The 57,671-nt window shown below is 35.5% G+C and carries 50 protein-coding genes (1 of these 50 running past the window's edge); 26 read left to right on the forward strand and 24 right to left on the reverse strand.

Annotation, left to right across the window (positions count from 1 at the left end; all coding sequences use genetic code 11):
- Positions 1 to 148: 148 nt before the first annotated feature.
- Positions 149 to 1,273, reverse strand: coding sequence for a GNAT family N-acetyltransferase (locus BD809_RS05400; RefSeq protein ID WP_148781947.1), 1,125 nt, complete (start codon positions 1,271 to 1,273; stop codon positions 149 to 151).
- Positions 1,274 to 1,511: 238 nt separating this feature from the next.
- Positions 1,512 to 3,134, reverse strand: a complete 1,623-nt coding sequence (locus tag BD809_RS05405; protein ID WP_170251760.1) for a transporter — start codon at positions 3,132 to 3,134, stop codon at positions 1,512 to 1,514.
- An 85-nt stretch (positions 3,135 to 3,219) separates the two neighbouring features.
- Here BD809_RS05405 and BD809_RS05410 point away from each other — a divergent pair, with 85 nt between their 5' ends.
- From BD809_RS05410 to BD809_RS05425, 4 genes are read left to right on the forward strand one after another with little or no spacing between them, the layout of a single operon-like run.
- Positions 3,220 to 3,513: a DUF4834 family protein gene (locus BD809_RS05410; RefSeq protein WP_317130855.1), complete on the forward strand. Its 294-nt coding sequence runs from the start codon at positions 3,220 to 3,222 to the stop codon at positions 3,511 to 3,513.
- Positions 3,514 to 3,542: 29 nt separating this feature from the next.
- Positions 3,543 to 5,990, forward strand: coding sequence for a YfhO family protein (locus BD809_RS05415; RefSeq protein ID WP_148781950.1), 2,448 nt, complete (start codon positions 3,543 to 3,545; stop codon positions 5,988 to 5,990).
- Between the two features lie 4 nt (positions 5,991 to 5,994).
- The gene (locus tag BD809_RS05420) at positions 5,995 to 7,281 is read left to right on the forward strand and encodes a glycosyltransferase family 4 protein (RefSeq protein WP_148781951.1); all 1,287 of its coding nucleotides are present in this window, start codon (positions 5,995 to 5,997) and stop codon (positions 7,279 to 7,281) included.
- 32 nt (positions 7,282 to 7,313) lie between these two features.
- A complete protein-coding gene (locus BD809_RS05425; protein ID WP_148781952.1) occupies positions 7,314 to 8,771 on the forward strand; it encodes a lipopolysaccharide biosynthesis protein in 1,458 nt (485 codons plus the stop codon).
- 61 nt (positions 8,772 to 8,832) lie between these two features.
- On the opposite strand, the gene BD809_RS05430 is transcribed toward BD809_RS05425, so the two are convergent.
- Complete coding sequence (locus BD809_RS05430; protein ID WP_148781953.1) at positions 8,833 to 10,062, reverse strand: hypothetical protein; 1,230 nt, start codon at positions 10,060 to 10,062, stop codon at positions 8,833 to 8,835.
- 189 nt (positions 10,063 to 10,251) lie between these two features.
- Here BD809_RS05430 and BD809_RS05435 point away from each other — a divergent pair, with 189 nt between their 5' ends.
- Complete coding sequence (locus BD809_RS05435) at positions 10,252 to 11,226, forward strand: hypothetical protein (RefSeq protein WP_148781954.1); 975 nt, start codon at positions 10,252 to 10,254, stop codon at positions 11,224 to 11,226.
- 87 nt (positions 11,227 to 11,313) lie between these two features.
- Here BD809_RS05435 and BD809_RS05440 read toward each other — a convergent pair whose 3' ends face one another.
- Complete coding sequence (locus BD809_RS05440) at positions 11,314 to 11,922, reverse strand: hypothetical protein (protein WP_148781955.1); 609 nt, start codon at positions 11,920 to 11,922, stop codon at positions 11,314 to 11,316.
- Positions 11,923 to 12,071: 149 nt separating this feature from the next.
- On the reverse strand, positions 12,072 to 14,852 hold the full coding sequence (uvrA, locus tag BD809_RS05445; protein WP_148781956.1) for an excinuclease ABC subunit UvrA: 2,781 nt from the start codon (positions 14,850 to 14,852) through the stop codon (positions 12,072 to 12,074).
- A gap of 238 nt (positions 14,853 to 15,090) precedes the next feature.
- On the opposite strand from uvrA, the gene BD809_RS05450 reads away from it, so the two are divergent.
- The gene (locus BD809_RS05450; RefSeq protein WP_148781957.1) at positions 15,091 to 15,675 is read left to right on the forward strand and encodes an RNA polymerase sigma factor; all 585 of its coding nucleotides are present in this window, start codon (positions 15,091 to 15,093) and stop codon (positions 15,673 to 15,675) included.
- A 72-nt stretch (positions 15,676 to 15,747) separates the two neighbouring features.
- Complete coding sequence (locus BD809_RS15540) at positions 15,748 to 15,897, forward strand: hypothetical protein (RefSeq protein WP_170251763.1); 150 nt, start codon at positions 15,748 to 15,750, stop codon at positions 15,895 to 15,897.
- 22 nt (positions 15,898 to 15,919) lie between these two features.
- Here BD809_RS15540 and BD809_RS05455 read toward each other — a convergent pair whose 3' ends face one another.
- Complete coding sequence (locus BD809_RS05455) at positions 15,920 to 16,579, reverse strand: endonuclease III domain-containing protein (protein ID WP_148781958.1); 660 nt, start codon at positions 16,577 to 16,579, stop codon at positions 15,920 to 15,922.
- A gap of 74 nt (positions 16,580 to 16,653) precedes the next feature.
- Here BD809_RS05455 and bcp point away from each other — a divergent pair, with 74 nt between their 5' ends.
- Together bcp and BD809_RS05465 are read left to right on the forward strand one after the other, a co-directional pair.
- The gene (gene bcp / locus BD809_RS05460; RefSeq protein ID WP_148781959.1) at positions 16,654 to 17,106 is read left to right on the forward strand and encodes a thioredoxin-dependent thiol peroxidase; all 453 of its coding nucleotides are present in this window, start codon (positions 16,654 to 16,656) and stop codon (positions 17,104 to 17,106) included.
- 113 nt (positions 17,107 to 17,219) lie between these two features.
- Entirely contained in the window at positions 17,220 to 17,600 is a 381-nt protein-coding gene (locus BD809_RS05465) for a DoxX family membrane protein (RefSeq protein ID WP_148781960.1), read from the forward strand.
- Positions 17,601 to 17,653: 53 nt separating this feature from the next.
- On the opposite strand, the gene BD809_RS05470 is transcribed toward BD809_RS05465, so the two are convergent.
- Positions 17,654 to 19,105, reverse strand: coding sequence for a TonB-dependent receptor (locus tag BD809_RS05470; protein ID WP_148781961.1), 1,452 nt, complete (start codon positions 19,103 to 19,105; stop codon positions 17,654 to 17,656).
- 168 nt (positions 19,106 to 19,273) lie between these two features.
- Here BD809_RS05470 and BD809_RS05475 point away from each other — a divergent pair, with 168 nt between their 5' ends.
- From BD809_RS05475 to BD809_RS05490, 4 genes are all read left to right on the forward strand, one after another.
- Positions 19,274 to 20,035: an MBL fold metallo-hydrolase gene (locus BD809_RS05475; RefSeq protein ID WP_148782299.1), complete on the forward strand. Its 762-nt coding sequence runs from the start codon at positions 19,274 to 19,276 to the stop codon at positions 20,033 to 20,035.
- 64 nt (positions 20,036 to 20,099) lie between these two features.
- Positions 20,100 to 20,534: a hypothetical protein gene (locus BD809_RS05480; RefSeq protein WP_246131433.1), complete on the forward strand. Its 435-nt coding sequence runs from the start codon at positions 20,100 to 20,102 to the stop codon at positions 20,532 to 20,534.
- 238 nt (positions 20,535 to 20,772) lie between these two features.
- Positions 20,773 to 23,172, forward strand: coding sequence for a glycoside hydrolase family 31 protein (locus BD809_RS05485; protein ID WP_148781963.1), 2,400 nt, complete (start codon positions 20,773 to 20,775; stop codon positions 23,170 to 23,172).
- Positions 23,173 to 23,180: 8 nt separating this feature from the next.
- Positions 23,181 to 23,777, forward strand: a complete 597-nt coding sequence (locus BD809_RS05490; protein WP_148781964.1) for a YdeI/OmpD-associated family protein — start codon at positions 23,181 to 23,183, stop codon at positions 23,775 to 23,777.
- Between the two features lie 35 nt (positions 23,778 to 23,812).
- Here BD809_RS05490 and BD809_RS05495 read toward each other — a convergent pair whose 3' ends face one another.
- From BD809_RS05495 to BD809_RS05510, 4 genes are all read right to left on the reverse strand, one after another.
- A complete protein-coding gene (locus BD809_RS05495; RefSeq protein WP_148781965.1) occupies positions 23,813 to 24,472 on the reverse strand; it encodes an alpha/beta hydrolase in 660 nt (219 codons plus the stop codon).
- Positions 24,473 to 24,511: 39 nt separating this feature from the next.
- Positions 24,512 to 24,847: a hypothetical protein gene (locus BD809_RS05500; protein WP_148781966.1), complete on the reverse strand. Its 336-nt coding sequence runs from the start codon at positions 24,845 to 24,847 to the stop codon at positions 24,512 to 24,514.
- Between the two features lie 69 nt (positions 24,848 to 24,916).
- Complete coding sequence (locus BD809_RS05505) at positions 24,917 to 26,173, reverse strand: dihydroorotase (protein WP_148781967.1); 1,257 nt, start codon at positions 26,171 to 26,173, stop codon at positions 24,917 to 24,919.
- Entirely contained in the window at positions 26,170 to 28,095 is a 1,926-nt protein-coding gene (locus BD809_RS05510) for a BatA domain-containing protein (RefSeq protein WP_148781968.1), read from the reverse strand. The genes BD809_RS05505 and BD809_RS05510 overlap by 4 nt, the downstream gene beginning before the upstream one ends.
- A 263-nt stretch (positions 28,096 to 28,358) precedes the next feature.
- Here BD809_RS05510 and BD809_RS05515 point away from each other — a divergent pair, with 263 nt between their 5' ends.
- Positions 28,359 to 29,606: a DEAD/DEAH box helicase gene (locus BD809_RS05515; protein ID WP_148781969.1), complete on the forward strand. Its 1,248-nt coding sequence runs from the start codon at positions 28,359 to 28,361 to the stop codon at positions 29,604 to 29,606.
- A gap of 81 nt (positions 29,607 to 29,687) precedes the next feature.
- Here the strand turns inward: BD809_RS05515 and BD809_RS05520 are convergent, their stop codons facing one another.
- Positions 29,688 to 30,209 (reverse strand): porin family protein, encoded by a 522-nt coding sequence (locus tag BD809_RS05520; protein WP_170251765.1) that lies wholly within the window; start codon positions 30,207 to 30,209, stop codon positions 29,688 to 29,690.
- A 142-nt stretch (positions 30,210 to 30,351) separates the two neighbouring features.
- Between BD809_RS05520 and BD809_RS05525 the strand changes: the two genes are divergently transcribed.
- The gene (locus BD809_RS05525; protein WP_246131434.1) at positions 30,352 to 31,914 is read left to right on the forward strand and encodes an NAD(P)/FAD-dependent oxidoreductase; all 1,563 of its coding nucleotides are present in this window, start codon (positions 30,352 to 30,354) and stop codon (positions 31,912 to 31,914) included.
- 27 nt (positions 31,915 to 31,941) lie between these two features.
- Here the strand turns inward: BD809_RS05525 and BD809_RS05530 are convergent, their stop codons facing one another.
- On the reverse strand, positions 31,942 to 33,144 hold the full coding sequence (locus BD809_RS05530) for a sensor histidine kinase (RefSeq protein WP_148781972.1): 1,203 nt from the start codon (positions 33,142 to 33,144) through the stop codon (positions 31,942 to 31,944).
- A 93-nt stretch (positions 33,145 to 33,237) separates the two neighbouring features.
- Positions 33,238 to 34,452: a GAF domain-containing sensor histidine kinase gene (locus tag BD809_RS05535; protein WP_148781973.1), complete on the reverse strand. Its 1,215-nt coding sequence runs from the start codon at positions 34,450 to 34,452 to the stop codon at positions 33,238 to 33,240.
- A 244-nt stretch (positions 34,453 to 34,696) separates the two neighbouring features.
- Here BD809_RS05535 and BD809_RS05540 point away from each other — a divergent pair, with 244 nt between their 5' ends.
- Both BD809_RS05540 and BD809_RS05545 read left to right on the forward strand, forming a co-directional pair.
- Entirely contained in the window at positions 34,697 to 36,253 is a 1,557-nt protein-coding gene (locus tag BD809_RS05540; RefSeq protein ID WP_148781974.1) for a PhoX family protein, read from the forward strand.
- Between the two features lie 90 nt (positions 36,254 to 36,343).
- A complete protein-coding gene (locus tag BD809_RS05545; RefSeq protein ID WP_246131435.1) occupies positions 36,344 to 38,158 on the forward strand; it encodes a cytochrome-c peroxidase in 1,815 nt (604 codons plus the stop codon).
- A gap of 40 nt (positions 38,159 to 38,198) precedes the next feature.
- Here the strand turns inward: BD809_RS05545 and BD809_RS05550 are convergent, their stop codons facing one another.
- Positions 38,199 to 38,966: a TIGR02757 family protein gene (locus BD809_RS05550; RefSeq protein WP_246131437.1), complete on the reverse strand. Its 768-nt coding sequence runs from the start codon at positions 38,964 to 38,966 to the stop codon at positions 38,199 to 38,201.
- 441 nt (positions 38,967 to 39,407) lie between these two features.
- On the opposite strand from BD809_RS05550, the gene BD809_RS05555 reads away from it, so the two are divergent.
- Positions 39,408 to 40,247 (forward strand): helix-turn-helix domain-containing protein, encoded by an 840-nt coding sequence (locus BD809_RS05555; protein ID WP_170251767.1) that lies wholly within the window; start codon positions 39,408 to 39,410, stop codon positions 40,245 to 40,247.
- Positions 40,248 to 40,379: 132 nt separating this feature from the next.
- Positions 40,380 to 41,219, forward strand: a complete 840-nt coding sequence (locus BD809_RS05560) for a M57 family metalloprotease (protein ID WP_148781978.1) — start codon at positions 40,380 to 40,382, stop codon at positions 41,217 to 41,219.
- Between the two features lie 49 nt (positions 41,220 to 41,268).
- Here the strand turns inward: BD809_RS05560 and BD809_RS05565 are convergent, their stop codons facing one another.
- Together BD809_RS05565 and BD809_RS05570 are read right to left on the reverse strand one after the other, a co-directional pair.
- Positions 41,269 to 41,931 (reverse strand): ABC transporter ATP-binding protein, encoded by a 663-nt coding sequence (locus tag BD809_RS05565; RefSeq protein WP_148781979.1) that lies wholly within the window; start codon positions 41,929 to 41,931, stop codon positions 41,269 to 41,271.
- A 57-nt stretch (positions 41,932 to 41,988) separates the two neighbouring features.
- A complete protein-coding gene (locus tag BD809_RS05570; protein ID WP_246131439.1) occupies positions 41,989 to 44,418 on the reverse strand; it encodes a DUF5916 domain-containing protein in 2,430 nt (809 codons plus the stop codon).
- A 141-nt stretch (positions 44,419 to 44,559) separates the two neighbouring features.
- Between BD809_RS05570 and msrA the strand changes: the two genes are divergently transcribed.
- From msrA to BD809_RS05585, 3 genes are read left to right on the forward strand one after another with little or no spacing between them, the layout of a single operon-like run.
- The gene (msrA, locus tag BD809_RS05575) at positions 44,560 to 45,123 is read left to right on the forward strand and encodes a peptide-methionine (S)-S-oxide reductase MsrA (RefSeq protein ID WP_148781980.1); all 564 of its coding nucleotides are present in this window, start codon (positions 44,560 to 44,562) and stop codon (positions 45,121 to 45,123) included.
- A 5-nt stretch (positions 45,124 to 45,128) separates the two neighbouring features.
- On the forward strand, positions 45,129 to 45,725 hold the full coding sequence (gene folE, locus BD809_RS05580; protein WP_148781981.1) for a GTP cyclohydrolase I FolE: 597 nt from the start codon (positions 45,129 to 45,131) through the stop codon (positions 45,723 to 45,725).
- Between the two features lie 47 nt (positions 45,726 to 45,772).
- Complete coding sequence (locus BD809_RS05585) at positions 45,773 to 46,084, forward strand: hypothetical protein (protein WP_148781982.1); 312 nt, start codon at positions 45,773 to 45,775, stop codon at positions 46,082 to 46,084.
- 23 nt (positions 46,085 to 46,107) lie between these two features.
- Here the strand turns inward: BD809_RS05585 and BD809_RS05590 are convergent, their stop codons facing one another.
- The 6 genes from BD809_RS05590 to BD809_RS05615 all read right to left on the reverse strand — a co-directional run bounded on the left by BD809_RS05590 (position 46,108) and on the right by BD809_RS05615 (position 51,322).
- Complete coding sequence (locus BD809_RS05590) at positions 46,108 to 46,632, reverse strand: CopD family protein (protein WP_148781983.1); 525 nt, start codon at positions 46,630 to 46,632, stop codon at positions 46,108 to 46,110.
- A 55-nt stretch (positions 46,633 to 46,687) separates the two neighbouring features.
- Positions 46,688 to 47,107, reverse strand: a complete 420-nt coding sequence (locus tag BD809_RS05595) for a DUF6146 family protein (RefSeq protein WP_148781984.1) — start codon at positions 47,105 to 47,107, stop codon at positions 46,688 to 46,690.
- Between the two features lie 116 nt (positions 47,108 to 47,223).
- Positions 47,224 to 47,856 (reverse strand): DUF937 domain-containing protein, encoded by a 633-nt coding sequence (locus BD809_RS05600; RefSeq protein WP_148781985.1) that lies wholly within the window; start codon positions 47,854 to 47,856, stop codon positions 47,224 to 47,226.
- 213 nt (positions 47,857 to 48,069) lie between these two features.
- Positions 48,070 to 49,020: a D-2-hydroxyacid dehydrogenase gene (locus BD809_RS05605; protein WP_148781986.1), complete on the reverse strand. Its 951-nt coding sequence runs from the start codon at positions 49,018 to 49,020 to the stop codon at positions 48,070 to 48,072.
- A 54-nt stretch (positions 49,021 to 49,074) separates the two neighbouring features.
- Positions 49,075 to 50,139: a 3-phosphoserine/phosphohydroxythreonine transaminase gene (gene serC, locus BD809_RS05610; protein ID WP_148781987.1), complete on the reverse strand. Its 1,065-nt coding sequence runs from the start codon at positions 50,137 to 50,139 to the stop codon at positions 49,075 to 49,077.
- Positions 50,140 to 50,263: 124 nt separating this feature from the next.
- The gene (locus BD809_RS05615) at positions 50,264 to 51,322 is read right to left on the reverse strand and encodes an acyl-CoA reductase (protein WP_148781988.1); all 1,059 of its coding nucleotides are present in this window, start codon (positions 51,320 to 51,322) and stop codon (positions 50,264 to 50,266) included.
- 66 nt (positions 51,323 to 51,388) lie between these two features.
- Here BD809_RS05615 and BD809_RS05620 point away from each other — a divergent pair, with 66 nt between their 5' ends.
- Entirely contained in the window at positions 51,389 to 51,739 is a 351-nt protein-coding gene (locus BD809_RS05620) for a 4Fe-4S dicluster domain-containing protein (protein WP_148781989.1), read from the forward strand.
- A gap of 105 nt (positions 51,740 to 51,844) precedes the next feature.
- Positions 51,845 to 52,492 carry an outer membrane beta-barrel protein gene (locus tag BD809_RS05625; RefSeq protein ID WP_148781990.1) on the forward strand — a complete coding sequence of 216 codons (648 nt, stop codon included), beginning with the start codon at positions 51,845 to 51,847 and terminating at the stop codon, positions 52,490 to 52,492.
- 79 nt (positions 52,493 to 52,571) lie between these two features.
- Here the strand turns inward: BD809_RS05625 and BD809_RS05630 are convergent, their stop codons facing one another.
- A complete protein-coding gene (locus BD809_RS05630; protein WP_148781991.1) occupies positions 52,572 to 55,322 on the reverse strand; it encodes a TonB-dependent receptor in 2,751 nt (916 codons plus the stop codon).
- A gap of 296 nt (positions 55,323 to 55,618) precedes the next feature.
- Here BD809_RS05630 and ychF point away from each other — a divergent pair, with 296 nt between their 5' ends.
- Both ychF and BD809_RS05640 read left to right on the forward strand, forming a co-directional pair.
- Positions 55,619 to 56,713, forward strand: a complete 1,095-nt coding sequence (gene ychF / locus BD809_RS05635) for a redox-regulated ATPase YchF (RefSeq protein ID WP_148781992.1) — start codon at positions 55,619 to 55,621, stop codon at positions 56,711 to 56,713.
- A gap of 230 nt (positions 56,714 to 56,943) precedes the next feature.
- Positions 56,944 to 57,671 carry the start of a tetratricopeptide repeat-containing hybrid sensor histidine kinase/response regulator gene (locus BD809_RS05640; RefSeq protein ID WP_148781993.1) on the forward strand. It continues 1,462 nt past the right edge of the window, so the window shows 728 of its 2,190 coding nt (coding positions 1-728); its start codon is at positions 56,944 to 56,946; its stop codon lies beyond the right edge, outside the window.

Here is a 57,671-nt window from a genome sequence, read left to right on the forward strand (position 1 = left end):
TCTTTGACTCTAAATGGAATGAGCCCGATACAATATCGAGCTCATTTCCAAAATTAAATTTTGTTTAACCGTCCAACTTTTGGGGTTCAGTCCAATCGGTGGCTTTTTTTATGATAAACTGTTCCTGCGCTATCGCACAGTTAAAATACTAGTTTTCGATACTTTTACGATACGTTCTACGCATTTTGTGTTGTTCATGGTCGTAGTCGTTCCAAAGTGCTTGTATGGCCTTGTTTTCTTCTAACTCAGGGTTTGTCTCAACTACTTCAATTCCATTACGTAAGAAAACCTCATTCATTTCCTTAAAAATAAGAGCTGTAACCCCTTTATTTTGATATTCTGGATCGATACCAATTAAATAAAATGCGGCGGTGTTGTTTTTTCGCTGTGCTTTGAGAATGTGGAGGAAGCCTAGAGGATACATCTTTCCATTCATCTTTTTTAAAGCTTTAGAAAAAGAAGGCATTACAATGGAAAACGCAATTAATTTACCCGTTTTGTCAGCAATACAAGTAATGTACTGCGGATTGATATAGGGTAAATATTTCTTTTTGTACATATCGATCTGATATTGCTGGATAGGTACAAAAGTTTGAAGCCCACTGTATGTTTTATTGAGTAGGTCAAACATCTCGTCTGCGTAGCCTAAGATCTCTTTGCTATTATTGAATTTTATCAAATTGAGCTCGTAGCGTTCTTTGATAATATTGGAAAATTTAATTACTTTTTCTTTAATTTTTTTAGGAACCTGTATTCTGTATTCCACCCATGTAGCAGCTTTTTCAAAACCAAGCTGTTCCATATGCTTTTGATAGTAGGGGTAATTATACCAAGTAATCATCGTATTAAGCTCTTCAAACCCTTTGATTAAAATCCCTGCTTTGTCCATGATCGAAAATCCAGCCGGACCCTCCATGTACTCGAGTCCATTTTCTGCTCCGTACATAGCTACTTTGTCCAAAAGTGCTTTAGTTACATCAATATCATCGATAACGTCATACCAACCAAAACGGATTTTAGATTTTTTTTGTTCTTTGACCTCAATCCAATTAATTATTGCTGCCACACGGCCCACAACTTTATTGTTTTTATATGCTAAAAAGAATTTAGCTTCAGAGTTTTGGAAAACAGGATTTTTCTTAGGATTCAATACATCTAGTTCCTCTTTAATAATTGGGGGAACGTAATAGGGTGAGTTTTTATATACTTCAAAAGGAAATTTAACAAAGGTTGTCAAATCTCCTTTTGAAGTAATTTCTTTAATCGTAATCATACATCTTCTCTAGTTCGTAGCAAATATATATTCTTTTGTTAAATATACGGACTAGTTCTTATATCAATTTTCTAAAAATAAACGGGATACCGATTTCTTACTTCAATTATACAGCTTCTATTTCTTAGAATTATCTAATCCTTTGCTATAAATGATGAATACAATTGGTTTTTGCAAAGGCCACTTTATTTGCATTGGGAATGAAAAAACGGAGGTTGTGTTATAGAAATCATTATTTTTAATTTCCGTTATCGTCTTTTTTTTGATCCTTTTTCTTTTCTTCCTTTTCTTTTTCTTTTTGCTTCTTTTGCTCCTCTTTCAAGCGCATTTTTTCTTCTTTTTCTCTTCGTTTTTCTTCTTCTTTTCGAGCTTTTTCTTCTTTCTTTCGACGCTTTTCTTCTTGTTTTTTCATTTCCTCATACGCCTTATCAATATCTATATCTTCCTCAGGAATAGGTTTTGCTTCTGTCTCTATGGGCTTTGAGGGTCGCTCTGATTCAAGTTCTTTTTCCAGATCTTCAAGCTCTTTTTCTATCTGCTCCAGTTCTTGATCTACATCCTGAGGCGCTTCCATCTTATTAAGTTCTGAGTCGATATCCTCAATCATTTTTTGACGTTCTTTTTCAGCTTTTATTAGCGCTTTTTCAGCCTCTTTGGCCTCTTTTGCTTCACGCTTTGCACGTTTTCTTTCTTCTTTTCTGGATTTCTTTTCGTCTTTTTTAGCTTGTTTCTCGCTTTCAATTCGTTCGCGTTCCAGGCGTTCGGCAGTACGTCGTTCATCCAAATCTTGTTCTAATGCCTGACGGAAATCTTCGTCTTCAAAATCATTGATCATCGGTATTTTACCTTGTTTAAGGCTATCTGTTTCATCCTCTTCATACTCATAACTATCGATATCCTTCTTTTCTTCATCAAGGATTTCTTCTTCTTCCTTCTCCTTTACACCACCTTCAAGTCCGGGTTGTTCGATTATTTCATCTTTGGTATGCCAATCAAAACGATAAGATCCTCCAAAACTAAAATTGAATATAGAAGGAGTGTCCTTAAAATTGGTGGCAATATGGGCATCTAGTTGAAGATTTTTATCCCAAAGATAGGCACCACCAACTCTTAAAATATCATCACTGTAAAAATCACTTTTTTGACCTTGATACTCTCCGAATACAGCCCATTTATCATTAATTGTATGGGTAGAAGTGATAATCCAACCATACAGTGGCATCTCGGTAGTGACCTTGTCAATTATAAAATTTGTTACTAATACCCAATTGCCGATACGACTTGTCGTCCAGTTGTTTTGAGTCATAATGACTACTTTCGGACTTATGGCTTCATCTTCAGGAAAAGTAAAGGGATTGTCTTTTGTGACATAATTAACCCCAATATATGCAGATACTGCCGGAATTAATGTTTTCCATTTAAAGCGATGTTGTGCTTTCCAGCTATTTAAGTTTACTGAATCTTTTTTAGGATTTTTATAGGGATCAAATATAAGATACTTTGCACCCAAAGTATTGTATTCAAAATTTGTGCGTGTAGTTTTTTCTTCAGAGCTGCCAATAGTTTGTCGAACCCCGTCACTACGTAGTCGACCGTCTAATCTAATTTCTAACTGCTCTATCAAAAGTCCATATCGAGCAGAGTAATCAAAATTGAAAAAATTGGTTTTTGTGTTAAGTAGATTATGCTTTTCTTTTCCAAAACCAAATCCGCCTTCGGCTTGCAGTACATTAGTTCCTACAGAGAATGCTCCCTGCGAAGTTCCTGGTCGATTGCTATTTATTTTTTCTGTATACTGGGCTTGCGAGACAAACGCGCTAAGTATTAGCACAAAAAAAGGTAGAATAGATTTTGGGCTCATATTCAATTGATTTGGCTCAAATATAGTAGATTTTATCATTTTTTTAATGTAGGATAGCGGTAATTCTAACACGAGTTCTTTATTTTTGCAAAAAGACAAAATGCAAGAAGCTTCTTTATCAGGGGTATTAAAGGTTATTCTCATTATTTTGCTCATCTATTATGGGATTAAAATACTAACGCGTTTATTTGGTCCTCTATTGCTTAAATATATTACAAAGAAGGCAGGTCAAAAATTTCAGCAGCAGTTTCAGAACTTTCAAAATCAAGATACTTCTCAAAAATCGCCGGAAGGCGAGGTTACTATCGAAAAGAAATCTAAAAGTAAATCTTCAAATAAAGATGTAGGAGAATATATCGATTATGAGGAAATTGATTAATTTGGCTTTTTATTCGTAAAAACGACCCAATGAAGCCATATATTCGTAAAGTTTTACCTCATCTAATTGTTGTTCTTGGATGCGTGATAGCATCTTTAGCTTATTTTAGCCCAGTAATCAGCGGAAAAAAAATTCGACAAGGTGATATTGTACAATATAGTGGAATGGCTCGGCAGCAAACCGATTTTAGAAATAAAACCGGTGAAGAACCATATTGGATAGATAATGCTTTTGGTGGAATGCCTTCCTATCAGGTGGGCGCACAATATGATCACGATTATGTTAAAAAACTGGATCGTTTAATACGTTTTTTACCACGCCCTGCAGACTACCTTTTTTTATATTTTATAGGATTCTACGTGCTACTATTGGTTCTTAAAGTGGACTATAAGCTCGCGTTTTTAGGCAGCCTTGCCTTTGGGTTCTCTACATATTTCATTATAATTCTCGGGGTTGGACATAATGCTAAAGCGCATGCGATTGGTTATATGCCTTTTGTTCTTAGTGGTATCATTCTTACGTTCAGAAAGAAATATTTTTGGGGTGGAGTACTATTGGCGATAGCTATGGCCTTAGAAATAGCGGCAAATCACATACAAATGACGTATTATTTGTTACTTCTAGTTGTGGTTTTAGGGATAACATATTTTGTTGATGCGTTTAAAAAGAAAATGATTCCGCATTTTTTTAAAGCAATCGGCGTTATGATTATCGCAGTTTTCTTTTCTATATTACTCAACGCGACTCCGCTGTTAGCGACCAAACAATATGCGCAATACAGTACCCGTGGTGATACGGGTATTACTATAACTCCAGAAGGTAAGGAAGAAAAAGCGACCGGGTTGGATTATAACTACATTACACAATATAGTTACGGTATTATTGAAACGTTCAATTTATTTATTCCTCGTTTTATGGGAGGTGCCTCCTATGAAAATGTGGGTACCAGTTCTAATATATATGATGAGTTGCTCAAGATGGGGGCAAGTCCTTCTCAGGCTAAAGATTTTACACAAAATGTTCCTACCTATTGGGGAGATCAACCGATTGTAGGGGCTCCTGCATATATCGGTGCTGTAGTTATATTTTTGTTTGTGTTGTCGCTATTTTTGGTTAAAGGACGATTAAAATGGTGGCTTGTAGGCGGTTCTATATTGGCTCTACTCTTATCTTGGGGTAAAAATTTGGATATTGTAACCAGATTCTTTATCGACTATGTACCTATGTACGATAAGTTTAGAGCAGTTTCTTCTATACAAGTGATTATAGAACTTTGTTTGCCAATATTAGCCATTTTTGGGTTACATCGTTGGTTTAGTGGTTTTGTTTCTAAAGAAGAAAAGCTGAAAGCTCTCAAGACGAGTACTATAATTGTGGGAGGAGTCGCATTACTATTTGTATTATTCAAATCTATGTTCTTTAGTTTTAAAGGGGCTCAGGATGCGATGTGGATCGAACAATATGGGCCTGATTTTGTGCGTGCTTTGCGCGAAGACAGAAAAGCTATTTTCACTACCGATGCTATACGGTCGCTAGTATTTGTATTAGCAACAGCCGCCGTTTGTTGGTTATTTGTAAAAAATAAATTGAATCAAAACTTGACGATTTTAATCGTAGGAGTATTGATTCTAACCGATCTTATAACTGTAGATAAAAAATATGTAAACAATGATAGTTTTGTGTCTGCCAGAATGTTGGACAAACCTTTTAGAGCTACCTCAGCTGACCGGGAAATTTTAAAAGATACCACCCACTATCGTGTTTATGATGTAACCGGAGATCCTTTTAATGGAGCAAGAACTTCTTATTTTCATAATGCTTTGGGAGGATATCATGCGGCTAAGCCAGGTAGGATACAGGATTTATTTGATTTTTATTTGGCTAAAGGGGATATGAATATCCTTAACATGTTTAATGTCAAATATTTTATTGTTCCTGATGAAAAACGTGTAGCATTGGTACAACAGAATCAGAATGCCAATGGTAATGCATGGTTTATTGATGAACTAATTACTGTAGGATCTGCAAATGATGAGTTACTGGCCTTAAAAGACATTAATACAAAGACTACCGCAGTAATTAATAAAAGTAATTCTGAAAAATACACACAGCGCAAATTTGTCGTCGATAGTGTTGCTACGATCCAATTACTTTCACATCAGCCTAATAAACTTGTATACGCTTCCCAGAATACAACGGAAGGTTTTGTGGTATTTTCTGAAAATTATTATCCGGGATGGCAAGCATATATTGATGAGAAACCTGTGGATCACGTTCAGGTAAACTTTGTTTTGCGTGGATTGCAACTACCTAAAGGAAGTCATACCATAACTTTTAAATTTGAACCAAATGTTATTCAGACAGGAAATTCTATTACGAGTATAGCTACTTTAGTCTTTTTAGTATTAATAGGTCTTGGTATCTATTTGGAATTCAGAAAGCGAAAAAAGACGGAGAACTCCAAACTGCAAGCTTAGAAGTATGTTGAAGGTATTGATCATAACATATTATTGGCCACCTGCCGGAGGACCAGGCGTTCAACGTTGGTTGAAATTTGTGAAATATTTACGTGATTTTGATATTGAACCTATAGTTTATTGTCCGCAGAATCCTAGTTATCCTTTACTTGATGATACTCTGGAGAAGGACATTCCCAAAGATATCACCATACTTAAAAAACCTATTTTTGAACCCTATCGTTTTGCGGAAGTCTTTTCAAAATCCGCATCCACGACTATCAGCAAAGGAATCATTGTCAACGAAGAAAAACAATCCTTGATTCAAAAATTACTACTCTATATACGTGGTAATTTTTTTATACCCGATGCTCGTAAATTTTGGGTTAGATCTTCGGTTAAATATTTAGATCAATATTTGCAAACAAAACCTATTGATATTCTTATTACCACAGGTCCTCCTCATAGCGTTCATTTGATAGGAAAAGAGCTTAAGAAGAAAATCGGATTGCCTTGGTTAGCAGATTTTAGAGATCCATGGACAACCATTGGATATCACAAAAAATTAAAATTATCAAAAAGAGCTGCTGCTAAGCACAAAAAATTAGAGTCAGCTGTTTTAAATGCTGCGGATCGACTTCTGGTGACCAGTTATACTACTGCAAAAGAGTTTAAAACACTTACTAACAAGCCTATTTCAGTTATTACTAACGGATATGATGAATACAATTATTCTGAAGTTGAATTAGATAAGAATTTCACGATTTCTCATATTGGTTCGTTGCTATCCGGAAGAAATCCTATTCAATTATGGCAGGCACTATATGATCTGACTATCGAAGATGAGGACTTTGCTAAGTTTTTTAAGCTTCAACTAATCGGTGCAACAAGTCCGGAAGTTTTAGAGAGTCTACAAGCAATTGGTTTATTAATGTTTATAGAGGATAAAGGCTATGTTTCACATCAAGAAGCATTAAAACTGCAAAAGTCTTCACAAGTACTATTATTGATAGAAATCGATAGTAAAGAAACCGAATGTATTATCCCGGGCAAGTTATTTGAATATATGGTCTCCAAGCGGCCTATATTGGCAATTGGACCAAAAAATGCTGATATAAGAAGTATAATTATGGAAACAGAAACAGGTTCCTTTTTTGAATATGATTCTTATAACCTAATAAAAGAACAATTAAAAAAGTATTTTGACCTGTATCAAAACCAGAAACTATCTACCAAACCTGTAGGTCTTGAAAAATATAGCAGAAAATCATTGACACAAAATTTAGCACAAGTCTTAAAGCAGATGATTTAAATTATCTTTGGATCAGCGATGTAATCACAAATATGGGAATAGTACTTAATCAATCGATACGTAATGGACTTACTACAGTCGTAGGCTTTGGTATCGGAGCGATCAATACTTTATTTTTATTTACCCATCTATTAGAAAAAGAGTATTTTTCGCTTGTTACCTATCTTATTGCTGTAGCCAATTTACTTTGGCCCTTTATTGCTTTTGGAATACACAATACATTAATTAAATTTTTTACTGGGTATAGAGATAAAGAAGAACAAGATCGTTTTTTGAGTATGATGCTGGTAGTTCCAGGTGTGCTTGCAACAATTTTGAGTATACTATGTATACTATTTAAAGAGCCGATTCTTTCTTATTTTGAAAATGACAACACCATTATAAAACCCTATGTCTGGACAATACTTATCCTAGGACTATCAACTGCATATTTTGAAATATTTTTTGCCTGGTCTAAGGTTAAATTGCGAAGTGTATTTGGGAATATTTTAAAGGAAATCTTCGTACGATTATGTACGGCACTTTTACTGTTGCTAGTGTATTTTAAGATGATAACAATTCATCAATTCATCTACGCACTTGTAGGGGTGTATGTACTTCGTTTGTTTATTATGATGGGCTATGCGTTGACACTGCATCCGATCAAATTTACTGTTGCGTTACCACAAAATTATTTGAATGTTGGTAAATACTCAACGCTTATCTTAATCGCTGGGTCAGTTGCCAGTTTACTTATTGATTTAGACAAAGTAATGATCGAAAGATTGTGGTTTTTTGAAAGTGTTGCAGAGTATAGCTTGGCTGCCTATATAGCAAGTGTTATTGTCATACCATCGAGAGCTATGCATCAAATCACCTATCCTTTGACTGCCCAACTTTTAAATGATAAAAACTTTGTAGGACTCAAACAGCTTTATAAACAAAGTTCTATTAATCTCTTCACCATCAGCGGACTCTTATTTATCTTAATTATTTGTAATGTACAGGAATTATACCGAATAATTCCTAATGAGTATCAGCTGTATCTATGGGTAACCATATGGATTTCATTTTCTAAATTGTTTGATAATCTTTTAGGAAATAATAATGCCATTTTATACAATTCTCCATATTATAGATTAGTCTTGAAGACAGGAGTACTGATGGCAGTTCTGGCAGGGGTATTGAATTATATTTGTATTCCCTTGTATGGAATTGATGGAGCAGGATTTGCAACATTTACAGCGATTAGTGTTTATAATGGGATTAAATTGTGGATAGTTTATTGGAAATATAGAATGCATCCTTTTGATAAAAAAACATGGTTAGTTTTAATGATAGTTACAAGTTTAAGTTTTGGTTTTTTTTATTGGAATTTTGATTTTAATCCAATCATCAACATTGGACTTAAAAGTATAGTGATTGGTATTTTTTATTTGATCATTATTTTCAAATTGAAGATTTCAAATGATATCAACTTGTTAATAAAGAAAATCCCCCGAGGTGCCTAAGCATACAACTCTGGGGGATTCTCCAACTAACCAACCAAAAAAATTAAAAATTAACTATATTTTAACTTCTACTTCGGGCCGACCTAGCGTTAGTATCCTTGGTCGATGATCTTGTAGAAGATGCTCTGTTTGTTCTCTTTTGTCCTTTTGCATTTCTGTTTACAGTACTAGACCGTTTACTTCGTGTAACACGCTCATTCGATTTAGATGGTGCACGATTGCCTTTATAAGAAGGACGATGCGTAGAGCGATTTGTTACAGAAACTTCTCTTTTTTTTGAGGCATTTTTAGTATTTCTCTTATAAACTCTACTTGAACTTGCATTTGCTGTTCTTGATGCAGCACTTCGTTGTCTATTCACAGTAGATTTATAATTACGGCCTTCGTTTGCTTTTGAATTGCTTGAACGGCTCGCAGAAGCTTGCTTATTGGTATTACTACGACTACGCGTATACCTTTTAGAAGCATCAGAACGTTGTTGTTTTACAGTGTTATTAGTCCTACTTCGTGAATTTGCGGCATAATATCGATCATTTCTCTTTTGAGATTGCACCCTTCTGCTTCTATCTTGGTAAGCAACTTTTCTAGCTGACTTAAGATGTGCTCCCCGATTATAATGACTTACACGTTGAGAAGGACGATAATAGGTTCTTGATCGATAAGGGTTTCTATAATATCCTTTATTGTATGATTCTCTGTAAACTTTATATGAATATCTATATGGATTATAATACCTACGATATGGACGCTCATATACTATACATCTGGAAACTACCGGTACGGTAAAATAGGCATGATGAGGGCGATATACATAATGTCTGTTGTATCTGTTGATGTAGCCGGTAACATTTACATAATGGCCATATCTATTATAATTTACATACAATCCACCCAAACGTGCTACACGACCGTAACGATTATATGTTATATACACATCTCCTGCCTGTGTAATTCTTCCGTAATAGTCATAAAAAATCGGAACGTTTTCGACCTGTACAACAGCACCATAATCATCATACTGTACATAAGGATCATAATTGTAACCAGAGTTAAAACTTATGTTAACACCAGGGCGATTTACCGATATGCTAACATTACCGCCTCGGTGTGCACTTGGTAGATAAAAGTCAAACTGACCATCAGGATATATCGAAAATTCTACCCCACCTTCAGAAAAAATGAAAGAATTATTATTTCTTGTCACATAGCTTGATGTCGCACTCTCAGTATTTGCGTTAATGCTTGGGGTCATTAGAAGGACACCTGTTAAAAGTAAAATAAAATTTCTCATATCTATTGATTTAGAAAGAACTAATCAGCTCTAAGTTCGTTAATTAGTAATCAAGCAGCGTGCCAAAAATTTAATCAACTGAAAAACAACTGCTTATGATTACTTGAGTCTGGATATAATTTTTTAATCGTGTTTTTTTACTTGTAATTTATAATTTTTTTAACTTTTTTTGTTAAAACTTGAAATTATATGTCATATAAGTTAAATGTTAAATCGAATTGGTTGCTTTTTATAATACCACTATTGCCACTATTAATTTTTGGAGTTCCTGAAATCTATAATAGTATAGAGATCCATTACAGACGAATTGATGTTTTAGAAGAACGTACCGCGGAGTTAGAAGCGTTAAAAGAACTCAAAAATCCTGATCGTATTACAGAATCAAAAATAAAATCGCTTACTCCACAATTGAAATGGGAGCAGCGGAGCTTACACGGCAGTACCAAGGTGTTTTTACAAACTGCCGGGCTTTTCATTGTGTTAGCAGGAATGTTCTTGATAATGGCATGGGAATCATCTAAAATGAAAAATTTAAAACTCAAAAACACTGGTTGGTCCGGTTCTCACAATTTTTCTGATCCTACTCAGGACACTATTGCTCAACAAATTGATTGGTCTCCTGCGAACTCCGGCGGGAGTAATTTTGTTTCTCATGAAATCAAACAAGTTTCATCTTCTATACTTAAAGTAAAAAAAACATCTACACTTAACCTTTTTGGCGGAGTTTTCTTCTTGGCGGGTCTTAATTATGTGGTATTGGCCTATTACTTCGCTTACATAGATGGTATTCTGGAGGAACAAAGTACTTTAAAAAATATGCAATTGTTTTTTAGAGAAGGAGGTGTTTTCCTTCTTCTTGGTGTAGTCTTTCTAGTAATGTTTGCGAGTACAGCAACTTTTAATAAGCAGTTGAATCGCTTTAAAAAAGGAAAGTTTACAATTTCTTTCTCTGAAATTTATGCAATTCAATTGATAACCGAATTTGTCCAGAGTAGTGGAGGAAGTTCGGGATCCTATCTTAGTCATGAGCTGAATTTAGTTTTGACAAATGGTAATCGTATCAACATCATGGACCATGGGGTAAAAGCACACATAGAAGAAGACGCTATACTACTGGGTAAATTTCTAAATATACCAGTTTGGAATAAAATTTCGATCCTATAATTGAAGCGAGTGTAGCAACTTAATTCAAAAATAAAGCCCGTTATCCAGATCTGATAACGGGCTTTTTTGTGAACAACTACAAAAGTTTTAATCATCATCGTATTCCTGTGTTTTCGATTTCTTGTGACAATTTTCATAGTGCTTTGACTTTTTCTTTTTCTTATGCTTTTTTGCGTTTATGTGGTCTCTGTTGTAACCATCAGTTCTCATATGCTTACAAACACGACGATGTATAGTACCCTCAGTAAAATTAATGGTGTTATATCGTGAATAATACACCTGCATGCCTCCAATTTGTCTCACCAGACCCCTACGGTTATAAGCGACATCAATATTACCAATCTTTTTTACCCGATCAAATCTGTCATACGTTATTCGGGTTGACCCTACACGTTTTAATCTCCCATACTGATCATAACGCATATAATTAGTGTCAGTTCCGTACATTGTGTTGTAACTATAAGAAGCTCTTCTGTTAGTTGCATGTGCATATCGCCTATCAAAGGCCGATTTTTTTAGTCGAATACTTCCATCAGAAAAAAGTTTAAAAACAGCGCCTTGTTCAAGTATCTTGAATCCCTGTGATCGATTGTTTTTAAACGTTGTTCGATCTTCATTGTGATCATTATGACCTTTTGCGAAGATCAAACTACCACTTGTCAGTAAAATAATGGTAAAAAGTATTAATTTCTTCATAATCCTATAGTTTAAGGTTGCGCCTACTCATTAGCATTTCGGCTTCCGCTACAGGAGATTTATTTTCAAATGATGTGCCAGGATTTTGACTACATCATGATAAAATATTTAAAATTATTACATTAATCTATAAATCAATTAATTACATCCTACAATTTTTCTTTCAAAAAGTGTCCGGTATATGATTTCTTAACTTTTACAATCTCCTCAGGAGTGCCTGTTGCAATAATATGTCCTCCATTTTTACCTCCATCAGGACCCAGATCAATGATATAATCTGCACATTTAATTAAATCTAAATTGTGCTCAATTACTAATACGGAGTGTCCTTTGACAATAAGCTCATTAAAAGATTTAAGTAGTTTTTTAATGTCGTGAAAATGCAAGCCTGTGGTGGGTTCATCAAATATGAATAAGGCTTTATCTTTGGTCGTACCTTTTACTAAGAAGGAGGCTAATTTAATACGTTGCGCTTCGCCTCCCGATAAAGTTGATGAACTTTGACCTAATTGAACATACCCTAACCCTACGTCTTGTAGCGGTTGCAGCTTTTTGGTAATCTTGGACTGGTCATGAGCAGTAAAAAAAGCAATAGCGTCATCTATAGTCATGCATAAAACATCATCTATATTCTTATCATGAAATGCAACTTCTAGCACTTCTTTCTTAAAACGCTTACCATTACAGGTCTCGCATGTTAAGTGAACATCAGCCATAAATTGCATTTCGATGGTTACTTCGCCTTCGCCCTTGCAAGTCTCGCAGCGTCCACCATCTACGTTAAACGAGAAGTGCTTTGGTTTATAATTACGTATGGTCGATAACTTTTGATTAGAGTACAATGCCCTAATATCATCATAAGCCTTTATGTAGGTAACAGGATTAGATCGAGAGGAGCGACCTATCGGATTCTGATCGACAAATTCTACATGCTTGATATTACTGAATTTACCTTTTAATTCTGAAAACTGTCCAGCTTTCTCTCCGTAGCCTCCTAATTTCTTGAGTAAAGCAGGATAAATTATTTTTTTAACTAACGTACTTTTCCCACTACCTGAAACTCCGGTGACAGCCGTAAAGACGCCCAAAGGAATGGTTACGTCGATATTCTTTAGATTATTTTCCCGAGCTCCAAATACTTCAAGAAAATAGGGCGAAGTTCTACGAGTTTCGGGAACTTCAATTTGAAATGCGCCATTTAAGTACTTTGCTGTTAACGAAGAAGCCTTTAAAATTTCATTATACGTTCCATAAGCGACCAATTTACCTCCGTGAGTACCTGCTTCAGGACCAATGTCGATGATTTCATCTGCAGCTTTCATAATATCCTCATCATGCTCAACTACAATTACTGTATTACCCAGATCACGTAGAGACAGCAGAACCTGTATTAATTTTTCGGTATCTTTAGGATGCAAGCCGATACTGGGCTCATCCAAAATATACATAGAGCCAACCAGGCTACTTCCTAAAGAAGTAGCAAGATTAATTCGTTGCGACTCTCCACCGGATAAAGTGTTTGATTTTCTATTTAGCGTTAGGTAATCTAAGCCTACATTACTCAAAAAGCTAAGTCTGCTATTAATTTCTTTTAGAAGTCGTTTTGCTACCTGTGCGTCGAATTCATTAAGTTCCAGGTTTTGAAAAAACGGTATTAGCTCGTCCAAAGGTTTTTCTACCAGATCTGTAATGGTGGTACCGGCAATTTTTACGTAGTTCGTTTCTGGTCGTAAACGTTTCCCGTTACAGCTTGAACAACGTGTTTTTCCTCGATAGCGCGATAACATCACACGATTTTGAATTTTATAAGCTTTTGCTTCTAATTCTTTGAAAAAACTGTCAATTCCTTCAAAATAACTATTTCCTTTCCAAAGTAAATCCTTCTGACTTTCGGATAATTCGAAATAAGGTTTGTGTATAGGAAAATCAAACTTATAAGCAGATTTAACCAGTTGATCTTTGTACCAACTCATGCTTTCTCCCCGCCAGGGGAAGACAGCTTCTTCATAAATGCTCAAACCGGTATTGGGGATCACCAGATCCTCATCAATGCCTATGACATCACCATAGCCTTCACACTGCGGACAAGCACCGTATGGATTATTAAAGCTAAAGAGATGTACATTGGGTTCAAGAAAGGTAATGCCATCAAGTTCGAATTTATTACTGAATTGGCGGAGCTTATTATCTTTTAAAGTTTCTATAAAACACGTGCCTTTTCCCTGAAAAAAAGCAGCATCAACTGCATCAGCCAATCGATTATAGAAATCCTCATCCTCTCTTTTTATAATACGATCAACTACCAGAAATAGTTCATCATTTTCTGTAACTTGAGCTTCCTCGATACGAACAACCTGATCGTTTACCTTTATTCGAGCATACCCTTGTTGTTGTAAAACTTTTAGCTTTTCTTCTGTGGTTCTTCCTTCTTCCACAACTATGGTAGCTAACAGCAACATTTTTTCACCATCGTCAAATTGCTTCACATAATTAATAATATCAGTTACTGTATCCTTTTTTACTTCATCACCAGAAACTGGCGAGTAGGTTTTACCGATACGCGCGTATAAAAGCTTGAGATAGTCATAAATTTCGGTGGTAGTACCAACAGTTGATCTGGGATTTGTAGAATTAACCTTTTGCTCGATGGCTATTGCGGGCGCGATACCTTTAATATAATCAACTTTAGGTTTGTTTAAACGACCCAAAAACTGACGGGCATATGACGAAAGACTTTCTACATATCGCCGTTGTCCTTCTGCATACAAGGTGTCAAAAGCAAGGCTGGATTTACCGGAACCTGATAAACCAGTGATTACAACTAATTTATTGCGAGGGATCGCAACATCTAAATTTTTGAGATTATGAAGCCTGGCTCCTTTAATTAATATATTCTTTTTTGGATCTAAAGTTGTGATATCTTGAGTCATAGTAAATACGCAGTGTACAGGCAAAGATAAGCAATCCGTAATAAGATTAATAACGCACTTCGGGGATATGTGCAGTTAAATAAATTAACAAAAATGATTAGTTTTTCGCGCAGAGTTGCTATATTAGCCACCAGTATAACAACCCAAAACTAAATAAATAGCCTATAGAATACCATTACTTTTTAAGTTTAACATAGCCCGAGCCCCAAGCTTGTTGGTACTAAAATTAAGTAAAGGTATGAAAGAATACACGCTATCTGATGCGGTTTTGGTAAACCGTTATATTCAAGGAGATGAAGCTGCTTTAGCAACTCTAATAGAGCGCCATAAACAACGTATTTACAGTTTTATTTTTTCCAAAGTTTTTGACCGAGATATCTCTGAAGATATTTTTCAGGACACCTTTATTAAGGTTATCAAAACTTTAAAGAGAGGAAAATATAATGAAGAAGGTAAATTTTTACCTTGGGTAATGCGAATTGCACATAATCTTGTAATAGACCATTTCAGAAAAGGCAATCGCATGCCTAAATTTGAAGATAATGGAGAGTTTAGTATCTTTTCTGTAATTAGTGATAGTGATCTTAATGCCGAGAAACAACTCATTAAGGAGCAAGTAGAGGAGGAGCTGCGTAATCTGATTCAGGAGTTGCCAACAGATCAGCGAGAAGTGCTAATTATGCGAATGTATAAAGACATGAGTTTTAAAGAAATTAGTGATAAAACAGGCGTAAGTATTAATACGGCTTTAGGTAGAATGCGTTACGCATTAATTAATCTTAGAAAAGTAATTGATAAAAATAATATCGTCTTGACAAATTAACATTTTGGAGAGACAATAAATAAGGTTTTACTGTCGTTATATTCTTAAATAACCCTAATTTAAGTTTATAATATGGCAAAATTTTACTTTAAAAACGCTCGTAAAAAAGATGAAGCGTATCTGCAACCCCAAGAGCAGACTATTGATTTCTTACTCAATTACTCTAAATCGCTTAATGTAATCGAGGTAGGAACGCTTCAGTTTGAGACTTCGTTAAATTAATTAATAAAGAAAAAGACCTGTTTTATGCAGGTCTTTTTTTATGGTATTCGTTGAGCACGGTTTTTCTTCCGATAGTACTGGTTATAATATCTTTTGATAAATCCCATCCTCTGGCGGGAGAATATTCTCTACCATACCAAATCATTTGAAGATGCAAGTCGTTCCAGGATTCTTCTGGAAATAGACGTTTGGCATCTTTTTCTGTCTGTGTTACATTTTTTCCGTTAGTAAACCCCCAACGGTACATCAATCTATGAATGTGTGTGTCCACAGGGAAAGCCGGTACCCCGAAGGCTTGAGACATGACAACACTCGCAGTTTTGTGACCCACGGCAGGTAACGATTCTAATGCCTCAAAACTCTGTGGGACTTCTCCATCATATTTGTCAATTAGAATATGGGATAATCCATGAATGCCTTTGGCTTTCATCGGGCTGAGTCCAACCGGGCGAATGATATCTCTTATTTCATCAACCGTTAGGCGAATCATGGCATGTGGATTATCTGCACGCTCAAATAACAACGGGGTTATTTGATTTACACGCACGTCGGTACTTTGAGCGCTCATGAGTACTGCTATCAATAAAGTATAAGGATCTTTGTGGTCCAAAGGGATTGGTATAGTGGGGTATAGGTCTTTTAGAGTTTTTATAACATACGCAACCTTTTCCTGTTTTGTCATTTTATGTACTTTTAGGCTAAAATTAAACAAAAATAGAAATTTAGAGTAGTAAATTTCATAATCTATTGTATATCATGACTACACTTAAAGAAGGAGATAAAGCTCCGGATTTTTCAGCTTTGGACCAAGATGGTAATACCATTACCCTACAAGATTTTAAAAATAAAAAACTGGTGGTATTCTTTTATCCCAAAGCAAGTACACCGGGATGCACTGCAGAAGCATGCAACCTAAAGGATAATTACGAGACTTTTAAAGCGCAAGGTTACGAAATTTTGGGCGTTAGTGCTGATAGTGCTAAGCGTCAGCAAAATTTTAAAAACAAATACGAATTACCGTATCCATTATTAGCTGACGAAGAAAAGGAAGTCATTAATGCCTTTGGTGTTTGGGGACCTAAAAAATTTATGGGTAAAGAATATGAAGGTATATATCGTACAACTTTTGTAATTGATGAGAAGGGTATTATAGAAGAGGTTATCTTAAAAGTAAAAACAAAGGATCACACAGCTCAAATTCTGAAATAATCAGTTTGTTAGGTAGAATTTTGATGTCGTATAATTGACGTGAGGCTTGAGAGAAGGGCAATTAAATTGCTGATTATGCGTTAATTGTTACATCAACCCTCAAAATCTACCCTATGAATGCAAAAATAATTATGGCTATTAGAATAGCTTTTGGTTTAACTATTTTATTTTTTGGATGTAATAAACTTTTCTACTTTATGGATCCTCCCGCTCCCGAAACCAAGGGAGCAATTTATTTTTTGAAAGCCCTCACCTCATCCAAGACAATGATGTTGGTGGCTATTGTAGAAGTTACAGCTGGAATATCGTTATTAGTAAATAAGTTTACTGCGCTTATGATGGTGATTCTAATGAGCATTTCTGTCAATGCTTTTTTATATCATATCAAACTAGATCCCAAAAACTGGTTTATAGGCGTGTCTTTGCTAGCAATGAATATAGTAATGTTATACTTTTATAAGGATTCCTATAAAGAACTGTTGCAATCAAAATAGGTGTTAAAAATAAAGGATGTACGAATAACCTTATACATCCTTTATACTTGTGCTTAAACTGTTTTGGTTGCTTCGGCAGTATAACCAAAAAGATTATTCTCTTTAATTATATCAGCGATTCCCTCTGGCAACATATTTTCCCAACCGGGTTCTCCTTCATGAATCATTTGTAGAACTTCTCTAGAAAATACATCCATGATATCCGGGTCGTAATCTGTTATATCCTGAAGTTTACCATTATACTTGAAGAATTTATACAATTCCTTCATTCTAGGATGAACTTTGAGATTGTCACTGTTTGTGAGTTCTCCGGTTGTATGATCTTTTAAGGGGTATAAGTACACTTTTAAATCCTTGAAGAATAATTTACCGAAAGCTTCTAAAATGCCACCACTAAGATGACGATAATACTTTTCATCAAAAATATCTACCAAGTTATTGACACCCATTGCAAGTGCCATGCGTTCTTTAGTATAATTTGAAAAATATTCAACAACCTTATAATATTCTTGAAAGTTGGAGATCATTACAGTTTGACCCAATGAACATAGCAATCGTGCTCTATCCATAAAATCTTTTTCGTCAATCTCACCTTCTGCTCTTAAATTCGAGAGTGTAATTTCAAAAATTACTTCAGTCTTCTTTTTGTCAACTTTATTTTCGTCCAGAAATCTATTTAGCGATTTCTTATAGATATCCATATTAACTTTGGTCACAGGTCTAAAACTACCTCTCAAAGCCAAAATATTCTTTTTATATAGTATTCTAGCAGGCAAAATATTATTACCATCAGGCCCAAAAATCACGGCTTCAGTCATACCATTTTTAACCAACTGCAAACTCATTAAACGATTGTCTACTTTATTGAATCGTGGACCCGAAAAGTTAATGGTATCAATCTCAATCTGATCTTTGTCTAAATGATCATATAGATATCGCAAAAGTTTTTTTGGATTATCATATTTATAATACGCTCCATAAATTAAATTAACGCCCAGAATACCTAAGGTCATTTGTTGTAAGCGGGCATCATTTTCATGAAAACGGATATGTAAAGAAATCTCATTGTATTCTTCGTTAGGCACGGTCTGATAGCGAATTCCAACCCAACCATGTCCTTTATACTTCTTTGCAAAATCAATGGTTGCAACAGTATTGGCGTAACTAAAAAATAATTTATTAGGATGTTTTTCTCTGGAAATTCGCTCTTCCATAAGGTTTACCTCATGAGACAGCATTTTTTTTAGGCGTGCTTCGGTAACGTAACGTTTGTCACTTTCGATACCATAAATTGCATCACTAAAGTCCTTATCATAAGCACTCATCGCTTTGGCTATAGTACCGGAGGCACCACCTGCTCTAAAAAAATTACGTACGGTTTCTTGACCGGCTCCAATTTCGGAGAAAGTCCCATAAATATTTTGATTGAGATTAATTCGTAATGCTTTACTCTTAATTGAAGGAACTGATTCGAATTCCTTATCTCCCATTATGGTTATAGGCATAGCGCTAGGGGCTTTTTTTTGTTCAATGTAAAATTAATAATACCCATGTATTATAAAAAATATGAACGACAAATTTCTGAATTTTATATCGGGTTTAAATAACATTTAACATAAATGAATTCGTTTTTGGCAAAAAAAATATAGCTACATTTGTCCATCAGCTATATTATGGAAGTAACTTTTTTAGGAACAGGTACATCACAAGGGATACCAATTATTGGTAGTAATCATCCTGTCTGTTTAAGTAATGATCCTAAAGACAAGCGATTACGTGTTTCCATAATGGTGCGTTGGGATGCTTATACCTATATTGTCGATTGTGGACCGGACTTTAGACAGCAGATGTTAAATCAGCAAGTTTCAGAAATAAACGGTGTACTTTTTACACATGAACATGCCGATCATACCATGGGACTTGATGATATTAGACCCTTCTTTTTTAGGCAGGGAGATATACCCATTTATGCACATAAGAGAGTTCTTAAGGCATTAAAAAAGAGATTTGATTATATTTTTGCTTCCGAAAATAAATATCCGGGGGCTCCTAGCGTTATTGAGAACGAGATAACTAGCCAACCGTTTACACTGGGAACCCTGGATATAATTCCTATTAACGCCATGCATAACCGATTGCAGGTGTTTGGCTTTCGGTTTGATCAATTTGCATATTTAACAGATGTTAAAACTATCACATCCGAAGAAATTGAAAAGCTTAGAGGGGTCAAGGTTCTTGTAGTAAATGCGCTCCGAATAGAACCACATCACTCGCATTTTAATTTGGAAGAAGCTCTAGAATTCATAGCGCTTATTAAGCCGGAAAAGGCGTATTTAACCCATATTAGCCATATGCTGGGGTTTCATAAAGAAGTTCAGGCCCAGTTACCTGAGGGAGTATATTTAGCTTATGATAATTTAAAAATTACCTTGTAACATGAGAAGTAAAATATTTTTATACTTATTTATTTTTTCACTTTTATTCATTCTGTACCAATTTATGAATGGCAAAAAGGCTCAAGAGTCGTATGACGCCAAAATTGAAAATATGAATAAGAAAATTGCTCATAAAGATGTTCAAATTGATTCTTTAATTAGTACAAATATGGATATGACTTATTTCTCGTTGGATACCAATGAGGATGCGATGAGTTATTTTGAAGAGCAAGGTTATAATGCTATCAAATTAGCCAGTACAATTAGTGATCAGATTATTGGACAAAATAAAGCGGGTGCTGACAATCCAATTATCCCTTATGCTGGGATGGAAGGCAATATGAGTATTAATAAAGTCAGATTACTTAATCATAAGTGGATTATAGCAGATTTTACTGATGGCACGTATTGGGGAGAGCTTTTTATATCTTATGAGGTAAATGAAGATGATACCGTTGATTTTGAAGTTGAAAAATCATTTTTATACCCTAAAAATTAAAGAACTATAGTCTAAAAGATTAGCGCTGTGATAGGTTTGTGTTAGTTGAAGAAAAATTACCTCCTTTATACTGTTTATATAATTAAAAGAAATAACCAGTAGTACTTGTAAATTATCAATTTTTTAGTAAAAATTAATTCTCCGTGATGATATCGCAAAAGTTATCTTATATGAATGTTTATGGAGAATAGCGTTCCATATTCTCATATCTTTGAAAGAACTATTTTAATCACCACACATGACTTTACAATTCTTGCAAGGACTTACTACGTTTCTATTTTTAGTATCTAATCTTGTTTTATCTGCACAGCAGAATGAGTATTTTAAAAGTGTCAAAACTCATGAGGATCATTTAAAAGTACAGGTAGAAAATGGGATGTATCATTTTTCTATACTTTCTGATAAAATTATTGAAACCAGCTTTATTCCTTACGGAGAACAGTTAGATACCATTTCGCATGCCGTGGTTCTTAATGCAATAGATGACAATACGCAGTTTGTAGAATCAGAGAATACACTTTCCTATGGTTTAAAAGATGGAATTAAAGTTTCAATTAAGAAACAACCTTTTCAGATTTCGTACGAATATATGGGAAGATCGCTTATTGCTGAAGGTAAAGGGTATATAAAAACAGATTCAACCGAAATACTTGATTTTGAAATAGGGAAGGAGGAAGTTCTGTTTGGAGGAGGAGCAAGAGCTATAGGGATGAATCGTAGAGGACATCGATTAGAATTATACAATCGCGCCCATTATGGCTATGAAACAAAATCGGCGTTGATGAATTTTACAATACCGTTAGTTATTTCTTCAAAAGGCTATGCGATTCACTTTGATAATCCTGCAATTGGTTTTTTAGATTTAGATAGCAAAAAGGACAACACCTTACAATACGAAGCCATTGGTGGTCGCAAGACTTATCAAGTTATCGCAGGAAACAACTTAAGAGATGTAACAGTTGTGTACACAAAACTTACAGGTAGACAACCCATGCCTCCAAGATGGAGTTTTGGTAATTTTGCCAGTCGGTTTGGGTATCATTCAGAGGAAGAAGTTCGCAATGTAGTTGCAAAATTTAAAGAAGATAGTATACCACTTGATGCATTGGTTTTGGATATTTATTGGTTCGGAAAAGATATTAAAGGGCATATGGGAAATTTGGAATTCCTGAGTGATTCTTTTCCAACACCCAAGAAAATGATTAAAGATCTCAAAGAAGATGGTGTTAAAACAATTCTAATAACAGAGCCTTTTGTACTTTCAACATCAAAGCGATGGAAAGAAGCTGATACCAATGGGTATTTGGGAAAAAATAAAGCCGGAGCAACCTATGCTTATGATTTCTACTTTGGAAATACCGGGATCATTGATATATATAATTCTAAGGCAAAAGAATGGTTTTGGTCATTTTATAAAAGGTTTACTGATGAATATAACGTAGCCGGTTGGTGGGGTGACCTGGGAGAGCCCGAAGTGCATCCTTCAGATTTACTTCACGCAACTGGATCCGCAGACGAGGTTCATAATATATATGGCCATGATTGGGCACGTTTGGTTTATGAGGGCTATCAAAAAGATTTTCCCAAAAAACGCCCTTTTATCCTAATGAGAGCAGGTTATTCAGGATCCCAAAAATATGGCATGATTCCCTGGTCGGGCGATGTAAGTCGTAGTTGGGGAGGATTGCAATCACAAACCGAAATAGCGTTGCAAATGGGGATGCAGGGTATGGGTTATATGCATTCTGATCTTGGAGGTTTTGCCGGAGGAGAAGAATTTGATGCAGAATTATACACACGATGGTTACAGTATGGGGTATTTCAACCAATTTTTAGACCTCATGCACAAGAACATATCGCACCAGAGCCTGTTTTTCATGATAAAAAAACACTGCAGCTAGCCAAGCAGAGTATTGAATTACGATATAAGTTATTGCCCTACAATTACACTTTAGCATTTATAAACAATCAAAAAGGGCTTCCTTTGATGCGTCCCGTGTCTTTTGATACAGCAACTGATTCTTCGGATCTACTAATACATACAAACTATTTATGGGGAGAGAACCTACTCGTGGCACCTGTGACAAGCTCCGGACTGAAAACAATGGACATTAAATTTCCTGAATCCGGTGTTTGGTTCGATTTTTATACAGATAAACGTTATGAAAGCGGTATAAAAACTGTGGAACTTTTTGAAGATCATATTCCCACATTTGCCAAGGCTGGCGCCTTTATACCGATGATAGATGTCGTTATGACTACGGATGCGTATACCACCCAAAAGCTAAATCTTCATTATTATCATGATGATAGTGTAGAAAAGGCTTCAGAAATTTTGTACGAGGATGATGGTATAACGCCACAGGCTTTTGAGAAAAACCAATATGAACTTATAAAATTTAACGCTATAAATAATAAAAAAGAGCTATCTTTTAACTACTCAAGTACTATTGGTAAGCAGTATTCCGGAAAGCAAAGAGATATTACATTAGTAATTCATAACGTGCAAAATAAACCGAAAGAGACTCTGGTAGATAATTCAGCGCATGCATTTGAATATAACCAAGAGCAGCGACAATTGATAATAATTTCGCGGTGGGACTCTCAACAGAAGCAAGAGATTACTTTGAAGTTTTAATTATAGTCATGAAAAAGTATACAACAGTCGAAGCATTTATTGAATCCCATGAAGAAAGGAGGGAGGCGTTAGAGCTTTTAAGAAAGATAATGCTATCAACATCGATGGATGAAACAATCAAATGGGGTGCTCCAGTGTATACAATCGATAAAAAGAATGTTATTGGATTAGGAGCGTTTAAATCGTATGTGGGGATATGGTTTTATCAAGGAGTTTTTTTAACAGACCCAAAACAGGTTTTAGTGAATGCTCAGGAAGATAAAACGCGAGGCCTAAGACAATGGCGATTTGAAGGATTGGATGATATTGACAGCAATCTTGTCAAATTATATGTGGAAGAGGCGATCCTTAATCAAAAACAGGGAAAAGAGATTAAGATCGTAAAATCAGTATCGAAAACTCTTATTGTTCCTGAAATTCTTAAAAAAGCCTTGTCAGAGGACACAATTCTCTCAGAAAAATTTGAAGCATTCACTTTCTTCAAGCAAAAAGAGTTTACAGAATACATAGATTCAGCCAAGCGTGAGACTACACAAGAAAAAAGAGTAGCTAAAATTATTCCTATGATTTTAGCTGGAATAGGCTTAAACGATAAATATAGGTAGTTTTAAATATAGTACGCTTTTGCAAAGCTCAACAGTTACAGTTTTTCCTTCAGCCATTCTTTTAGCTGATAAAAATTTTGAGGAGCCACACCATGACCAACGGGAAATTCTTGTAGGGATGTTTTAATTCCCACAGCGCTTAAAAAATCAGGTGTCTTTCTCGCCCAATCGACAGGGATCACCTGATCCACACTACCGTGAGAACAATATACATTCAAATTGGTATGATCTTTACTCTCGTATCCGTTAGCAATAATAGCTTCATTAATGTAGCCACTTAAAGCAATAACATTATTGACTTTTTCTGGATAAGACAACGCAACAGCATAACTTAAAATAGTTCCCTGACTAAACCCTAACAAAGTGACATTAGATGAATTGAGATTATAGGCCGTTATAGCTTCATCAATAAAATTAGCAATAGCGTCTCTGGATAAGACAGCTTGCTTGTCATCGCTAAACTTTCCATCTGCTGCATCAAAATAAATAGCGTACCAAGCATTCCCGTAGGGTTGCATAGGGTAGGGAGCTCTTACCGAGATAATGCAAAGTTCATCAGGTAATTCTGAAGCAAACGAAAATAAATCATTTTCATCACTACCATATCCATGAAACATAAAAAGAACTGGTGGTTGGTCAGAAGTTACTTTTGGGGCTCGAATTATATGATGAAGAGAAAGGGATTGTGCTTGCATTGAGATTGAAAAATTTGTTAGAATTGTAAGTGAGGTATATTATTTAATAAAAGTGAACCATTGCTGAAAATAAGGTCCTAGTATCGGTGTTGATTTTTCTTCACTTTGTATTGCTGTGATTAAGCCAAAAACCCATAGCACAAGTATGAAAATATAAAATGCCGATGTGATAGGCCAAGAATCAAAAAGGCTTACTAAAGCACCTAAAAGATAAAAAGAAATATGAATCCCTAACGCTTGTCTGATATGAAAACTGGCTAATGATGTTTTCTTTTCATCTTGATTCATATAAAATGCGATGATGGTGCCAAGAATTGTTAGATATGCAATTATGGCGGGTGTTTTTCCTGTGCCGGATGTGTTATTTGTTTCCATTAAGAATTTATTTTTATGTGTGAACCCAAGAAATAGCAAAGCTATTATTTAAGCAGAACCATTTAAAAATCAAGTATTTACAATAATGTGACTGTGTGCAATGATACCATAGACCTCACCTTGCGTTTCTTTACCAAAAAACGCACTATTTTTTGAAGTAGACAATACTTTTTCTTTGGTAAATTTTCCTTTTCCTAAAGTGTTGAATAGCGCTATGTCTACAGGGTTTCCTATTTCAACTGGTACCGGTTTGATACCAAATATAGTTTTGCCTTGCGTTAACATCTTGAGAGCTGTCGTAGTGCCAATAAGATTATTAAGTATACCAAAAGCACTTTCTAGTCCTAAAGTTCCATATTTTGCATGATCAAATTCTACCTTTTTGTTTTCAATATCGATAGGTTGGTGGTCTGTAGTAATCATATCGATGGTACCATCCTTAATGCCATTAATCAGTGCAGTAGTATCGGAGCTTGTACGTAAAGGAGGTAACACCTTATAACGTGTGTCAAAAGTAGTCAACTCCTGATCGGTCAATATCAAATGGTGTACCGCTACCGAACAGCTTACTTGCAGACCTTTAGCTTTAGCATCTCGTATTAACTTAACTGACTTTTGGGTGGATATGGTTGGAATATGTAATTTCCCACCCGTATATTCAAGTATAGATAAATCTCTAGCTATTTGAAGTTCTTCTGCCAATGCAGGGATTCCTCTTAAGCCTAATAATGTACTTTGCTCTTCTTCATGTACCATCCCATGACCGGCAATAGCATTGTCCTGTGGATAAGAAATTACCAATCCGTCAAAATTTTGTACATATAGTAAAGCTAATTTTAGCAGTGTAGGATTTTCAATCGCCTTTTTATAATCGCCAAAAGCGATGGCACCCGCTTGACACATATCATATAATTCTGCAAGATCCACACCTTCAGATTTAACAGTAAGTGCACCTATGGGATAAACCTTTACAGGATTATGCACGGTTTTACCTGTGATGAATCCTACCGCGGCGTTGGTGTCTATGATTGGGTTGGTATCGGGTTGAAGCGCTATTGAAGTAAATCCGCTTCGAGCAGCAACGTTTAAACCGTGTAAAAGCGTCTCCCGTTCTTCGTACCCTGGTTCTCCAAAACTTACACTACTATCAAACCACCCTTGAGAACAAGATAAATTAGGAAACGTGATTACCTTCATATCCTCAGATGCCTTTATTTCTTTTGCTATTTGTTTAAAGAAACCGTTTTCAATTAAAATATCAACAGACTCTTCGTGATATGGAGATAGTGGATCGAGTACAGTAGTATCTTTTAATAAAACCTTCATTTTAGATATTTTAGTAATAATATTTCTAGCAATAAGAAAACTAACGCAAAAATAACAAACCATTTCCAAAACTCTTGTACGCGGTTGTTTTCTTTTAATTCATCAAATAAAAGCGATATAGTATCCGCCACAGTGTAGTCATTTCCTGGTTTCAGTGTATGATATTTTAGTCTACTTTCTGATGAACCGTAGTTGTAGGCCAGATGATCGAAAAACTCATCACCTTTGGTAAGGGTATACATCCCGGCACGAGTCGGAGTTTCATCGGTTGTTATTCTAACTTTATTCGTAAAATTTTGTTGCAACGGGATGATAGTTTCTTGTTCAGAATACAGGGATATAATTTCATCCTGATCCAATGGGATCTGTACATCATAGCTGTTTAATTTACCTACCTGATAATACAAAACAGGTTGTTTTAAGCTTTCTTTTCCAACATTGTATAAGACAGGTACAATTAAAGAGGTATTTTTGAAATTACTTTTATCAGAAGCTATGCTTGCAGTAAAAACATAAAGATTTTTATGGTTGTATAAAAAGGTACGTTCATCGGTATACGATAAAATGGATCGTGTCGAATTTACCGGAAAATAGGATTTTACCTTTGGATATTGAAAATTATCAATTTTTTTATCAAAAACACCTTTAAACAACGGGTGATCAAAATGAATGGTAGTAATTAGATTTTCTGCTGGTATGAGAGCGTTAAACGGAGTAGCATCTAGTTGATTGAGTAGTTCGTTATAATCTTTTAAATTTCCCTTTACAGACGGTATAAAGCAAAGTACACCTTTACTCGCTACAAATGCTTTAAGCGCGTTAAGGAGCGTGACAGGAACTGTTTCAATTTCGTTAAGGATAATTAAATCTGATTGACCTAGGGTGTTATAGTTTAACGCATTTAAATTACTTTGTGTAAGTATAAATTCATCGGGAGTATAAATATATTTCAAAAAGGCATCATCGGAACCGGATATTGAGAGAACCTTTATTTTCTTAGGTGAATTAATAGCCAGATATCTTGTATTGTCAAAAGATAGCATAGGGTCTTGCAGCACCAATTTACCTCGTAAGTCCTGTCCTTCTTTTAAGCTAAAACTTATTTTTTGTACTGCTTGTTCATTAAAAGAAACAGAAGATTTGGCGATCAATTTATCATTATCAAATAACGTAATAGGGACACTTGCCGACGACAAGTTTGTGGAGGAAACCGAAGCAGCAAGTGTAAGGTCATTATTTTTGTTGCGCTCAAGATACAGCGTGTCGATAGCAATATTATTTTTAGACTCAGGCGTGAGCTTAATAAGTTTTGGCACAATAGCACCATCAAAACTTATCTCCAACGGATTTTGCTTAATTTGAAAATCCGAAATCAATACTAAATTTTTATTTGATTCCTGATTTTTGGAAAAAAATTGTTTTCCCTTTAGATAAGCTGTGTGATATGCTAATTGATTGGGACTGTATCCAATTTGCAAAAGGTCATTGAGAACGTCTTTTTTAGTTACTTCCTTAAAAACCTCATCGTTTGTGAATAATGTAAATAGTTGCTGCTCCGGAATAGCTTCTGCTATTTCTTGCACTGCACGCTTTAGCAAAGGGCCTTTTTTTCCTTTAGCTTCCATACTAAATGAATTGTCAAGATAAATAACCAATTCTTGTGGGGCATCAAAATCTTTGTCATTAGTAAAAAAAGGCTGCGCAAATGCAAGGATAATACAAGCAAGCAAAAGCATTCTGGTAAGTAAAATTATAAGTTTTTTTACATTCGAGCTTTTACGCGTTTGTAAACTTACAGCTTTCAAAAATTGAACATTACTAAATTCAATCTTTTGAAATTTTCTAAGTTGAAACAAATGAATCAGAAGAGGAATTATTAATGCGAAAAGTGCGTAAAGAAATTCAGGGTGTTTAAAATGCATTCTGTTTCTTGATTCTTATGTAAGGTAAAGATACTATAAGATTTGAAATTAAGGTTTAAGAAGGCTTTCATTTTTTTAGAAAAATACAGCTATATATTGAAGCGCTATCTTCATATTTTTTGACATGAATTATAGTGTATAACAGGTTCATATAATGCACTTAATTCTTAGAATGAGTGTTTGTTTAAAAATAGATGTACCTTTACCCTCAAATAAAGAGCTGTCAGTGAACCATTTTATTGTAAAGCTCTCAAAAATTATTTATGTCATTTACTGCCTTAGGATTATCCGACGCATTGTTAAAAGCAATTAGCGAAAAAGGATACACAAAACCATCTACTATTCAAGAAAAAGCAATCCCTGAAATTTTAGAAGGTAAGGATGTGTTAGCATCCGCACAAACAGGAACCGGAAAAACAGCCGGATTTATTCTTCCTATTTTACAAATTATTACAGAAACAAAAAAACAAGGTAAACGTCCTATCCGAGCATTGGTATTAACACCAACACGAGAATTGGCTGCGCAAATCTTGGATAATGCAGAAGCGTATAGTAAGCATCTGGATATTAGATCAACAGTAGTTTTTGGCGGAGTCAATGCCAAACCACAAATCAGAGCCTTGCGCAACGGAGTTGATATTTTGGTAGCGACTCCTGGAAGATTACTTGATTTACATAGTCAAAAAGCGTTTTCACTTGGTCGGGTTACTACGCTCGTATTGGATGAAGCTGATCGTATGTTGGATATGGGATTTCAGCGAGATATCAATAAAATTCTAGATTTACTTCCATCAAAACGTCAAAATCTATTATTCTCAGCTACATTTTCAAAAGAGATCAAAAAATTAGCAGGAGGAATTTTACATCACCCTGTGACGGTGGAAGCAGCCCCAGAAAATTCGACAGCAGAAAAAGTAAAACAGCGCATGTATTTAATGGATAAAACCAATAAAGCAGCTGCAGTGATCAAATTAATTTCTGATGGTAACTGGAAACAAGTATTGATCTTTACACGAACAAAACATGGAGCCAATCGACTCAGTGAAAAGCTATCAAAAAGAGGTATTTCTGCTGCTGCAATTCACGGTAATAAAAGTCAGGGAGCAAGAACCAAAGCATTAGACGGTTTTAAAAAAGGTAAAATACGGGTGTTGGTTGCGACTGATATCGCAGCAAGAGGATTAGATATCCCTTTACTACCGCATGTTATTAATTACGAATTGCCGAATATAGCTGCAGATTATGTACATCGTATTGGTCGTACGGGTAGAGCAGGTGCTAGTGGGGAAGCTATTTCGATGGTTTCTCATGACGAGATGGAATATGTATGGGATATTGAAAAATTATTGGGCGATCCAATTGATAAGGATGCTATTGAAGGTTTTGAACCGTTAACACCTTTTCCGACTACCCCAACTAAAAACAAAAGTTCTGCAAAGAAGAAATCCGCATCTAATTCCGGTCGAAAACCTCGGCAGCGAAGATCACGTAATGCTAACCGCAGGCGTTAGTAGTACGTAGTATTTACGCGAAATAATGAAAAAAAGGCGGAAGTGAAAACTTCCGCCTTTTTGCATAATATGATTGTTACCTTAAAAGATGTAGTATCCTACAGATACTTGGAAGGTAGCATTTTTAGCTTCAGCACCATCTACCACATCAGTAAATCCAATATTATAACGCACTTGAGCAAAAAAGGAACTGATTTCTACTCCAGCACCCACGGCTCCACTAAAATCAAAGCTCTCTGGCTCTCCACCATCCTTAAAATCATCATTTACAACAAAACCAAATTGAGGCCCGGCTTCAATACTAAAAAGCTTAGCAAATTTGTATTTCAATAAAACAGGTACATTAAGATAGTCAATATCTGTATCTTTTGCTCCCTGTGCAGAATACAAAACTTCCGGTTGAAGTGCTAACATATCCATCAGGCTTACTTGAGCAACCGCTCCAATATGGTACCCTGTTCTCCCGTCTAAATTGCTGCTTACATCATCACCATTAATGGAAGCAAAGTTTACTCCACCTTTAAAACCGAATTTTAAATCTTGTGCCTGTGTTGATACAGAAAATCCGATGATTGCGATAGCAACTAAAAATAATTTTTTCATAATCGTAAATTTAAGGTTGTTTAAGTTCAAAGATAACTCAAAAAACAACATATTATTGTTGTTCTATGAAAGAAGTATCACGGCAGTGCTAATAATCTTTAAGAGTTTGTTGTATCTTCGTCCCCTAAATAGAAACAAGATTGTGCAGCACGAATTTAGTATACAAGTATCACCAAAAACTGCAGCAGATACCACGTTATTAAAGCAGAAAATAGCAAAATTAAATGCATTGCAGGTAAATGAGATTACTCATGTGCAAGTCTTAAAGCGATCTATTGATGCCAGACAAATTGCTATTAAAATAAACTTAAAAGTAAGAGTTTATATTAATGAAACGTTTATTGATGATCCTATACAATTACCTCAATATCCAGAGGTTTCCCGTGCCAATGAGGTAGTGATTATAGGAGCAGGGCCAGCAGGATTATTTGCCGCTTTACGAGCTATAGAATTAGGATGCAAGCCTATCGTTTTAGAACGAGGTAAGGATGTTAGAGCTCGACGTCGAGATTTAAAGGCAATAACCAGAGATCATTTGGTAAACGAGGACTCCAATTACTGTTTTGGAGAAGGAGGCGCAGGTACCTATAGTGATGGTAAGTTATATACGCGATCAAAGAAAAGGGGAGATGTTAATCGCATTTTGAAGCTGTTAGTGGGGTTTGGTGCTACAGGTCAAATAATGGTAGAAGCACACCCTCATATTGGGACGAATAAATTGCCCGATATTATTGCTGCAATGCGTAACAAAATTATTGCTCAAGGCGGAAAAATTCTTTTTGAGACACGAGTTACCGACATACAAATTAAAGATGATGCTATTGTAGGCGTTGTAACAAAATCAGGAGATGTAATTGAGACTAATGCAGTAGTTTTAGCCACGGGTCATTCGGCCAGGGATATCTATGAATTGTTGCACAGGAAACAGATTCATATCGAAGCTAAGCCTTTTGCACTGGGGGTTCGTGTCGAACATTCTCAAGAGCTTATAGATCAAATTCAGTATAAATGCGCTACAAGAGGACCTTATTTACCGCCGTCACCGTATAGTATTGTAAAGCAAGTTAAGGGTCGTGGGATGTATTCTTTTTGCATGTGCCCTGGCGGAGTCATAGCACCTTGTGCTACAAGTCCGGGAGAAGTGGTTACTAATGGATGGTCACCGTCAAAAAGAGATCAACCTACCTCAAATAGCGGAATAGTGATAGAACTTCGTCCGGAGGATTTTAAAAATTTTCAACAACATGGGCCTTTGGCCGGAATGTATTTTCAAAAAAGTATAGAGCAAAAAGCGTGGCAACTTGCCGGTGAAACGCAGCGTGTACCGGCACAGCGTTTGATTGATATGGTGGGTGGTAAGGTTTCTCAGGATTTACCTGAAACTTCCTATAAACCCGGGCTCACTAGTATTGATATGGGAACTGTATTTCCATCTTTTCTTCATCAAATTTTGCAGGAAGGATTTAAAGCGTTTGACCAAAGTATGAAAGGATACCTAACTAATGAGGCCGTTGTACATGCACCAGAATCAAGAACTTCATCACCAGTTCGTATTCCGCGAGATCGTAAAACCTATGAACATGTTCAAATCAAAGGTTTATACCCAAGTGGAGAAGGAGCAGGGTATGCGGGCGGAATTATCTCTGCAGCAATTGATGGTGAAAAATGTGTTGAAGCGTGTATTCGCAATATAAAATTAATCTAAAATAAAATGTAAACTAATTAGGGAATATTATTTTTTTACTGTAAAATTGAAAACAGTTTCCTCATTTTCTATTGAAGCAACTTTGATTTCGCCACCAAGACTATCAATGAGTTTTTTCACTGTACTCAAACCAATGCCGTTCCCCTTATTCCCTTTACGATCAGATTCGGCTACTGTAGTAAATAGATCAAAAATTAAATGTTGCTTGTCCTCGGGTATGCCAATACCATTGTCAGAAACTTCAAAATAGTATGCTTCCTTTGTTTCTTTACATCCAATGGTTACTACGACTTCATCTTTGTCATTATATTTAAGACTGTTGCCGATTAGATTAAGAAGAATCTGCTCAAGCGCTGCTCGATTGCAATGTAAATTTATGTTTTCTTCCGGAAAATTTATAGTTACTTTATGATCGATACCCAAGAGCTCTACAATTTCCTCCAATAAATGATTTAATTCAAATTCTTCTGGTTTGCCTTTAGAGAGACCGTCTGATTCATAATAAGCTAGTAGATTACCCACATAATCACTCAATTTAAAAGAAGAATGTTTTAGGTTATCCAAATAGGATATACCCTTTTTATCCAAATGATTTCCATATTTTGCTCGTAGCACATCTGTAGTTAAAATCATATTAGCCAACGGCATCTTCATATCGTGCGATACGATTCCGGCAAAACCTCTAAGTAATTCGTTTTTCTGAGTGAGCTCAGACTGTAACTTTTTGAGCTGTTCGTTACTTTTTCGTAAAGTAAGCAATTTCATTATTTGCCTTGCTAATACTTGCAAAGAGTTGATTTGCTTTTTTGTGATTGTATTCGGTTTATGGTCAATTACGCAAAGTGTTCCCAGCGCATGACCACTTTCATCTTTTAAACTCACCCCCGCATAAAAAATTATGGGTGTCTCACCTTCGGTATATGGATTGCCGGAAAACCTGGAATCTTTATTGGAGTCTTCGACGATCAACAATTCATTTTCTTCAAGTATCGTGTGACTACAAAAAGAATATTTGCGTTCAGAACTACAAATATCCATTCCTGAGGTAGCTTTGAGCCATACTTCCTCCTGATCCACTAGTGAGATGATTGCTACTGGCTTACCTGTAATTTCTGCAGCAAGATCCGTAATTTCATTATACTCAGCTTCTTTTTCGGTATGTAAAATATTATAACTGTGAAGCGCGTGGAGTCGTGCTTCTTCGTTTACTGCTTTTGCGGGGTTCAGCATAATACAATGAGAGTCTTAAAATATAGTAGACAAATATATAAAAATAAATAGGAGTACTTCCTATATTTTGACGTTTCAAACTTAAAAAATTATTTACTTATGAGCGTGTTTCTTGAGGGAAAAATGAAAAGAAGTTCCTGTTCCAATTTTTGAAGAAAGAGTGATAGTTCCGCCCAAACTTTCGACCAGATTTTTCACAGTATTAAGTCCAATTCCATTTCCGGCGTTACCAGAACGATCTTTATCCACGGCTGTTTTAAATAAATCGAAGATTTTGTCTTGTTTTTCTTCAGAAATACCGATTCCATTATCAGTAACGCTGAAGTAATAATAGGTATCTCCGTCGCCTGCCTTTATTTCTATTTCGATATGATCCTTATCATTATATTTCAGGCTGTTGCCGATTAGATTTAAAAATATCTGTTCTAATGCAGCACGATTTACGTAGAGATCCATGGTTTCTTCAGGAAGGGTGATCGTAGCGTCCTTACTTACACTTAAAAGTTCTACAACTTCGCTCAATAACTGATTGAGGTCAAATTTTTCAAGATTTTGATCATCCTGATGATCAGATTCATAATGGGTTAATAAATCATTGATATAGTCGCTAAGGCGAAAAGCTGACTCTTTTAAGTATGAAAGATATTCTAAAGCTTTGAAATCAAGTTTATCAAAATATTTACTTCTCAAAACCTCGGTAGTAAGAATGATGTTAGATAATGGCATTTTTATATCATGAGAGACAATACCGGCAAAATCTCTAAGTAAGGCGTTACGTTTCTCAACTTGTGCTTGATTCCAGCTTAATTGTGTGTTTAATTTATTCAGCGTTAAGATTTTTATTATTTGCCTGGAGGTAACTTTAAGAAATTCAAGATGTTCATCAGATAAAGAGCCCGGTTTAAAGTCAAATACGCACAACGTACCCAATGGAAAACCTTGCTCATCAGTCAAGCATACACCCGCATAGAATCGAACTGCTGTGTCACTAACTACCGATGGAAAACTGGAAAACCTAGTATCTAAAAGGGCATTTTCAACAATTAAGAACTTCTTCTTTTCGGCAATAGCATGACTACAAAAAGAATGAGCTCTCTCATCTTTGTCGCTATCATACCCAGTAGTGGCTTTGTACCAAGTATAATCTTTGTCTACAAAGGAGATTAAAGCTACCGGTTTCCCCGTTATTTTTGAAGTTACTTTTGTGATTTCATCATAAATGGTTTCTTTAGGCGTATCTAATATGTGGTAACTATGTAGCGCCTGTAATCTTCTACTCTCGTAAGCTGTAGTTTGGTTTGAAATCATAAGTATAGAATAAGCCCGTGTGTTTTACATAAATTTAATGATTGTTAACATAATTTTTAACAATTAAATGTTAATTGTTTACTATTAAACAATGAATTCCTAACCTCATTCTTTAACGATTCCGTAATCTAAATAACTTCTAGATAAAAAAAACGTAACCCTTTAACGATATTTAGTTAACGATTAAAACACTTCTCAAGGATACTTTTGTTGGAGTATTTATAAACATTTAATCAGACAAATTATGACAACATTAGTAAAGGGGCTTTTCAAATTTATGATATTCATGTCACTCATTTTAAGTGTTAGCTGTGATGTAGAGGATGGAATTGACGGAAGTAACGGTAAAGATGGAATAGATGGAAAGGACGGGACTGACGGTGAAGATGGCAAAAATGGTAGTGATTTTGTGCCAGAACCAACCATGTTTGCCAACAAGTCAAGCATGGAACCTTTAGTGGCTATGGCACCACAATTTAACTATGTAAAAGCGTATTCCTTAATTAGTACACCAGACATCATAAACGAATCGTTTCAGTTAGCAGGTTCTGCAGATGGCGCCGGGTTCTTAAAAGAAGGAGATGGCTATATTTATGTCGTTAATTGCGAGGATAGTTATTCCGTTGCTCGTATTAGGTTGGACGAGAATTTAATTCCGATAGCTGGAGATTATCTTCTTAACTCAGGAGTCTCTGATTTTGCAAGGCAATGCTCAGGAACTATGTGGGAAGCAAGTATTCATGGAGGTACCAGCGATCTGTTCTTATCGGCATCAGAGAGTATCAATTACGATGTTAAAGGAATTGATCCCAGAATTGCAACACCAACACCTAATGCTGATTTTGGATTAGATGCTCTAGGTGAATTCTCATGGGAAAATGCAGTACCACTGCCAAAAAACGCTTATTCGGGAAAAACTGTTATTGTGGGCGGAGATGATGACTCTAGTGGATCTGAAGGTCAGGTCACGCTATATTATTCTGAAAATGGAGATGCAGATTTAGAAAATGGTAAAATATATGTATTACGATTTAAACAAATCTCTGACGGAGCGAGCGGTGTTCAGAATGTTGTTGCTAATACAACATATAACGAAGCTAGTTTGGATTTTGGAGTATCCTATGATGTGGAGTTTGTTGAAATAACTGACGGAAAGAATCTGACCAAAAATGAAATGGAAATTGCTTGCCAGGATGTATTCGCTTCGCAATTTATGCGAGTAGAGGATGTGGACTATCAGAAAGGTGCCGATGCCAATGGTAGAAATGTGTTTTTTGCTGTAACGGGGAGAGGTCCGGGAAGAGGAACGTATAATGATTGGGGTACTGTATATAAATTAGAGTTGGATGAGAACGCACCACTAACCGGTAAGTTAACTCAAATAATCAGTGGAAATACAGATACTAATAACATGGATGGTAATCTGTCAGAGTTACAAAGTCCTGATAATATATGTGTAACCGAGAATTTTGTGTATGTACAAGAGGATCCTAACTCTTTTGATCGGGGTCATGCAGCGCAAATATATCAAACTGATATAAATGGGAACAATCCTACTAAAGTTTTAGAATTAGTAGTTCGTCAGGATTTAGCACAAGGTAATAGTACAGGTTTCAGTGGTGAATTTGGTTCTTTGATCGACGTATCAGACAAAGTAGGGGCATCCAACACATTTATTCTTGCAGTTCAGCCGCATTATTGGAGAAATGAAGACTTTAAAGGTTTAGATGGTGATATTAATGCGACGTACGAAGATAATCAAGCCTCTCAAATAGTCATTTTAAAAGGTTTACCAAGGTAGCCTGGTATTAGTAATTAGCAATAGAAAAGATCTTTATCATAACAGATAAAGATTCTTTTCTTTTTAGTCATTCCTATGAAACAAAAACACATGAAAGCATCTATTGGTCTATTTTTAATATTTTGTTTTTTCTCTTGTAATAAAAAAGAAGCGCATTATGAACCTAATTGGACAGCTGTACAAAATTATTATTCGAATAATTTAACGAAGGCTATCGGTTTGCTTAATGAATTGCGGAATGAAGACTTAGCAATAGAAGATGCAAAACGACTCTTTGAGTTGACCAGAAATGCTTTTAAGAAAGCGGAACCTTATGCTTCATATCTTAACCCCGAGGTTGGACATCGTGTAAATGGTCCGGCATTACCGATATTTAAAGAAGATAATCAAAAAGTGTTAAATCCTGTCGGATTACAAGCTCTTGAAGAGTCAATTTATCGGGAGCGGTTAAACACTCCGCAGTTTATAAGGGAGCTGGATATAACCATTGGCTTACTGGAAACTTTAAAAAAAACAGTAATAAAAAAGTCACTGAATCCGCAGCGATTTTTTATAGCAACGCATCAGCAACTTTTACGTATTATAAGTTTAGGGATCACAGGTTTTGATACCCCTGCAAGTAATTTGGGAATAAAAGAAGCTGGAGTATCCTTACAAAGTTTAGCTTATGTATATAAAAAAAGTATACAATACGATATAAGGGGGAAAGATATAAAATTAGATAAAAAATTTCTCATAGAAATAGAATCGGCTATTCATTTTACAAACGAACAACCATCATTTGAGGATTTTGACCGCTATACATTCATCAAAAATCATATGAACCCAATTACCAGATCTTGGGTTGCTATTCGCAAGAAAAGTGGTTTGTGGAATGGAAATTCCAGTTACCCTTTCAATTTTGACGCACCTACTTTTTTTGAAAGTAACACTTTTAATGAAGCCTATTTTACATCGTCTATAAATCGAAATGTATCTGTAGACCAGATAACGCTGGGAGAAAAGTTGTTTTTTGATAAGAATCTTTCCAAAACGAAGAATATGGCTTGTGCAACATGTCATCATCCCGATAAAGGCTATAGCGACAATAAAATCAGTAGTTTAGATAATAAAGGGAATCCGTTGCAACGTAATACACCTACACTCATAAATAGCGTGTATCAACGTAGTTTTTTCTGGGATGGAAGATCTCAAACATTATTAGATCAGATTTCATCGGTTTTTACGAATACCAAAGAATTTGATAATGCGGTGCATCAATTTTCAGAAGACATTTTACAAGATAGCACGTATGTGAGATTATTTAAAAAAGCTTATGGTCGGATCTCAAATAAAAATACTGAGGTGATAAAAGCAATTTCGTCATATATCAGCACACTTAATGGATTTGATTCTAAGTTTGATAAAAACATAAGAGGAGAAGAAGACACATTTACCGAACAGGAAAAACTTGGTTTTAATCTGTTTACAGGAAAAGCGCTTTGTGCTACCTGTCATTTTATTCCTTTGACAAATGGTACTGTTCCGCCTTTTTATACAGAGACCGAGAAAGAAGTAATCGGCGTTCCCAAAAACATGGATAATAAAGAATTGGACAATGATTATGGTTTCTATTGGAAATTTAAGGAGCCTTTGCATAAAGGAATGTTTAAAACGCCTACTGTTCGCAACGCGACATTAACAGCACCTTATATGCATAATGGTGTATATGAGTCATTAGACCAAGTGATGGAGTTTTATAATTTGGGCGGTGGAGCAGGATTAGGTTTTAATGTAGCACATCAAACTCTGCCGTTTGATAAGTTAGAACTTGACGATGAAGAATTAAAAGCGCTGGTAGCATATCTCAAAACCTTAACAGACAGTTCTAAACATTCCAGTAAATTTGTAATGGATAATTACTAAATATTTAAACATGTATGAGTAGAGCTTTGTTATAACCTATTTAAAATTTTTCAAACACTCCTAATCCAAATAATGCATAATCATATTTGACAGGGTCTTCTGGACAGAACATCCGTAAGCTTTTGTCTAGTTCTGATAAGGCTTTACCATCATTTTGTTTACGATTGATCAGACCAAGTTTACGAGCTACATTTCCAGAATGAACATCCAAGGGACATGATAAAATACTGGGTGAAATCGACGGCCAAATACCCAAATCTACACCACGATTTGAATCGCGAACCATCCATCTTAAAAACATATGAATACGTTTGGCAGCAGAATTTTTCAAAGGATCGCTTACATGTTTTTCTGTACGGGTGGGATGGGGTAACGAGAAAAATTCCTTTTTAAATTCATGAATTGCTAGATTGAGGTCGGATTGTTGCGCAAATTTCGAATAAAACGCTTCCATATCCGTATAGTTATTATACAGTGCTCGTAATGCCTTTATAAAGTATGTGAGATCAATTGCATTAAAGGTTCTGTGTACAAATCCCTCCAAATGATCTAAGGAATCTTCAGAATGATGCATCACAAAATTATAGGGATCATTGCCCATGAGCTCCATCATGTGGTGTGCATTTTTAAGAATACTTTTTCTATTTCCCCAAGAAATCGTAGCAGTTAAGAATCCTGAGATTTCTATATCTCGCTTATTACTATAAAGATGTGGTATTTGTATAGGATCTGTTTCAATAAACCTAGGTTGTTCATAATAAGCAGCTTTTTGATCCAAAAATGATTTTAATTCGGTTTGAGTTTTCAATATGTAATTGATTTTAAAGATAAAAGTAAGACAATTTTTAATTCTACAATCACACAACATAGTTTAGCCACATCAGTACAAAGTTAAAACCGTAAATAGGGGGTTTTATCAATTGATTTTCAGAAAATAAGATGTCAAGAGATCAAACTTTTCCTATTTTTAAATAACTAAAATAATATGTTTCTTCTTTATCAACATTTCTGATATTAATTTTTTTACAAAACTATGGAAACAAAAGAATTTCTATTTCTGTTATTTGGCGTACAAACCTTTATTATATCAGGAATTTTATTTTTTTATCGATCAGAAAAACGTAAGCTGAATCATTATCTGGGGTTATTCTTCCTCACTCTACTTGTGGAGATTGTTTTTTGTTTCGTTTATAATGACAAGGTGCACCCATCTTTATACTATCTGCCATTTCGGTTTAATTTACTCAGTATGAATTTTTTATTTCTATACGCTGCTGAAACTGCAGGTAAAGAAATTAAAAATAAATGGCAAACCTATATCCCTGCAAGCATAGAGGTTATGGTTTTTTCTTTACTTTTTATTTTGGTTACGATAAATCCTGCAATTAATGAGTACATACAAACTACGTTTTTTTGGAACCTTGTATCACTGGTTTCTGCATCATACATTATAGTAATGTGTATATTAATTATTAAAGTGGTGACGTACCATCGTAAAATACTTGGTAGGTTTTATGCCAAAACACGATTCAAATCTATGCTATGGTTGGGGATCTTTAGCGCCTTATGTATAATATTTAATGTTTTGGCCTATATCAAATTGAATTATTTAAATAATGAATACTTAACATTGATTTTTGATGTAATGTACCTTACACTGATGTATTATATCACCATTGCCAGTCTTGTTCAGATTAATATCATAAATACGACCAAAATTAACAGAACTCAAGAAAACACTCAAAATTTGAGAAAGATATATGCAGTTGTCAAGCGACATATGGAGGTGGACAAAGCGTACTTAGATCCCAGTCTTAACTTACGTAAAATTTCGAGGAGTGTTGCACTACCCCAGCGTAACATCTCTAAAGCAATTAATGCTATTGAAAATAAAAATTTAAACACTTTTATCAATTCATATCGAATAGAAGAATTTAAAAAATTATTACAATCCAATACGCATCAAAAATACAGTATCTCTGCAATTGCTGATGAAGTCGGCTTTAATTCACGGGCTTCCTTCTACAAAAACTTTAAAGATATTGTTGGGGAGTCACCTACTGCATATGCTAAAAATATAAGTAGTTGATCTAAAGGTATTTGAATGTTCGAAATCTTGTTATGAGACGTCTTAATACAGGATTTGAGACACTTGATTGTTGTTATTTTGAATTTAATAACTGAGCTTTGAATTCATAACACAAACTCAATTTAAATAATTATGAAAAATGTAAAACAAATTGCACTCTGTGCATTAGTAACTGGTGGTCTGTTATTTACCGCCTGTCAAAAAGAGGAGATTTCGAATGAAGTCCAAGAGGTTAACAGCGAACCAACCAAAGAACAGTTGAGCCAATTGTTTGATATGGGGGTGAACATCCATGATGTTACTATTCAAAAACTTTCATTGCTCGACGGGAGTAGTGCAGACTATTTTGTTTCTGGAGATATTACAGTTCCTGTGGAGGGTTTTGAGAACCTACCTAAATTAGAGACTAATACTAATGGAACTAAGCAGTATCACACAAATAATTTAATTTCAAGTTCAAACAGAACCATTGATGTATTAGGCTACACTGGTGGTGGGGGTCAAGGGTTAAATAGTACGAACCAAGAAGCTTTGAGGCGAGCGGTCGCAAACTTCAATAATGTTAACTCAACATTAAATATGAGATTATCGTTTGGAACAAATTATCAAGCGGCAGACTTAGTAGTGTATGTTCGATGGGACTTAGGAGGTGGTGGTCTTGCCGGTTTCCCTTCTGGCGGCAAAGCATACAAATGGGCCAGAATTGGACCTAGGGTTTCCAATTATGGAGTTACGTATGCTACACATGTAATTACGCATGAAATGGGACACTGTATTGGTCTAAGACATACGGATTGGTTTGCAAGATCATGTGATGGTAGTAATGAGGGAGCTGGTTCTGTGGGAGCAATTCATATTCCGGGAACGCCTACGGGCATTGACAGAACCTCTATTATGATATCGTGTGCGACAGGTAATGAGAACGGTGTACTTAACAGTAATGATGTTACTGCTATTGAGTATCTGTATTAAAGTTTGGGATTTTTAATAGTATTCAGGGCTGTCCTTAGGGACAGCTTTTTTATAACCGAATGTTGCCATCTACCATAAATAACTTGCGATCAGCCATATCTGCAAGTTCTTCATTATGAGTTACAATAACAAAAGTTTGTCCAAACTTATCTCGTAGTTCAAAGAAAAGATTATGTAACTTTTTTGCAGCTTCGCTGTCCAGATTTCCCGACGGTTCATCGGCAAAAACTACCTTAGGGTTATTTATCAAGGCGCGAGCCACAGCAACGCGTTGTTGCTCACCTCCTGATAGGGCTGATGGCTTATGGTCACAACGCTCAGATAATCCCAAAAAATCTAATAATTCTTTCGCACGTCTAATGGCTTCAGCCTTAGGTGTGTTTTTGATAAAAGCGGGAATACAAACATTTTCTAATGCTGTAAATTCTGGCAGTAATTGATGAAATTGAAAAATAAAACCAAGCTTTTCATTTCTGAATTTTGCCAATTGTTTTTGTGAAAGTGATTTGATGGAAGTATTATTTATAATAAGTTCACTTTCTTTTGTAGTATCAGCTTTGTCCAACGTACCCAAAATTTGCAGTAAGGTGGTTTTACCTGCTCCAGAAGCACCCACAATAGATACAACTTCGCCTTCTTGTATGTGCAAATCCACACCCTTAAGCACAGACAGTGCACCATAGGTTTTAAAAATCTGGGTCGCCTTGATCATAAACGTAATTTAAACGGTGAAAGTAAACATTATTCGATGATATTACAATCTAAATTATTAGGTAGAACGTTTAAAATTATTGATATCCAAAAAGTATACAATACGCAAAGAAAGTGTATGCTGGATAGGTTGATCGAATAAGTTGTCCATACTCTCTGTATAATTTATTGTTGACAGTTCATCTTGATTAAATATCTGATTACGATAGAGAAGTGTCGCTTCACTACCCGGAGCAAAGCGCCAGTTGAAACTTAAGTCCAGATTCCAAATGTTGAAATTTCTATTAGGGTCATCATCTTCTTCATAAATATAAGCGGCTTGGGTACGTGTTCCATCTTCGTTTAGGGTAGAGAAAATATTTTCAGAGTAATCGGCAGTACTCCAGAAGTTTCTAAATTTTAAGTTGACCGCTTTAAACGGATCAAAATTATAGCTTAAACTAATCGAATTTTCGAGCGAAGTAATATCACGTTGTCCGAAATAAATAATATCATCTTCATTATCGACATAACCGATATTTTTATTCCTAAGACGATATTCAGATCGTACGATCATTAATAATTTGTCAGAAAAGCGGTACCGTGGAGCAAGTTCTAACTCAAAATTTTGGCGATCGTTACCTAACCATTCTCTTAAACCAATACTAGCATCGTACGCAAATTTTTTGCGATAATCAGAAGAAACCCAGAGTCGACCTCCTACGTTTTCTTTGAACGTAATAAATCTGCCGTCAACACGTGGCTCAAAGTAATCATCGTTATCAGAGTTGTAATTCATAAACCCTCCAAATGCAAGACGTTCCTTAGTAACAAAAAACCACTCGCCTCCAATAGTATTTTGAGTAGTCACACTTGGATCATATAACCGTCTATGCCGAATAAACATCCCGATACGATACTCATTGAACAAGTCTGTTGGTTTAAATATTTGATACGATGCGCTTACTCTAAAATTATTATAATTATTTCTGAAATTAACTCCGAAATCATTAATATCATACGTTTTATTCGCTAAATCATGACCAAAACCATAGCGGAATTGACCTTTAATGCGATCAAAATCAATTTCTGATGAGAAACCGGAAACGTTAGAGTCTACCAAATTTAATCGACTTACAATAGCACGCCCTGTCAATCGATAACTATTGGCACGGTTAGTTAAATTCCATGCTAAGGCTGAAGTGTTGGCATCCCTAAATTCACTTCCGCTTCGCGTCACATTTGTATTGATCAGTGATATGGATGAGTTTTGATTAAATAATTGATCCACAACAAAAACGTTGTAATTTGTCAAAGGCTCTACTACTTTATTACGTGTGTTTCCAGAAACAGTATCTGTAATAGTCACAGCTGTTTTCTCTGTAATAGCGTTGAAAAAGCCAATTCCTAAATTATCTTTTGTACGTCCTGAGATTTTTAAGGCATTTAAAAGATTCACTTTATCAGGCGTATCTTCGGCAACTTCGTGTTGTGCTAAATCGTCATCTGTTAACCTTTGCGAAGGTTTACTACCTACTCTTCTCGAGAAGAAAATATTTCCTTTATTAAAGAGTTCCGTTCCCTCAGTAAAGAATTGACGATTTTCACTAAATGTTTGTTCAAAAGGTCCCAAGTTAAGTCTCACATTATCAAAAGAGGCCTGACCAAAATCGGGAATTAACGTAGCATCAAGTGTAAAACTATCATTCAGACCATATTTAACGTCCATACCGGCGCTGAAATTTGTTTCTATTTTGCTGTCAAAGCTGGAGACACCACCTTGAACAAAAGGAAAAAATGTTAAACGTACCGGAGGGTTTATATCGCTGACCCCTTGAACCAAACCATTGTATTGTGTTTGTTGTCCTACCGAGTTATCAATGCGGGACCACGTATGTGTTTCATTCTGTCGAGTAAGCTTTCTATAAAAATTCACGCTCCAATCCTGTACTTCGGATTCTGGAAAGCGAAGGGCATTATACGGAATTTTAAACTCTGCGTACCATCCTTTATCGTCAAAGGTTGTTTTAGCCTCAAAAACAACATTATAACTAAAATCTTCATTGAATTGATCAGCTCTGGCATCTCCAATTGTACCAGCACTGGTTATAAAAAAACGAGTTTCATTAATACCATCATTATACGTATTGAGTGCGATGGCAAAGAAATCAGCCTGTACAAAAACATCATCTCGTTGGCTAAACTGTCTTAGTATTTTTTCCGGATCAAGATCGTACATATAAGCGGCTACATAGACCGCTTTGTTATCGTAGGCAATTTTAACTTCAGTACGGGTATGTTCAGGAATGACTCCTTCATTACTTGGTTCGTACATGGCGAAATTACCGGATGGAGCTATAGCATTCCACACGGCATCATTTGGGTTACCATCTATTTTTGGAGGGTTTGAAATACGGTGTGCTTGTATAGTCTTTTGATCTTGGGCGGAGGTAAGCCAAATGCAGCATATTGAGAATAAGCTTAGCATTAAGCGCATAAGTATAGTCATAAAGTCTGTTAAAAAAATCTTACTTTCTAGGGTGAACTGCAAACTTATGATTATTATAAAGAATTTAGTTACTAATAAAAAGTTAAAAATGAAGCTAATTGTTTATTATTAGGCTAATTTCGTTAAACAAAAAGAATTAAGATGAAAGTAGAAAATCTGGAGACTGCCGTGCTTGCAGGAGGATGTTTTTGGTGTACTGAAGCGGTATTTCAAAGATTGGAAGGAGTGAAAAGCGTTCTATCTGGGTACACTGGAGGAACTATAAAAAATCCCGCCTATAGAGAAATTACCACGGGAAGGACCGGACATGCTGAAGCGATACAGATACATTTTGATTCAAATATTTTTACTTTTAAGGAATTGTTGGAGGTGTTCTTTTATACGCATAATCCCACTACTTTAAATCAACAAGGAGCCGATAAGGGAACGCAGTATCGTAGCGCTATTTTTTATGTTGATAACAGTCAAAAAGAAATAGCAGAGGAATTAATAAAGAAACTTAATGGTGATCATGTTTTTAACGAACGGATCGTGACAGAGGTAACAGTGCTAGGGCCTTTTTATACTGCAGAAAAAGAACATCATGATTATTATAATAAACATGAGACACAGAGATATTGTCAGTTAGTTATAGATCCTAAATTAGCGACGCTCAAAAACACATTTGAGAGTAAATTGAAAAAGGAAGTTAAGAACGTAAATTAAGACGAATGCCGTATACTAAATTAGAAGAGTATAATATTGAGGTAACTGATGAAGTTAAAAACAAGTTTGAATCAATAATTACTGACCTGGGCGAAGATATAAGTAGAGAAGGGATTGTGAAAACACCGGAAAGAGCTGCAAAGGCAATGCAATTTCTAATGCAGGGCTATCATCAAGATGCTGCTGAGATTCTAAAAGGTGCTATGTTTAAAGAGGATTATAATGAGATGGTTATAGTGAAGGATATTGAACTGTATTCCTTATGCGAGCATCATATGTTACCATTTTTTGGGAAGGCACATATTGCATACATCCCCGACGGTCATATTGTGGGTTTAAGTAAGCTACCCCGAATTGTGGATGTATTTGCAAGACGTATGCAGGTGCAGGAACGGCTTACCCATGATATTCTGGAATGTATTAACAATACTTTGCGGCCCAAAGGTGTGGCAGTGGTAATAGAAGCTCAGCACTTGTGCATGATGATGCGAGGCGTGCAAAAACAAAACTCGTCGACCACAACTTCTGGTTTTAGAGGGCAATTCGAGAAAATTGAAACCCGTAATGAATTTTTGAAACTAATCAGTTCTGACCTCAAATAATACTATTTTGGCATTTTATTTGTTATACTAGTAATAAACTTAAAACTATGGATAACAAATATAAATTACTTCGTCAAGGGATATGGTTCGATATTCTTGGTATGGCTTCTATGGCAATACCCTTTATAGGTCCGTTTTTAGACATTCTTTGGGCTCCCTATGCGGCAAAAAAGATGAGAGCGATGTACCCCGGACGTAAAGGTAAGATAGCGTCTATACTTACATTTATTGAGGAAATCATTCCGGGAACAGATATTATTCCGTCATTTACCTTAATGTGGATATATACTTTTGTCTATAATTCAAAAACTGTTGAAGAGCCGGAAACGATAGATATTGATGCAGAAATTATTCAATAATAAAAATGTGATTGGGGTTTTTGTTATGATTCAAAGAATCTAGCAAAGCCCAATCGCGATAACATTTTCTTTTCAAACTCCCAGAAAAAAGAAAATTGTCCAAATAACCAGCCTACGATTACCAATAATACTTGGTAAATAGGGAAGATCAAGATTATTCTTAAAGGCCAATAGATGTAACTAAGGGTCGTTTCTCTGGTAAGTCCCAAGATACTTAAAACAGGATCAGAAATTTTGGCTGAGGTAGAACCCGTTATTGCAAATGCAATAAATATCGCAATCAGTTCCCAACGATACGTAACCTTCCATTTCTGCTCCAATTTTTCAAAAATCTTCAGGGTTACCCAAAGAAAAAAGACTGCAATTGCTAGGGTTAACAATATTTTAGCCAATATTAATAAGGTGTATGAGTCAGTGAAACTTTCTGGATTATTTAAAATTTTATTAGCTAATAAGTATCCGGAAAGGAGTAATCCAATAATTCCCAAAGCAGGAAATATAAGTTGCCAATTCTTCTTAATTTCCCATCGATCTTTAAAATTCTGCATGTTGCAAAACTACTACAAAAAGATGAACATCAAAAGTATCAATGCTGTAAAAATTTTATCCTCTTGAAAAGAAAAATCGCTGGTTATAGCGTTGTTCTAAAAATAGGAAATAGTGATATAACAGGTAGTTGACCTCGTACCCATAATGAATTGTGGGTTCGTAGTTTATTTCTTGCATGTATATGTTGGGATCATACCGGAATGGTTGCCGCACACGCTGATTATAATCTATCACATTGCGACGATTGCGGGTTTCTAAAAACTGTTCAGTGTAAAAACCTCTTGGACGTTGAGTCACTAGCCATGCATTAAAACCGGGTTCTATTATTATGATTTCATATTCAAGACTATCATTTGCTATACGCACTGTATCTTGAACCGCCTCCATATCTTTTTTTATTTCGCTACTATTCTGAGTGGAACTACAACTGATTACTGTAAGAAATAAGCCGATGACTAAGATGAATGTTTTCATATTCAAAAAATACGAAAAAACCGAAGTACTACCTTCGGTTTTAACAAATAAATCACATTCAAATTCTCCTTTTCAAATATTTTTATGAGGTCTGTTTTTTTGACAGGTTTATTTAGTTATTTACCAAAAAATCCACCGATCAAGCCTCCTAAACCACCTTTTTTCTTACCAGAACCTAGAACAATATCTGCGACATCATCTAATACACTGCCATCACCATCAGAATCAATCAGAGACATAATCAAGCTTTGATTTTCTTGTGGCTGTCCGCCTAACATACTACCGAGTAAAGAACTTATACCATTCGAATCTGATACATTATTAGCACGTTTTTGCTGACCTAATACCCCCATTAGTATGGGAGCAGCAACTTTCAAAATTTCACTTACAGACCCACTATCTACCCCTGACTTAGCCCCAATTGTTTGCTCAACTTGGGATTGCTTACCTCCCAGAACATGGTTCAGGATACCCGCACCATCAGATAAAACAGTATCATCAACTCCGTTTTGAAATAAACCTCCAAGATTATTTAAAATACTACCGTCGTGTTTATTTGAAAGTGCACTCATCAGACCTTGAGCTCCATCATTAGAAGACGCATTTTTTTTCATAGCCCCCATAAGAACCGGTAATCCCATACTTAGTACATTTGCAGTTTTACTTTCTGATTGTCCCGTTTGGTTGCTTAAGCCGCTAATCATTTGTTTTCCGATATCGCTATTTAATAAATCTAATAATCCAGACATGTATCTTAGTGTTTTTAAAATTATGAGTTAAAAGTACTATTTACTAAAGTTGAAGTATTCTAAATTTAAAAAAATATTTGCTTAAAACACGTTAAAAAGCATTTAAAATCGACAAAACGTAATTTTAAATTAATAACGCACGATAAAGGGTATGAATAAAAAAAGCTCCGCAATTCTTAATTACAGAGCTTTTAGAGTAGGTTGAAAACCTTCTTATTTTAAAATACTTATAATTTGATCAGCAAGTTCTTGTCCAATACGATCTTGGGCTTCCCCTGTGGCCGCACCGATATGCGGAGTAAGAGAAATTTTATGATTCATAAGTACCTTTATTGCTGGTGTAGGTTCGTTTTCAAAAACGTCTAAACCGGCAAAGCTTAATTTACCTTTTTCTAAAGCGGCTACTAATGCAACTTCGTCCACCACACCGCCTCGTGCGGCATTCACAATTCCCGCACCATCTTTCATTTTTTCAATTTCTGAAGCTCCGATTACGTATTCCTTTTGCGCTGGTACGTGTAAGGTGATAAAATCAGCATTTTTCAATACTTCATCTTTTGAAATTGTTTTAATTTTAAACGTAGTTTTCTGACCGTCAAAAAATTCTAACGGAATTTCAACATCTTCAATATAGGGATCATAGGCAATAACTTTCATTCCAACGCCAATAGCTATTTTTGCCGTTGCTTGGCCAATTCGACCAATACCAAGAATTCCCAGTGTTTTACCTCTTAACTCAATACCTCCTGCGTAGGCCTTCTTTAGGTTCTTGAACTTACTATCTCCGTCTAATGGCATATTGCGGTTAGCATCGTGCAAAAACCTTACGCCGCTATATAAATGAGCGAATACTAATTCGGCAACAGAACTTGAGGAGGCTGCGGGAGTATTGATTACTTCAATACCTTTTTCTTTGGCGTAAGCGACATCAATATTATCCATACCAACCCCACCACGTCCAATTACTTTTAGACTTTTACAATTGTCGATGATGTCTTTTCTTACTTTGGTGGCACTTCTAACCAATAGTACTGTAATATCTTTATCGTTGATATAGTTTACTAACTGATCTTGCGCTACTGTGGTGGTAATAACTTCAAAACCGCTTGCTTCTAGAGCTTTTATACCGCTTTGAGATACACCGTCGTTTGCTAACACTTTCATAGTAAAATTTTATTTTTTAAACCTACATTCAATATAGGGGAAATGAATTATTAATTATGCTTTTCGTTCCAGATCACTCATGACATCCACAAGTGCAGCCACACTATTTAAAGAAAGTGCGTTGTACATACTTGCACGGTAACCGCCAACACTTCTATGGCCGTTTAATCCGTTGATTCCAGCATCTTTCCACATGGCGTCAAAAGTTTCTTTGAGATCCTCTTCGATAAGTGAAAAAGTTGCATTCATATTCGAACGATCCTCAGTAGCCGAGAATCCTTTAAAAAGAGGATTGAGATCAATTTCGGAATACAAGAGTTTAGCTTTTTTCTCATTTTGCTCTTCCATAGCAGCCACACCGCCATTTTCTTTGATCCATCGCAATGTAAGCATAGAGGTATAGACCGCAAAAACGGGAGGCGTATTAAACATACTTGCTTTACCAATGTGTGTTTGATAATCGAGCATTGAAGGGATATGCCTCGATACTTTACCTAAAATATCCTCTTTTACAACGACCATAGTGGTTCCTGCAGGACCCATATTCTTTTGCGCTCCAGCATAAATCAAATCAAACTTCGTGAAATCCAAGGTTCGAGAAAAAATATCACTGCTCATATCGCAAATGAGGGGTGCATCGGTCACGGGAAACGTTTTCATTTGTGTACCAAAAATGGTGTTGTTACTCGTGCAATGCAAGTAATCCAATTGTTCTGGGATTGTGTATCCTTTAGGAATGTAATTGAAGTTTTTTTCCTTTGATGAAGCAACTTCAATAACCTCACCAAAATGTTTTGCTTCTTTTATGGCCTTATCACTCCAGGTACCCGTATTGAGATATCCAGCCTTTTTCTCTAATAAATTATAGGCTACCATCAAGAATTGAAGACTGGCACCTCCTTGTAAAAAGAGTACTTTATAGCCTTTTCCTTCTAGATTTAAAAGTTCCAGAACCAAATTTCTTGATTCTTCCATTACATCAACAAAATCTTTACTACGGTGAGATATTTCTAGTATCGACAGTCCCGAATCATTAAAATCTAAAATAGCTTGTGATGCTTCTTTAAATACATCTTGTGGTAAGATACAGGGTCCCGCGCTAAAATTATGCTTTTTCATCAGTAGTTTTTCTTGGTGTTTATAAATTATTCTAAATAAATTAAGGGCATATATGCACCCTTAACTCCTCCTCACAAAGGTGCTAATAATCTAAAAGATATACATTGTGAATGTGATAAAATATTTAGTTAATATTTATTAAAAATTCAATAATATCCTCTCCGTCAGCATAATCTGCAAGTGCAGGATATTGCGTTTTTCCGAAAGGTACGGAGGTTATTTTATGGCTGCCCACAATACATTGCAATAGATTACGATCACGATGAAGTCGGGATGTCAAATCTTCTTCACCATCATAGTATTCATAAAATAACGTAGCAATGGGAGAGGCATACCGATCATCTTCTTTTAACATTAAAAAACCGTTGTCGAGTAGTTTGTATTCACTCATTAAATATACAGCTTTGTTATAATCGTAATTATTGGCATACTTTGCATTATTTATGATATCGTTGTAACCAAAGATTGCTTTGAAAAATTGATCAAAATCGTAATCCTTGGGTACTAGAAGTTTTGAAACGCTACGGCAACCTAAACCAAAATACCTAAAAATATCTTCTCCTAAATCAGTTAGTTGGGTGTTGGACTCATTACCTGTAAGTATCGCTACAGAATTTCTGTTCTTTCGAATGATATTTGGGACTTTTCCGAAGTAGTGTTCAAAATATCGAGCGGTATTGTCACTGCCCGTTGCAATGATGGCATCAAAATCAGTAAGTTTATTTTCATGAAAGACGATACGGTCTTTAAAACCTGGTGAAACAGCGATTAGATAGTTGCTCAACAAAGGCAACAATTGGTTATCATGAGAGGATAACTTTACAAGTGCCATGTTTCCTGTAATGAGTACGGATAAAAAATCATGAAAACCTACCAGCGGTATATTACCAGCCATTATAATACCGATTTTCTTAGGTGATGTTTCTGAAAGCGTATAGGGAGCTAACCAATTGTTCAGTTCTTCCTCGCTTAGTAAAGTGCTCCATTGTTGAATTGAAAATGCCACGTTTTCTGGCGTAAACCAGCCATTATGATGTACCATTCGCTCGACTACCGTGTGCATTCGGTCAAAAAAAGATTCATTATGTGGCACTGAAGAATCTCTAATAGGAGTAGGAGAGGAGAATTGATTTAAAAACTGACCCAATTGAGAAAAAGCTGCTATTCGATCATCTTTAGTCATATCTGATTTGTTTATCACTTGTATAGGAGTTATTTTTGTACTGCAAATTTAGAATAAAAAAGAGCTATGGCAATTATAATAACAGACGAATGTATAAACTGTGGTGCGTGTGAGCCAGAATGCCCTAACACTGCAATTTACGAAGGTGCAGATGATTGGAGATATGCAGATGGTACAGATTTAAGTGGAAATGTTGTTTTACCCGGAGGTAAAGAAGTAGATGCAGAAGAAGCTCAGGAACCTATAAGCGATGAGATTTACTATATAGTGCCGGACAAGTGTACAGAGTGTAAAGGTTTTCATGAAGAACCACAATGTGCTGCTGTATGTCCTGTAGATTGTTGTGTACCGGATGAAGATATCGTAGAGACGGAAGAGTTTTTGTTAAAAAAACAGGCATTTATGCATCCGGAGTAATAAATTTAATTTTTAAAGTACAGCCTATCGGAAACGATAGGTTTTTTTTTACTTTTTAAAATTTAGTACTTTCGCCGGCGTTATAGCTATAAAAAATCTACGATCATGAAAAAAAATTTTTTATTTATTTGTTTAGCATTTGTTCTCTCGGGGAGTTACGCTCAGTATCGATGGGAGGTATCTGGTGGGGCTACGTTTTCTAAATTAAACTTAGATAATGTGGATACAAATAGAGGAATCGGATTCTATTTCAATGCCGGTTATGGTTATATGCTGGACGATAGAGCTAAAACGAGTATAATTTTTTCTTTGGAAGCCTTACAGCGTAGAAGTACTTTTGCAGACACGGCTTCAGAAAATATAGAAATTAATGGTGAACCATTTACAGTTAGGTATAATGAGGGTGATGAGATCAAGGCATTTCAAATTGGTTTTTCTCCAAAATTTAGAGTCATTACCGGACAAAATACAGATAATTTTAGAGCGTTTTTTCAAGTGGGACCTTCCTTTCGTGTAAACACAAAGGTAGAAAATGGAGATAAAAAGCTTAGTACTCAGGATTATGAACAGATCGTTTTGGGAGGAGTGTATGGAGCTGGCTTCTCTATAGCTACCGGAGAAATGTTTGATTTTATGATCGATGTAGGTGTTATGAACGATTTTATAGATAATCTAACTGATCAGAACAGTAAGTTTTTTGACATATATGCTAGAGTTGGAATCAGATACAGAGTATATGATGCCAGACGATAGTTTTTAAAACAGTAAAAAAAAATAAAAGAGCTTCAAAATTCAAATTTTGAAGCTCTTTTTTATTATTTATTTAAATAGTTTACAATTCGTAGTTCAGCGATAAGGTGAACATAGCACCCAACTGACTAAAATGATAACCATCATAGGTCATTTGTGAATACCTTTGATTAAAGGTAATTAAATTAGACTGAGTCTTAACTTGTGCAGGATCGTTTAAAATAGCATCTCCTGCAGAATTTAAAGAAACAAATTCCCATTCTGGCAATACATCTAAGATGTTATTAACGTTAAGAGAAATAGTAAATTTTTCTGTAGCATCAAATCCAATACCAAGATCTGTAACAACTTTAGGGATAAACTCGGTTGAAAGATTTTCATCTAACCCCTGTTGTCTAAAGGTTGTTTTTCCGAAATAGGTGTTATTCAATGAAAAATCAAATTTACCGATTTCATAAGTTGCTCCTAAAATCCATTTAGTGCGAGGTCTCGAAGTAAAGAATAATGCTTCCTGAGTCTCATTTACAACCGATTGTCCTGTGCCATTTAAGAATGATGGCTCTTTAACATCTCCGTCACGTTCGTTTTCAATGGTGTAGTTTCCTGATAAACTAAAGCCAAGTTCACCACTTCCTAATTCTATGTTTTTATAGTTTGCTACAAAATCAATTCCTGAAGTTCTTGTGTCGATAGCATTCACAAAAAAGCTTAAATCATTGAGTCCCTCGAAAGCGTCATTGGCTGGTGGTGCAACCTCTGTACTTAAAACGATTCTGTCCTCAACTTGAATATTATAATAATCTATGGTAAAATTGATTTTACTATTTAACTTCACACCTAATCCTACAGTTACGTTAAAAGATTCTTCAGCATCCAATTTAGGTAATTTAAGTAGTCTGGCTTGTGGTGAAACATTACTTACCAATCCTCCTACTTGAATTCCTTCTCCAGGGACAAAGCTATACTGTGCTTTCTGTGTGTAAATTTGGTGTAATGTGGGAGCTCTAAATCCGGTCGAAGCCGATGCTCTTAGCGTAATTTTGTCTTCCAAAAATTTGTAACGAGAGCTAACTTTCCAAACAAATGCTTCTCCAAAATCACTATAATCTTCTAAACGTACCGTACCGTTAATTAAGAAATCTTCAGTAATATCATAGGCGATATCAAAATAGCCACCAAAGTTATAACGGTTAAATTTACCGGAATTCTCAGGTCGGTTTCCTGCAAAAGAATCGGCTCCGCCACCATCCCATGACGCTTTATCTCCTTCTACAATTTCGAATGTTTCGTTTCTAAACTCAGCTCCAAAACCGATACTAACCTTATCTGATAATAACTTTGCAATATCGATGTTACCTACATGGTGGGAAAATTTTGTTCCACCCGGATCAAAGGAGATCGGACTGTTTTCTCTGTAAAGTTCAACAGCTTCAAACTCTTCACCGGGATCTGCCTGCCCATTTCCATTAGCATCGTTAAAACTAGCCTCAAATACAGCAAATCGATTATGTGAGTTGTTTACAGTATACGCTTGCGAATTTCCACCAGTCGTGTAGCTAATGTCATAATTCCATCCGTTCTTTTTAGTTTTAAAACCAAGAGAGGCATTATAATCATTTAAGTCACCTTCAAAGGTAGGGGCATAACCGATATACTCGCCATTATCTCCATTTGGAAAAAAATCAGCTAAATATGGGTGGTCAGCTACTGTTCTCCAATATGGTGTTCTGTAATTGGCAAAACTGTTTACCTTTTTGTAGACATACGCTGCATTCATATAAATTGAAGAGGCTTTGTTAAGATCGTAACCTCCGTTAACTAAAAATTTAGCCACTGCATTCTCTGGAGAACCATTTATATTATTAGCATCCGGATACTTGTTTAAAAAATCTCTAACATCAGCAATATCCGCTTCAAAGTCGATGGCTTCACCCTCTGCATCTACAGTCCCTGGACGATTTGCCAGGTTTGTTTTAGAAAAATCAATGGTGTAATTAAAAAAGCCATTATTCTCATTACCGATGGAGGTACCGTTGTTTAGGCTAACACCAATAGTTTCTCCGTCACCTTCGGATGTAATTCCTGTTCGAAGTGTCACAGAACCTTCATCATCGTTGTCTTTTAATATAATATTCATAACTCCAGCTATGGCATCAGATCCATATTGCGCAGAAGCTCCATCTCTTAATATTTCAACACGCTTGATAGCATCAGTAGGTATTGCAGAGATATCAGATCCTGTTTCTCCACGTCCGGGAGAAGTTTGAGTGTATAGTAAAGAACTTAAGTTCTTACGCTTCCCATTAATTAGAATTAAAGTTCGACTGGGTCCCATGTTACGAATTTCATAAGGATCCAATAATGATGTCGCATCATTTACAGGAGTTTGAACCGTATTAAAGGATGGAATTTTGTATTGCAATGCTTTGTCAAAAGTTAGTTGTCCTGTTGACGCTAACTCTTTTGCGGGTAAAACATCGATTGGCAAAGAAGAGGTTGTGTTACTTCTAGGCAATGCACGAGATCCTACTAACAGTACTTCTTCTAACTGGGCACCGCTATCCATCGTCACATTGATAGTGGATTTGCCTCCAACCGGAACTTCCTTTGAGGTAAAGCCGACATAACTGAAAACTAAAACAGCATCTGCCGGAACTTCAATGCTATATTTTCCATCAAAATCTGTCGTAGCACCATTACTAGTGCCTTTTTCAATAATGTTTACACCGGGTAATAATTCACCGTCTGCGTCCTTAACGGTACCTGTTACAGTTTGCTGTGCAAAACCTACAGAGGTGAGTAAAGTAAATAAAATTAGTGTGAGTTGTTTCATGTAAATTAATTTTAATTATTAGTCCTTTTGAGCAAATATACTTTAAAACCGTAATTTTTTAACATTTAGATTAACAATTTTTTATGGTTTTACCACATTTAACAATTTTTAATTAATTTATATCCTGTAGAATTATCTCAACATTTTTTACATTTTGGTATTAAAATTTGCTGATTATTTAAGTTAAGAATTCTTGATTTTGCTAAAGTGTGCCGACCTATTGTTTTGTTACCTCTAATAACATTATATTTGCGCTCGCAAAATAGGATCTTTGTGATCCTTATTAACCTATTATTATGAAAGCTGGAATTGTTGGATTGCCCAATGTAGGTAAGTCTACTTTATTTAATTGTTTATCTAATGCAAAAGCACAGAGTGCTAATTTTCCTTTTTGTACCATTGAACCTAATATAGGAGTTGTGAATGTTCCGGATGTGAGGTTAGAGAAACTGGAATCATTAGTTAATCCAGAGCGCGTATTGCCTGCTACTGTAGAAATCGTTGATATTGCGGGATTGGTAAAAGGAGCCAGCAAAGGAGAAGGACTGGGAAATCAGTTTTTAGGTAATATCAGAGAGACGGATGCGATTATACATGTTTTAAGATGTTTTGAGAACGATAATATTGTTCATGTTGATGGATCTGTAGATCCAATTCGTGATAAGGAAACCATTGATATCGAACTTCAGTTAAAAGATCTTGAAACTTTAGAAAAGAAACTCGATAAAATTAAGAGAGCTGCAAAGACAGGTAATAAAGAAGCTCAAAAAGAGGAGGCTGTTTTATTAAAATTAAAAGAAGGTCTAGAGGCAGGAATATCTATTCGTGCAATAGAAGTATCAGAGGATGATCACGAAGCTTTTGTAAAACCCTTACAGTTTATTACAGACAAACCGGTTTTATATGTATGTAATGTGGATGAAAATTCGGTAGTTGATGGTAACGAATTTGTTACAAAAGTAAAAGAAGTAGTTGCTCAGGAAAATGCCGAAGTAATTGTTCTGGCAGTAGCTACAGAAGCAGATATAACAGAGTTGGAGGACTTTGAAGAACGCCAAATGTTTTTACAGGATATGGGGTTAGAGGAAGCAGGAGCTTCGGTTCTGATTAGAGCAGCGTACAAATTGTTGAATCAGCAAACATACTTTACTGCAGGTGTCAAAGAGGTTCGTGCTTGGACGATCCCAATAGGAGCTACTGCACCTCAAGCAGCAGGCGTTATTCATACCGATTTTGAGAAAGGATTTATTAGGGCTGAAGTCATAAAGTATGATGATTTTGTTAGCTATGGTAGCGAAGCAAAAGCAAGAGAAGCCGGTAAACTTGGAGTTGAGGGTAAAACATACGTCGTAAATGATGGGGATGTGATGCATTTCTTGTTCAACGTATAGATAAAAATATTTTAATAAAAGTTAAGCTGATGTATCCACTACATTGGCTTTATTTTTTTTGGATAAGAACTGTAACGATTTAACAAAACACTAGTAAAAATGAATTATTTTTTTCATTTTACTGGTATTTTAAGGTTTTTACTGATATCTTTAAACAGGTTATGCATAAATTCATGCGATTTATGCATTCTTCCCGTAAATCATAAATTACATTTCAAAAGGCTAAAATCTTGAAAACCATATCATTTTTATTATTTTTTGTAGTCTTTACCCTTAGACTGGCGTTCGGTCAGCAATCTGTTGATCATATAGTCAATGATAGTTTACAGCAATTGATAGAGAAATCAAGTGATCTTTCTTATCAATATAAAATCAAAGAATCTCTTGAACATGCTATACAAGCAGCAAAATATTCAAATCGTATTAATAGTCATTATTATAAAGGACATGCTCATTATTTAATGGGGTATAACTATCAGATATTGACGGATTATGAAAATGCGGAAAAAAACTATACGAAAGCTCTGGAGTTGGGTAAATTGGCAAACGATTCTATTCTTATTTTATGGGCTGTTAATGGATTAGGAAATGTTTATTCTGAAGGCTTTAAGAATGTACCCAAAGCAGTTGAATTTTATTCTGAGGCGGTTGCCTTGGGCAAAAGTATAAATGACCCATATGAATATATGTCTCCTATAATTGATCTTGCCTGGACTTATATTGATGCCGAAAACTATAAAGAGGCCTATCCATATTTGATGGAAGCTGACAGCTTATCAAAAGTGACGAAGGATATCGAAGCCTTTTGTGAAATTAATTACTTGAAAGGAAGGTATTTTCTACATATGAATGCCTTAGAAAGGTCAAAAGATCACTTTAACCAAGCTTTAATGATGGCAAGGGATAATAATATGTTACGTGAGATGTCGTATATCTATGAAGCGCGTGCCGAGCTTTA

This window comes from Aquimarina intermedia, assembly GCF_008124785.1.
GTDB classification, from domain to species: Bacteria; Bacteroidota; Bacteroidia; order Flavobacteriales; family Flavobacteriaceae; genus Aquimarina; species Aquimarina intermedia.

Bases quoted from the DNA above. Each gene is read 5' to 3' on its own strand.
- msrA (WP_148781980.1), top strand. From the start codon at position 44,560: ATGAAAGTAGAAAATCTGGAGACTGCCGTGCTTGCAGGAGGATGTTTT.
- BD809_RS05450 (WP_148781957.1), top strand. From the start codon at position 15,091: ATGAAAGAATACACGCTATCTGATGCGGTTTTGGTAAACCGTTATATT.
- BD809_RS05415 (WP_148781950.1), top strand. From the start codon at position 3,543: ATGAAGCCATATATTCGTAAAGTTTTACCTCATCTAATTGTTGTTCTT.
- BD809_RS05480 (WP_246131433.1), top strand. From the start codon at position 20,100: ATGAATGGCAAAAAGGCTCAAGAGTCGTATGACGCCAAAATTGAAAAT.
- BD809_RS05545 (WP_246131435.1), top strand. From the start codon at position 36,344: ATGAAAGCATCTATTGGTCTATTTTTAATATTTTGTTTTTTCTCTTGT.
- BD809_RS05535 (WP_148781973.1), bottom strand. From the start codon at position 34,452: ATGATTTCAAACCAAACTACAGCTTACGAGAGTAGAAGATTACAGGCG.
- BD809_RS05435 (WP_148781954.1), top strand. From the start codon at position 10,252: ATGTCATATAAGTTAAATGTTAAATCGAATTGGTTGCTTTTTATAATA.
- BD809_RS05420 (WP_148781951.1), top strand. From the start codon at position 5,995: ATGTTGAAGGTATTGATCATAACATATTATTGGCCACCTGCCGGAGGA.
- BD809_RS05565 (WP_148781979.1), bottom strand. From the start codon at position 41,931: ATGATCAAGGCGACCCAGATTTTTAAAACCTATGGTGCACTGTCTGTG.
- BD809_RS05590 (WP_148781983.1), bottom strand. From the start codon at position 46,632: ATGCAGAATTTTAAAGATCGATGGGAAATTAAGAAGAATTGGCAACTT.
- BD809_RS05465 (WP_148781960.1), top strand. From the start codon at position 17,220: ATGAATGCAAAAATAATTATGGCTATTAGAATAGCTTTTGGTTTAACT.
- BD809_RS05470 (WP_148781961.1), bottom strand. From the start codon at position 19,105: ATGCCTATAACCATAATGGGAGATAAGGAATTCGAATCAGTTCCTTCA.
- BD809_RS05425 (WP_148781952.1), top strand. From the start codon at position 7,314: ATGGGAATAGTACTTAATCAATCGATACGTAATGGACTTACTACAGTC.
- uvrA (WP_148781956.1), bottom strand. From the start codon at position 14,852: ATGACTCAAGATATCACAACTTTAGATCCAAAAAAGAATATATTAATT.
- BD809_RS05560 (WP_148781978.1), top strand. From the start codon at position 40,380: ATGAAAAATGTAAAACAAATTGCACTCTGTGCATTAGTAACTGGTGGT.
- folE (WP_148781981.1), top strand. From the start codon at position 45,129: ATGCCGTATACTAAATTAGAAGAGTATAATATTGAGGTAACTGATGAA.
- BD809_RS05405 (WP_170251760.1), bottom strand. From the start codon at position 3,134: ATGAGCCCAAAATCTATTCTACCTTTTTTTGTGCTAATACTTAGCGCG.
- BD809_RS05500 (WP_148781966.1), bottom strand. From the start codon at position 24,847: ATGGAAACAAATAACACATCCGGCACAGGAAAAACACCCGCCATAATT.
- BD809_RS05630 (WP_148781991.1), bottom strand. From the start codon at position 55,322: ATGAAACAACTCACACTAATTTTATTTACTTTACTCACCTCTGTAGGT.
- BD809_RS05555 (WP_170251767.1), top strand. From the start codon at position 39,408: ATGAATTTTTTATTTCTATACGCTGCTGAAACTGCAGGTAAAGAAATT.
- BD809_RS05570 (WP_246131439.1), bottom strand. From the start codon at position 44,418: ATGACTATACTTATGCGCTTAATGCTAAGCTTATTCTCAATATGCTGC.
- BD809_RS05515 (WP_148781969.1), top strand. From the start codon at position 28,359: ATGTCATTTACTGCCTTAGGATTATCCGACGCATTGTTAAAAGCAATT.
- BD809_RS05540 (WP_148781974.1), top strand. From the start codon at position 34,697: ATGACAACATTAGTAAAGGGGCTTTTCAAATTTATGATATTCATGTCA.
- BD809_RS05530 (WP_148781972.1), bottom strand. From the start codon at position 33,144: ATGCTGAACCCCGCAAAAGCAGTAAACGAAGAAGCACGACTCCACGCG.
- BD809_RS05505 (WP_148781967.1), bottom strand. From the start codon at position 26,173: ATGAAGGTTTTATTAAAAGATACTACTGTACTCGATCCACTATCTCCA.
- BD809_RS05585 (WP_148781982.1), top strand. From the start codon at position 45,773: ATGGATAACAAATATAAATTACTTCGTCAAGGGATATGGTTCGATATT.
- BD809_RS05400 (WP_148781947.1), bottom strand. From the start codon at position 1,273: ATGATTACGATTAAAGAAATTACTTCAAAAGGAGATTTGACAACCTTT.
- BD809_RS05455 (WP_148781958.1), bottom strand. From the start codon at position 16,579: ATGACAAAACAGGAAAAGGTTGCGTATGTTATAAAAACTCTAAAAGAC.
- bcp (WP_148781959.1), top strand. From the start codon at position 16,654: ATGACTACACTTAAAGAAGGAGATAAAGCTCCGGATTTTTCAGCTTTG.
- BD809_RS05595 (WP_148781984.1), bottom strand. From the start codon at position 47,107: ATGAAAACATTCATCTTAGTCATCGGCTTATTTCTTACAGTAATCAGT.
- ychF (WP_148781992.1), top strand. From the start codon at position 55,619: ATGAAAGCTGGAATTGTTGGATTGCCCAATGTAGGTAAGTCTACTTTA.
- BD809_RS05600 (WP_148781985.1), bottom strand. From the start codon at position 47,856: ATGTCTGGATTATTAGATTTATTAAATAGCGATATCGGAAAACAAATG.
- BD809_RS05485 (WP_148781963.1), top strand. From the start codon at position 20,773: ATGACTTTACAATTCTTGCAAGGACTTACTACGTTTCTATTTTTAGTA.
- BD809_RS05615 (WP_148781988.1), bottom strand. From the start codon at position 51,322: ATGACTAAAGATGATCGAATAGCAGCTTTTTCTCAATTGGGTCAGTTT.
- BD809_RS05520 (WP_170251765.1), bottom strand. From the start codon at position 30,209: ATGAAAAAATTATTTTTAGTTGCTATCGCAATCATCGGATTTTCTGTA.
- BD809_RS05625 (WP_148781990.1), top strand. From the start codon at position 51,845: ATGAAAAAAAATTTTTTATTTATTTGTTTAGCATTTGTTCTCTCGGGG.
- BD809_RS05440 (WP_148781955.1), bottom strand. From the start codon at position 11,922: ATGAAGAAATTAATACTTTTTACCATTATTTTACTGACAAGTGGTAGT.
- BD809_RS05620 (WP_148781989.1), top strand. From the start codon at position 51,389: ATGGCAATTATAATAACAGACGAATGTATAAACTGTGGTGCGTGTGAG.
- BD809_RS05475 (WP_148782299.1), top strand. From the start codon at position 19,274: ATGGAAGTAACTTTTTTAGGAACAGGTACATCACAAGGGATACCAATT.
- BD809_RS05510 (WP_148781968.1), bottom strand. From the start codon at position 28,095: ATGCATTTTAAACACCCTGAATTTCTTTACGCACTTTTCGCATTAATA.
- BD809_RS05430 (WP_148781953.1), bottom strand. From the start codon at position 10,062: ATGAGAAATTTTATTTTACTTTTAACAGGTGTCCTTCTAATGACCCCA.
- BD809_RS05495 (WP_148781965.1), bottom strand. From the start codon at position 24,472: ATGCAAGCACAATCCCTTTCTCTTCATCATATAATTCGAGCCCCAAAA.
- BD809_RS05605 (WP_148781986.1), bottom strand. From the start codon at position 49,020: ATGAAAGTGTTAGCAAACGACGGTGTATCTCAAAGCGGTATAAAAGCT.
- BD809_RS15540 (WP_170251763.1), top strand. From the start codon at position 15,748: ATGGCAAAATTTTACTTTAAAAACGCTCGTAAAAAAGATGAAGCGTAT.
- BD809_RS05490 (WP_148781964.1), top strand. From the start codon at position 23,181: ATGAAAAAGTATACAACAGTCGAAGCATTTATTGAATCCCATGAAGAA.
- serC (WP_148781987.1), bottom strand. From the start codon at position 50,139: ATGAAAAAGCATAATTTTAGCGCGGGACCCTGTATCTTACCACAAGAT.